Consider the following 57,671-nt stretch of genomic DNA (forward strand, 5'->3'; position numbering starts at 1 on the left):
CCCCCCCCGCGACAGGGGCGGCAGGTACCTAGGAAGCGTCCGCCCTCACAGTGCTCTCCGCTCCCACCGCGCCCGCGGCGCACGCGAGTTCACGTCGGACGCGCGTGAACGGCCGGGGGCGGTCGATGGAGAGCACCGCGGCCGTCCGGCCCTCGCGCTCGTACAGCGCGAGGAATCCGGTGGCGTCCGGCGCCCCGTCGGTGAGCGTGCCCTCCGCGACGCGGACGGTGTCGCCGGGGAGCCGGTGGCCCGCGAACTGGATCCGCGCGCCGTACTGGTCGGACCAGAAGTAGGGCAGCGGACGAAGACGCTCCGCGGTGTGGCCGGCGAGGAGGTTCCGGATCGCGGTCCGGGGCTGTTCCGTGGCGCTCGTCCAGTGTTCGGCACGGGTTCCGCCGACCCGGGCGACGTCCCCGACGGCGACCACTTCCGGCAGGGCCGTCACACAGCCGTCGTCGCAGAGCACTCCGTCGCGCAGGGCGAGCGTCGAGCCCGCCAACCAGCCCGTGTTGGGGGCGGCGCCGATGCCCACGACGACGACCTCGGCGGGGAGCAGCCGGCCGTCGGCCAGTTCCACACCGTCGACCGCGCCCGCGCCCGTGCCGCGCAGTCCGGCGACCCCGGTGCCGGTGATCAGCTCGACACCCCCGCGCCGGTGCAGCCCGGCGCACACGGCCGCCATCTCCGGCCCGAGTTGCGCCACGAGCGGCAGGGGCGCGGCCTCGACGACGGTGACCCCGTGTCCGAGCCGCGCGCACGAGGAGGCGGTCTCGGAGCCGATGAAGCCGCCTCCGACCACCACCCGGCGGGGGCCGGAGGTCAGTTCGGCGCGCAGCGCGCGGGCGTCGTCGAGGGTCCGCAGCGTGTGGACCCCGGCGAGGCGGCCGCCGGGCATGGGCAGTCCGCGGGCCGAGGCACCGGTGGCGACGACCACGCCGTCGGTCCGGACCTCGCGGCCGTCCGCCAGCAGGACGGTGCGGCCGGGCGGGTCGAGTCCGGCGGCCCGGACGCCGAGGATCCACTCGGCGTCGAGTGCCGAGAACTCCTCGTCGTCGGTGAGGTCGGGCGGGTCCTCGTCCGGCGCGCCGGTGAGGTAGTCCTTGGACAGGGGCGGGCGGTCGTAGGGGCGGTGGGGTTCGTCGCCGACGACCACCAGACGCCCGTCGAACCCCTGGGCACGCAGTTCCCTGGCCGCGTACAGGCCGGAGAGGGAGGCCCCGACGACGGTCACGGTCCTCATGTCCCGTTCCCCTTCCGCGGGGCGGGCACGCGGGGCACCGCCCGGGGTGTACGGACGGCGTGCGCGGCACGGACGCCGTGCACGGCACGGGCCTCGACGGCGTTACGGGCCGTGGCGGCGGCGCGGGAGCGGGCGGCACGCAGGCCCGCCGTGCGGCGACCGTCCGTTCCGGGACCGGCCGCCCGGCAACGCGCCGCCCGGCAGTCGGCCGAACAGGCGCCCGGTTCAAGGGGATCGGCCCGGGCGGCGGGCCGGGGCCGTGCGGGCGTCCGCGGGTCCAGGGGTGCGGAACCACGGGAACGGACGACGGGCACGGAGGTACTCCTCGCGTCCGGGCGGCTCATGCCGCCGAGCCCTCCTCGGCCGCCATGTGGACGTGGATCACCCCGTCCTCGACGGTGACACGGTGGGTGCGGACGGCCCTGCGTGCCGGGAGGCAGGTCGGCCGGCCGGCGCGGAGATCGAATGAGGCGGCGTGCAGCGGGCATTCGACCAGACAGCCCTCCAGCCACCCTTCGGACAGGGACGCGTCCTGGTGGGTGCAGGTGTCGTCGATGGCGTACAACTCGCCGTCGGCGTTGAACACGGCGATGGGCGGCGCGGTGTCGACACGGACGGATTCGCCCGCGGGGAGGTCGTCGAGGCGGCAGACGGGAATCACGGGCCCCCCTCTCGGTCCGGGACCACGGTCCCGTACCTCTCAGGTCCGGTCTGGTCCGCGGCCCTCCGGCCACGGACTCTTCGGTAACATGATGTTTCGCATGGCGCACGAGGGAGCGCTATGCGCAACAGAATCCGCGCGGGATGCCCGTCACGTCAAGGGCTTCCCGGCAGAAGCGGCGCATTCAGGCCGCCAGGTGGTGGGAGTCGAGTCATGAGCCGCACGCAGAAGCAGCCCGACGACGGCGGGGAGGCTCCCGACCGACAGGGCCGGGGCGCGGGCAGCGCCGTACAGTCCGTGGACCGCGCGGTGAGCGTGCTGGAGATCCTCGCCCGGCTGGGCGAGGCGGGGGTCACCGAGATCGCCGACGAGCTGGAGGTGCACAAGTCGACCGCGTCCCGCCTGCTCGGGGTGCTGGAGAACCGGGGGCTGGTCACCCAGGCCAAGGACCGCGGGAAGTACTACCTGGGCGCCGGCGTCCTTCGCCTCGCGGGCTCGGCCGCGGTGCGCCTGGACATCTCCCAGGAGGGCGTGCCCGTGTGCCGCGAACTCGCCGACGAGCTGGGCGAGACCGTCAACATCGCGGTGCTGGACGACGACGCGGCGGTCAACATCATGCAGGCCCGCGGCGCCGCGTCCGTCACCGCGCAGAACTGGCTGGGCAGGCGCACCCCGCTGCACGCGACGTCCAGCGGCAAGGTGCTGCTCGCCCACCTCCCGCCCACACTGCGCGAGGGGCTGCTCGCCAGGCCGCTCCCGCGCTTCACCGAGCGCACGATCACCGGCACGGGCGCGCTGCGGGGCGAGTTGGAGGCCGTGGTCGAGCGGGGGTACGCGTTCGCCCTGGAGGAGCTGGAACTGGGGCTCGCCGCGACGGCCGCGCCGGTCCGCGCCCACGACGGCAAGGTGATCGGTGCGATCAGCGTCTCCGGACCGGTGTACCGGCTGGACCCCGACCGGCTGCCGGACCTCGCGAAGCGCACGGTGGCGGCCGCCGGGGACCTCTCGCGCCGTATGGGGTACGGCTTCTGACGGAGCGTCGGGCAGACGCCGGGAGCGGGCCGGCCGGTGCGGGGAGCCGCACGCGGCCGGGGGGCGGGACCGGGTCGGCCTGCTCCCGCACCCCTGTGTGTCGGACGTGTTTCGGACCTCCCGCTCCTTTTGCCAAGGGTTAACCCGCACCCCTTGACGGCCTCGCGACGGCTTTCTCACTATGTTCCTCATCGCGCAACTCGGCGTGCACTGCGCAACAGCAGAGGAGCCTGTCGTGCCACACGAGGTCCGTGCCGCAGCCGCTGTGAGGAAGGGCGCTCCCGTCGAGGTGCGGACGGTCGTCGTGCCAGGTCCGGGGCCGGGCGAGGTGCCGCGCCCGGCAGTGGTCCTGTGACCGGGGCGCCCGCGGCCGGTCAGAGGCGGCCCGGCACTCCCGCCGCACCCGGCACGAGCCCCCGTGTGGTCGTCGTGGGCGCGGGCATCGTCGGCTGCTCGCTCGCCGACGAACTGACCGCCCTCGGCTGGACCGACGTCACGGTCCTCGAACAGGGGCCTCTGCCCGCCCCCGGCGGCTCCACGTCGCACGCGCCCGGCCTGGTCTTCCGGACGAACCCGTCGAAGACGCTCACCGGCTTCGCCCGGTACACGGCCGAGAAGTTCGCCTCCCTGGAGGTCGACGGGGTCTCCTGCTTCCAGCGGGTGGGCGGCCTGGAGCTGGCGACCACCCCCGAGCGTCTCGCCGACCTCCACCGCAGGGCGGGTCACGCCGCCTCCTGGGGCGTACGCGGCGAGGTGGTGGGCGCGGCCCGCTGCAAGGAACTCTGGCCCCTCCTCGACGAGTCGGCCGTGCTCGGCGGCTTCCACACGCCGGACGACGGCCTGGCCGACGCCCTGCTCGCCGCCCGCGCCCAGACGGACCGGGCCCGAAGCCGCGGCGCGCGCTTCCTGGACCGGCACACGGTCACCGGCGTCGAACGGGAGGGCGGCCGGGTCACCGGCGTCGTCACCGACCGGGGGACCTTCCCCGCGGACCACGTCGTGTCCGCCGCCGGGTTCTGGGGGCCGGTGGTGGGCCGGATGGCCGGCGTCGACGTGCCCCTGCAACCCCTCGCGCACCAGTACGCGCGCACGCTGCCGCTGCCCGCGCCGGCCGGGGCGGACGCCGAGGCCTCGCGGCCCATCCTCCGCTTCCAGGACCGCGACCTCTACTTCCGCGAGCACGGCGACCGCCTGGGCATCGGCAGTTACGCGCACAGGCCGATGCCCGTGGACCCGTTCGAGGTGCCCGCCTACGACGAGGCCCGCGCCCGGGACCTGGAGATGCCGTCCTCGCTGCCCTTCACCGAGGAGGACTGGGCGCCGAGCTGGGAGGACTGCTGCTCGCTGATGCCGGCCCTGCGCGAGAGCGCGGTCGAGGAGGGGTTCAACGGCGTCTTCTCGTTCACGCCCGACGGGATGCCGATCCTCGGGGAGGCACGCGAACTGCGCGGGTTCTGGCTGGCGGAGGCCGTGTGGGTGACCCACTCGGCGGGGGCCGCCAGGGCGGTCGCCGAGTGGATGGTCCACGGCCGCCCGGAGGCCGACGTCCACGAGTGCGACATCGCCCGGTTCGAGGACGTCCAGCGTTCCCCCGCGTACGTCAGGGACCGCGGCTCGCAGCAGTTCGCCGAGGTCTACGACGTCATCCACCCCCTCCAGCCGATGGAGCGGCCGCGGCCGCTGCGGGTCAGCCCCTTCCACGCGCGGCAGCAGGAGCTGGGCGCGTACTTCCTGGAGGGCGGCGGCTGGGAGCGCCCGCACTGGTACGAGGCGAACGCACCCCTCGCCGAGGGACTGCGGCTGCCCGAGCGGGACGCCTGGTCGGCCAGGTACTGGTCGCCCGTCGCGGCGGCCGAGGCGCTGGCGACCCGCGAGAGGGTCGCGCTCTTCGACATGACGCCGCTGCGCCGCCTCGAGGTCACCGGTCCCGGCGCGCTGGAGTTCCTGCACGGCATGACCACGAACAACCTCCGCAAGCGGCCCGGCGCGGTCACGTACACCCTGCTCCTCGACGAGAGCGGCGGCATACGGTCCGATCTGACCGTCGCGCGCCTCGGCGCCGACCGCTTCCAGGTGGGCGCCAACTCCCCCGCCGACCTCGACCGGCTCTCCCGGCACGCCCCGGACGGCGTCCGGATCAGGGACATCACGTCCGGCACCTGCTGCGTCGGCGTCTGGGGCCCGCTCGCCCGCGCTCTCGTGCAGCCGCTCACCCGGGACGACTTCTCCCACGAGGGCTTCGGCTACTTCCGCGCCAAGGAGACCCACCTGGGGCACGTCCCCGTGACGGCGATGAGGCTGAGCTATGTCGGGGAGCTGGGCTGGGAGCTGTACACGAGTGCCGACCTCGGGCTCCTGCTCTGGGACACGCTCTGGGAGGCGGGCCGGGAGCACGGCGTGGTGGCGGCCGGGCGCTCCGCCTTCAACAGCCTCCGCCTGGAGAAGGGCTACCGCGCCTGGGGCGTCGACATGACGGACGAGCACGACCCGTTCGAGGCGGGTGTCGGCTTCGCGGTGCGGTGGGACAAGGGCGGGTTCACGGGGCGGGAGGCCCTGGAGGCGCGGGGCGAACCCGCGCGCAGGCTCACCCCGCTGCTCCTCGACGACCCGGCCTCCGTCGTCCTCGGCAAGGAGCCCGTGCACGTCGACGGCGTCGCGGCGGGCTACGTCACCAGTGCCGCGTACGGCTACACGGTGGGCCGTTGCGTCGCGTACGCGTGGCTGCCGGTGCTCCCGTCCGGTACGGGTGTGCACATCGGGTACTTCGGCGAGAAGGTGCCGGCCACGGTCGTCGACGAGCCGATCCTCGACCCGGGCATGACCCGCATCCGCCGCTGAGGGCGCCGACCGCGCTCCAGGACCCGCCCAGGAGGCCCGAGTGTCCCCCACGTACGACGTCATCGTGATCGGCTTGGGCGGCATGGGCAGTGCCGCCGCCCACCACCTGTCCGCCCGCGGTGCCCGTGTGCTCGGGCTGGAGAAGTTCACTCCCGTGCACAACCGCGGCTCCAGCCACGGCGGTTCACGCATCACCCGCCAGTCCTACTTCGAGGACCCGGCGTACGTGCCGCTGCTGCTGCGCGCCTACGAGCTGTACGAGGACGTGGAGCGGGCCACCGGCCGGGACATCGCCACGCTGTGCGGCGGGGTCATGGTCGGGCCGCCGGACTCGCTCACCGTACGGGGCTCGCTGCGTTCCGCCACCCGCTGGGACCTGCCCCACGAGATGCTGGACGCCGCCGAGATCCGGCGCCGGTTCCCGACGCTGAACCCGGCGGACGACGAGGTCGCGCTGTACGAGCGCAGGGCCGGGCTGGTGCGGCCCGAGAACATGGTCGCCGCGCACCTCCAGTTGGCGGCCCGGCAGGACGCCGACCTCCACTTCGACGAACCGATGACCCGCTGGGAGCCCTGCCGGGACGGCGTCCGCGTCCACACGGCCGGGAACACGTACACAGCCGGGCAGTTGGTGATCTGCCCGGGGGCGTGGGCGCCGCGCCTGCTCGCCGACCTGGACGTGCCGTTCACCATCGAGCGCCAGGTCATGTACTGGTTCCAGCCGGCCGGCGGGGTCGGCCCCTTCCGGTCCTCCGGCCATCCGATCTACATCTGGGAGGACGCGGCCGGCGTCCAGGTCTACGGCTTCCCGTCGATCGACGGACCGGACCTGGGCGCCAAGGTCGCCTTCTTCCGCAGGGGCGTCGAGTGCACTCCTGAGACGATCGACCGGACCGTCCACGAGTACGAGGTCCGGGCGATGGCCGACCACATGGCCCGCTGCATCCCGACCCTGCCGGGCCGCTTCCTCAAGGCCGCCACCTGCATGTACTCCAACACGCCCGACGAGCACTTCGTCATCGCCCGGCATCCGGCCCATCCGGAGTCGGTGACCGTGGCCTGCGGCTTCTCCGGGCACGGGTTCAAGTTCGTGCCCGTCGTCGGGGAGATCCTCGCCGATCTGGCGCTCAACGGCACGACCGAGCATCCGATCGGCCTGTTCGACCCCCACCGTCTCGCCGCCGCGCCCGCCCGAGGAGAACGCACGTGACGACGACCCCCGCCCCCTCCGCTGCCCCCGCCCCGCTGCCGCCGAGCCTGATCGCCACCCTGCCGGGCCGCTACTACACCGACCCTGGCATCTTCCGGCAGGAGCAGGAGGCGGTGTTCGAGTCGATGTGGTTCTGCGCGGTCCGCAGCGCCGACCTGGACCGCCCGGGAGCCTTCCGCACGGTGCAGGTCGGCCGCGAGAACGTGCTGGTCACCCGCTCCCGCGGCGGTGGTCTGCACGCCTTCCTCAACGTCTGCCGGCACCGCGGCGCCCGCCTGTGCACCGAGGAGGCGGGCCAGGTCCGGCGCAACCTCCAGTGCCCGTACCACGCGTGGACGTACGACCTGGACGGGCGGCTGGTCGCCGCGCCCAACCTGACGCGGATGCCCGACGTCGACCGCGACGGGTACGGCCTGGTCCGGGTCGCCCTGCGGGAATGGCTCGGCTACGCCTGGGTGTGCCTCGCGGACGAACCGCCGTCCTTCGAGGAGACCGTGACGGGCGCGGCCGTGGAGCGGCTCGGGAACGCGGCGGCGATCGAGCACTACGGGACCGAGGACCTCGCCCTCGGCCGACGGATCGTGTACGACGTACGGGCGAACTGGAAGCTGCTCGTCGAGAACTTCATGGAGTGCTACCACTGCGCCACGATCCACCCCGAACTCACCGACGTGCTGCCGGAGTTCGCCGAGGGGTACGCGGCCCAGTACTACGTGGGCCACGGCGCGGAGTTCGGCGAGGAGGTCAGGGGCTTCACGGTCGACGGCAGCGAGGGGTTCGGGAGGCTGCCGGAGGTCACCGAGGAGCAGGACCGCCGCTACTACGCGATCACGGTCAAACCGACCGTCTTCGTCAATCTCGTACCCGACCATGTCATCCTGCACCGCATGTTCCCGCTCGCCGAGGACCGGACGGTCGTGGAGTGCGACTGGCTCTACGCGCCGGAGGTCGTCGCGTCGGGGGCCGATCTGTCGAAGTCCGTGGAACTGTTCCACCGGGTCAACACACAGGACTTCGAGGCCTGCGAGCGCACACAGCCCTCCATGGCGTCCCGCGCCTACCGGCGGGGCGGGGTCCTGGTGCCCACCGAGCACCACATCGGGATGTTCCACGAGTGGCTCACCGGCATGCTGGGAGGCAACGATGGCTGATCTCTACATCGGCGGTACCTGGACGGGCGCGCGGGAGAAGCGGACGCGTGAGATCAGGTGTCCCGCCGACGGCTCGCTGGTCGCCGTCGTGGACGAGGCGGGCGCCGGGGACACGGCCGACGCGATCGCGTCCGCGCGCCGGGCCTTCGACGAGGGGCCCTGGCCGCGCACTCCGGCGAACGAGCGCGGCGACCTGCTGCTGCGGGTCGCCGACCTCCTCGTGCGCGACAAGGCCGCTCTCGCCCGCGCGGAGTCGCTCGACACCGGCAAACGCCTGGTGGAGAGCGAGTACGACATCGACGACATCGAGAACTGCTTCCGCTACTTCGGACGGCTCGTGGCGGGCGAGGCCGGCCGGGTCGTCGACACCGGCACCGCGGGGGTGGACAGCCGGGTCGTGCACGAACCGGTCGGCGTCTGCGCGCTGATCACGCCGTGGAACTACCCGCTGCTCCAGACGGCCTGGAAGGTCGCCCCCGCCCTCGCCGCGGGCAACACGTTCGTGCTCAAGCCGAGCGAACTGACCCCGCACACGGCGATCCGCCTGATGCGGCTCCTGGAGGAGGCCGGGCTGCCCGCGGGGGTCGCGAACCTGGTCCTCGGCGCCGGACCGGTGGCGGGCGCGCCCCTCGCCGACCATCCGGACGTGGACCTCGTCTCGTTCACCGGAGGTCTGCGGACGGGCCGCGCGCTGATGGCGGCGGCGGCCGGGACGGTGAAGCGGGTCGCCCTGGAACTCGGCGGCAAGAACCCGAACATCGTCTTCGCGGACGCCGACTTCGAGACGGCCGTCGACATGGCGCTGACCGCCGTGTTCCTGCACTCCGGGCAGGTCTGCTCGGCCGGTGCCCGGCTGCTCGTCGAGGACCCGCTGCACGACCGGTTCGTGGACGAGCTGGTCCGCAGGGCCGAACTGATCAGGCTGGGCGGGCCGTTCGACGAGCGGGCCCAGACCGGCCCGCTGATCTCGGCGGCGCACCGGGCGAAGGTCGAGGAGTACGTCGCCCGGGGTCTGGCGGAGGGGGCGGTCCTGCGGTGCGGTGGGAAGCGGCCCGCCGATCCGCCGCATCCGGAGGGCTTCTACTACCCGCCGACCGTGCTCGACGAGTGCTCCGCCCGGATGGAGGTCGTCCAGGAGGAGTCCTTCGGACCCGTCCTGACCGTGGAGCGGTTCACCGACGAGGCGGAGGCGGTCCGGCTGGCGAACGACACGGTGTACGGGCTGGCGGGGGCCGTGTTCACCTCGGACGAGGCGAGGGCCCAGCGGGTCGCGTCGGCGCTGCGCATCGGCACCGTGTGGATCAACGACTACCACCCGTACGTCCCGCAGGCCGAGTGGGGCGGCTACAAGCAGTCCGGGTCCGGGCGGGAACTCGGCCCGGCCGGACTCGCCGAGTACCGCGAGACCAAGCACATCTGGCGCACGACGAATCCCGCCCCGCAGGGCTGGTTCTCGTGAACGGGCCCCCGGCACCCGGCCGGATCCACCGCGCCCGCACGCACCCGGGACCCTCGCTGAGCAGGGCCGGGAGCCGGGCCAACCGCCCCGGAAATACACGTACTTCGCACTGATTCCCCGCGCACGTCACCGTGGCAACGGGCGGTCCTCGCCGTAAGATCCAGCACCCGCGTCCCTACGACCCCGCACGAGCCGCACTCCCCTCCCGCCCCGGGAGGAACTTCCCCCTTCCCAGGAGGCGCTCATGACCGCCACGGCACAACCGCCGGAACAGCACAGCCACGACGACTCGGAACTCGCCGAGTTCGGCTACAAGCCCGAACTCAAGCGCACGCTCGGCAACTTCCACACCTTCGCCGCCGGGATCAGCTACATATCCATCCTCACCGGCACCTTCCAGCTCTTCTACTTCGGCTACGGCAGCGGCGGGCCCGCCTACTGGTGGTCCTGGCCCCTGGTGTTCGGCGGCCAGTTCATGGTCGCGCTGTGCTTCGCCGAACTCGCCGCCCGCTACCCGGTGGCGGGGTCCGTCTACAACTGGGCGAAGAGAGTGGGGAATCCGCACATAGGCTGGCTGGCGGGCTGGATGATGCTGCTGGCCTCGATCGTCTCGATCGCCGCCGTGGCACTGGCCTACCAGTTGACGCTGCCCCAGATCTCCTCCGGCTTCCAGTTCGTGGGCGACGGGACGGGGACCTACGACGTCGCCACGAACGCCGTACTGCTGGCCTCCGTACTCATCCTGTTCACCACGCTCGTGAACGCGTTCGGCGTGAAGCTGATGGCGCGGATCAACACCGCCGGGGTGTTCATCGAGCTGATCGCCACCGTCGTGCTGATCGTGCTGCTGGCCGTGCACATCACCCGCGGGCCGCAGGTCGTGCTGGAGACGAACGGCACCGGCCAGGGCCAGCCGTTCGGCTACCTCGGCGCCTTCCTCATCGCGTCGCTGGCCTCCGCCTACGTGATGTACGGGTTCGACACGGCCGCCTCGCTCGGCGAGGAGTCGCTCGACCCCTCGCGCAACGCGCCCCGGGCGATCATCCGCGCCATCGTCGCCTCGTTCGTCCTCGGCGGTCTCGTCCTGCTGCTCGCCCTCATGAGCGTGTCCAGTCTGAAGGGCGAGGAACTGTCGACGGACGGGCTCCAGTACATCGTTCTCGACGTGCTCGGTCAGGACGCCGGCAAGGCGATGCTCTGGTGCGTCCTCATCGCGGTCACCGTGTGCGCGCTGGCCGTGCACACGGCGGCGATCCGGCTGGCGTTCGCGATGGCGCGCGACAACAACCTGCCCGCGTCGTCCAGGTTGGCCAAGGTCAACCCCCGCTTCCGCACCCCGGTCCTGCCCGCGGTCGTCATCGGTGTCCTCGCACTGGCGATCCTCGTGGTCAACATCCGCCAGCCGCAGATCTTCACCGTGGTCACCAGCATCGGCATCATCATGATCTACATGGCGTACCTGCTGGTCACCGGCCCCATGCTGGTGGCCAGGCTGCGCGGTACCTGGCAGCCCGCCGGCGACGGCAAGTTCTCCCTCGGCCGCTGGGGCCTGCCCGTCAACATCGTCGCCGTGCTGTGGGGCGGGCTGATGACCCTCAACCTGATCTGGCCGCGCGCGGCGGTCTACAACGCGACCGAGCCCCACCACTGGTACCTGCGCTGGGGCGCCGTCCTGTTCGTGGGCGTCGTGATGGGGGGCGGCTTCGCCTACTACTGGTTCGTGCAGAGGCACCGCACCGGAGTGCTCGCCGAGCACCAACTGTCCCCCGCAGCCCCCGGAGCGCCCGCTCCCGCCCCGGCGGCCGACTGATCGCGAACCGGCCGGCCGGCCGCTCGGCCGGCCGGTGGATCAAGACGTCGAAGGAGGTCAACTCCCCCATGGAATTCGATGAGTTCGACTATGTGGTGGTCGGCGGTGGCACCGCGGGTAACGTCGTGGCGGCCCGGCTCTCCGAGGACCCGGCCGTCACGGTGTGCGTGCTGGAGGCGGGGCCCAGCGACGTGGGCGTCGACGACGTCCTCAAGCTGGAGCGCTGGATGGGCCTGCTGGAGTCCGGCTACGACTGGGACTATCCGGTCGAGCCGCAGGCCAGCGGAAACAGCTTCCTGCGGCACGCCCGCGCCAAGGTCCTCGGCGGCTGCTCCTCGCACAACTCGTGCATCGCGTTCTGGGCCCCGGCCGAGGACCTGGACGCCTGGGCGGCGGGCGGCTGCCCGGGCTGGAGCGCGGCCGACCTGTTCCCGCTCTACCGGCGGCTGGAGAACAACGACGCCCCCGGCGAGCACCACGGCCGTACGGGCCCGGTGAAGCTGCGCACCCTCAAGAGCGACGACCCGTGCGGCAACGCCCTGCTGGAGGCCTGCGTCCAGGCGGGCATCCCGCGGACCCCGTTCAACACCGGCAGGACGGTGGTGCGGGGCGCCGGCTGGTTCCAGGTCAACTCCGACGAGAACAACATCCGGCAGTCCTCGTCCGTCGCGTATCTGCACCCGGTGCTGGGCCGGCGCCCGAACCTCGACGTGCGGACGGGGGTGCGGGCCAAGCGGCTCGTGCTCGACGGGCGGCGGTGCACGGGGGCCGAGTACCTGGGCCCTGACCTCGTCCGCACGCGGACGGTCCGGGCCCGCCGCGAGGTGATCGTGTCCTGCGGCTCGATCGACAGCGCGAAGCTGCTGATGCTGTCCGGCATCGGCCCCGCCGACCATCTCCGGGAGGTGGGCGTCGAGGTGGTGGTGGACTCGGCCGGAGTGGGCGAGAACCTCCAGGACCATCCCGAGGGCGTCATCATGTGGGACGCCCTGCGGCCCATGCCGACCGTGTCGAGCCAGTGGTGGGAGGCGGGCGTCTTCTACGACACCGAGCCCGGTCTGGACCGGCCGGACCTGATGTTCCACTACGGCTCGGTGCCCTTCGACATGAACACCGCCCGGTGGGGCTACCCGACGTCGGAGAACGCGTTCTGCCTCACCCCGAACGTGACGCGCGCCAGGTCGCGCGGCACGGTGCGGCTGCGGACCCGCGACCACCGGGACAAGCCCCGGGTCGATCCGCGCTACTTCACGCACGAGCACGACGTCCGGGTGATGACGTACGGGCTCAGGCTGGCCCGGCGCATCGCGGCGCAGCCGGCGCTGAGCGGCTGGGCGGGCGCGGAACTGGCCCCCGGTCCGGACGTGCGGACCGACGACGAACTGCTCGACTACGTCCACCGGACCCACAACACGGTCTACCACCCGTCCTGCACGGTGAGAATGGGCGCGGACGACGACCCCTCGGCCCCACTGGACGCGCGGCTGCGGGTCAAGGGCGTCCAGGGGCTGCGGGTCGCCGACGGGTCGGTCATGCCGGACCTCGTCACCGTCAACCCGTGCATCACGACGATGGTGATCGGCGAGAAGTGCGCCGACCTCCTGAAGGAGGACGCGTAGCCGGCCGGCTGCCGGAGGCGGGACCGCGCGGCGACCGTGACGCGCCGCGCGGCTTCCCGACATCCCGTCAGGCGGAGTGCGGCGCGGGCCGCTTGTACATCCTCGTCGCCGTGATCTCGCTGTGCACCGCGTCCCCCTCACCGGCCGGGCCCTGCTGCGGCAGCCCCGGCCGCAGGTGCTCCTCCACGCTGATGTACTTCAGCCCGGCGCGCAGGTCCGCGTCGTTGCGCAACCGGATCACCAGGGGGAACTCGGCCAGCGCGGTCGTGTCGAAGAGGCCCGTGGTGTAGAGGAGTTGGACTCCGAGGGCGTCGGACACGGCCCGCTGGAGCTCCAGCAGGTACGTGGCGTTGGCGCGCCCGATGGGGTTGTCCAGGAACAGCGTGCCCGCGTGGCGGTGCTTGTCACGGCCCCGGTCGTTGCTGCGCAGGGCCGCCATCGTGCAGTACAGCGCGATGGCGGCGGTGAGGAGCTGGCCGCCCGAGAAGACGTCGCCCATCTGCCCGACGGGGACGCGCTCGGCCCGCAGTACGGCGTCGGGCTTGAGGATCTCGACGGCGATCCCCTTCGGCTGGAGCGCGGCGCTCACACCGCGCAGCAGCAGCGACATCCCGTCGCGGCGCAGGTCGGAGTTCTTCCTGACGGCGGCCCGGGTCGCCTCGTCCACGACCTCGCCCAGCCGCTCCGCGAGCGTGGCCTGGTCGGGCTCCTCGAAGCGGATGCGCAGGAACTCCTGCCCCGACCACTCGCCGAGCCCCTCCGGAAGCCGGGAGAGCCGCTGGGCCGAGCGCAGGGTGGCGAGCGAGGACTCCACGAGTCCGCGCAGCCGGTCCACGATCGAGTCGCGGTTGCGCTCCAGTTGCGCCAACTCGTCGGTGAGGACGCGCAGCCGGGGCGCGAAGGCGTCCGCCCACTTCTGCGCGTGCTCGGGCAGCGCGGACGCGGGGAGTTCGCGGATCTGCTGGCGCGCCGGGGTGCGGACCTGCTCGTAGCGCGTGGAGTTGGCGTGCCGTACGAGGATGTCGCTCGCCTCGCGCACGGCGGACTCGGCGGCGGAGAGGTCGCCGGCGCAGCCGCGCAGGGAGCGGCGGGCCTCGGTGGCGGAGTGGCGGGCCTCCTCCAGGGTGCCGGGGTACGGCTCGGGCTCCTCCTGCTCGTCGTCGGCGTGCTCCCGCAGCAGGTCCCTGAGCAGGGCGGCCGTCTCGTCGAAGCCGCCGGCCGCGTCCTCGGCGGCGCGATGGGCGCCGAGGAGCTCGGCGTGGGCCGCGCGGGCCCGGTCCAACGCGTCGGTGCGGGAGGCGAGTTCGCCGGTGGCGGTGCGCAGCAGGCTCTGGGCGTGCTCGGCGTCGCGCGGCACCAGGTCCTCGGGCAGTCCGGTGTGCGCCTCGCCGTCCCCGGGTGCGTGCCGCTCGGCCTCGCCGCGCAGCCGTCCGAGCTGCTCGCTCGCGGTGGAGACACGGGTCTCGATGAGCTGGACCAGTTCCTCGGCCCGGGCGGCGGCGGCCTGCCGGGACGGTCCGTCGGAGCCGCCGGTGGACTCCAGGAGCTGGGCGGCGCGGGTGCGGACCTTGTTGCTGAGCCGGTCCAGTTCGGCGAGTGCCGCGCTCTCGTCGCTCTCGGCACGGGCCTGTTCGGCGCGCAGGTCGGCGCCGACGCCGACCTTCTCGTAGAGCTGGGAGGCGGCGCGGTACGCCTCGCGGAGGGCGGGCAGCGACGTCCTCGCGGCGGCCGGGTCCTCCTGCGGCACGTCGTCGGGGGCGCCCGCGATCTCCGCCCGCTCGGCGCGCAGCGCGCGGGCGGTGCGGCGGGCGTCGTCGGCGGCGCGCTGGGTGCCGCGACGGTCCTCGTCGGCGGCGCGGGCGTGCTCCAGGCAGGACTGGGCGCGGGCCTCCGACTCGGCGGCCTCGTCGGCGAGTTCCCTGAGCCTGACCTGCCAACCGGCCCGTTCGCGCAGCCGGAAGGCGAGTCCGGCGAGCGCGTCGGCCGCGCGCCGCGCCCGCTGTGCCGCCTCCTGCCGGTCGTCGCGTACGAGGGCCGCCTCGGCCGCCGACTCGTCCGCCTCGGCGCGGACCGTGCGCGCCTCGGCGAGCTCGGCCTCGGCCTCCTCGGCGAATCCGCGCGCGTCGTGGGCCGCGGCGGCCAGTTCGGTGAGCCGGCCGGCCGGGCAGCCCGTGCGCCAGGACGAGAGCCGGGCCGCCAGCTCCCGGTCCTTGGCGAGCCGGGCCGCCGACTCGCGGATCTCCTCGTCGCGTTCGGCGGCGCGTGCGCGCAGGGCCCGCCGCTCCTCGTCGGCGGCGTGCTCGTCGTGCATGGCCGGGTTCGGCGGGACGAGGAACACGTCCCCCTCTCCGGCACCGGGGGCCGGGGTCGGGGCGAGCAGCGCGGCGGCCGTGCCGACGGCGACGGCGGAGCGCGGCAGGAGGGCCGCGTCGTGCAGGGCCTCGCGCGCGCGGGCGTGCGTGCCGGGGTCCGTGATGATCACGCCGTCGACCAGCTCGGGCCGCGCGGCCAGGACGCGCGCGTGGTCGACCGGGTCGACGGCCTGGGCGAGGTAGCGCCAGCCGGGCAGCGCGGGGATGCCGTGCTCGCCCAGGTACTCGACGGTGGCCAGGACGTCGGGGCCGGGGGGCAGCAGCCCGCCGTCACCGAGCGCGCCGAGGATCCGGGCGTCGTCGGCCGCCCCGGTCCGCAGGTCGAAGAGCAGCCGCTCGGCGGAGGACACCGAGCCGTCGAGGAGTTCCCGCAACTCGTCGGCGTAGTGGTCCAGTTCCTCGGCAGACAGCGGCGCCTCGCCCTCCGGCCGGGCCTCACGGCCCGTGCCCCGGGGCGCCCCGTCGCCGGAGGCCGCCCCCGTGCCCCGTGCGGGCCGCGGCGGTCCCGTACGCGCGCCGGCGCCGGGCAGGCTGAGCAGTTCCGCCAGTCGCTCCTCCGTCGCCAGTGCCTCCGCGGTGCGCCGCTCCGCGTCGTGGGCGCGGTCGGCGGCCGTCGCGGCATCGGCGGCGCGGGCGGCCGTGAGTTCGGCGCGGGACTCGGCCGAGGCCGCCTCCCTGGCGTGCTCCGCCGTGCGGCGGGACGCCTCGCGGGCGGTGTCCCAGGCCGCGACGGCGCTCTTCTCGGCGTCGCTGGCCGCGAGCGCGGCACGGGCCGGGTCCGCGTCGGGGGCGCTGTCGTCGAGCCATCCGGCGCGTACCGCCTCGGCCGTCTCCTGCTCCACCTCGCCCAGGCGCTGGCGCAGGTGGCCGGCCTCACTGCGGGCGCGCTGCGCCTCGGTGGCGGCGGACGTCGCGTCCCGGTGGGCGGCCTCTCCGGCCTCCTGGAGCGCGGCGGACCGCTCCTCCTCCTCGTTGGCGACCGCCTCGGCCCCCTCGGCCGCGGCGTGCAGCGCCCGTACGAGGTCGACGGCGGCCTTCGCCCGGGCGGCGAACGCGGGCGCGGCGTCCCGTTCGGCCTCCAGGATCGCGGCGGCCACCCGTGCGGAGCGGTCGGCGGCCGCACGATGCCGCAGCACCACCTCGGCCGCCTGCCAGGCCGCGTGCAGGGTGCGCGCGTCGGCGAGTTCGCGCTTCTGCGCGGCCGCGCCCCTCTCCGCCGCGGCGAGCGCCAACGAGGCGTGCCGGTAGGCGAGTTCGGAGGCGATCAGGGCACTTCGGCTCCGGGACTCGTCCGCCTCGGTGACCCGGTGGGCGGCGGTGGTGACCTGCTGGGCCAGGTCGCCGGTGCGCCCCCGTTCCAGGGCGGCGCGCGCGGACAGGCGGCGGGCCAGTGTGCGGGTGCGCCGCTCGGCGGCGGTGTGGACGTCACGTGCGCGGGAACGGGTCCCGGCCGCGTCCACGATCCGTCCGAGGAGGTCGACGGAGCCGGCGGTGAACTCCCGCTCGGCGATCAGCTCGGCCCGCCGCCCGAGTTTGTTGCCGAAGCCGCCGACGAGGTCGGCGAGTCCGTCGGTGTCGCGGGTGTCGGTGACCGCGCGCAGCAGCAGGTCGGTGAAGTCGGAGTCCTTCTTGACCGCGAAGAGACCGGCGGCCTCGCCCTCGTCGGCGTTCATCTCCCGCTGGTAGCGGAAGAGTTCGGGGTCCAGTCCGAGGTCGCCCAGGTGCTCGTTCCAGCGGTCGTGGATCTCCTCCCAGTGCACTTCGAGGTGCGGGTACGCCTTGCCCGCGTCGGTGATCGCGTCCCGGAAGCCCTTCATGGTGCGCCGCCGCCCGCGCGCGCCGGAGACGCCCTCGGCGGGCGGGCGGACGGAGGTGGCCTCGGCGACCGGCAGGTTGTCCAGGCTCAGCCCGGGGCCGGGGCGGAAGGAGTACCAGGCCTCGGCGAACTTGCGGGGGTCGTTGGACACCTGGCGGCCCCGCCACTCGCTGGCCTTGCCGACCACGACGCATTCGCCGGTGAGGGTGTGCTGCCATTCCAGGGCGACGTGCCCGCAGTCGTCGGCGAGCAGGAACTTGCGCAGCACGCCGGAGCTGGCGCCGCCGAGGGTGTTGCGGTGGCCGGGCAGCATGACCGAGAAGATCAGCTTGAGCAGGACGGACTTGCCGCCGCCGTTCTCCAGGAAGAGCACGCCGGCGGGGGCGGGCCTGCGCGGCGGCCCGACGGGCTCCTCCTCGAAGAACTCCGCCTGCGTGGGCGCGGGGTCGGGCACCGGCTGCCCCACGCCCCGCAGGTCCAGCACGGTGTCGGCGTAGCGCGCACCGGCCGGCCCGATGGAGTAGAGGCGGATCCGGGACAGCTCGTACATGGCGGCGGGCTTTCGTCGTGAGTCGAGTCGGGAAGGGAGGGGAGGTACCGGGGGGGGCGGCGGGACGGGGGCGGGGCGGCTGGGGCAGGAACGTGCGGGACGAGCCGGGAAGGAGTCAGGAGTGGAACGGCAGTCCGGCGTCGGCGGCCAGTTCCAGGTCGTCGGACTCCTCTGCGGGCAGCAGGCTCGCGGTGCCGTCGGTGACGGGTACGACGCCCAGTTCCAGCAGCTCGGCCATCGCGGCGCTGCCGGCCATGTCCCGCACCTGGAGCTGGTAGCGGGCGGTGGTCCGGTACGTCCCCCCGGCCTCGTCACCGGTGCGCTGGAGGAAGCCGGAGTCGGTCAGGAACGCCACGGCCTTGCCGACGATGCCGGTGGTGGAGCCGGCGAGTCTGCGCGCGTCCTTGGTGGCGCCGGTGGAACTGCGCCGTGCCCAGATCCGCCAGGCGGCCTCCAGGTCGGGGGCGTCGGTGGCGGGGTCGGTGTTGCGTCCCTGCTCGTCGGCGCGCTCCTCCAGGCGCCGGCAGGCCTGGCGGACGAACGCGTCGACGCCGTTGACGGAGACCCGGCCGATGTATCCGTCGTCCGCGAGGTCCTCGGGCCGCGGGAAGGCGAGGGCGGCGACGGCGAGATGGGCGAGTCCGTGCAGGAAGCGGTCGCCCGAGTCGGTGGACGCCCGGCGAGCGTAGTCCCCCATGCGCACGGCGAACACCGAGTCCTCGGCCGCGGTCACGGCCATCCCCGCACGCGGGGACACCTCCAGGACGACCAGGCCGAGGCCGGTTGCCACGGCGTCGGCGAGTCTGGCGAAGGGCGGGTCCTCGCGGTAGCGCCGCAGCAGCTCGGCGTACTCCTGGTCACGGGCGGGCTGCAGCTTCGGCTGGAGTCCGAAGGCGACGAGCCGCGCGGCGTCGGCTGCGTCGGCGGGGGTGACGGCGGCGGGCGCCGACGCGGCCGGGGCGTCCGGCTCACTCCACTCGACGTGCTCGGTCACTGGCGGGGCTCCTTGGTCTGGGATACGGGGGCGGGGGTGGCCCGCAGCGGGACGGGGCCGGGCGTGGCCTGGCCGTGCGGGGGCCGGGGGTACGGAAGGCGGGGATGCGGGGCCCGGAGGTGCCGGGGCCGCAGGTGCCGGGCGCCCGGTACCGGGGCCTGCCGCGGGCCGGGGACGACGGGGGCCGTTCGGCGCCCCGGACGAACCGGGCTGCCCGGGCTGCCCGCACCGTAAGGGCCGCCACGACGGCCCGGGCGTCCCGGACCTGGCAGCCCGAGCGGCCGTGCCGTGCCGGCGCGGCAGGTCCGGTGGGGTCCGCGGGCGGAAAAGGGTCCGCGGGCCCCGCATGGTCCGCCGACCGTACGAAGTCCGCCAGGCGTGCGCGGTCCGCAGGCCGTCCGGGGCCCGCCCGCCGTCCGGGGACGACCGACCGTACGAAGTGCGCCAGGCGTGCACGGTGCGACGGGCGCGAGAGGTCCGGGTGGCGCGAGAGGTCCGGAGGGCGCGTGCGGTGGGCGGGCCGATCGGGGGCCGCGCACCACGAGGGTCCGTGCCTGGTCGGGTGCGGCGCTCACGACCTGCTCGCCGCCATCCCCGCAGCGTCCAGCAGTGCCATGCCCACTATGAGGTCCGCCCCGCCGAACTCCGGGTCGTCCAGTTCGGTTCCGTCGTCCACGGCGAACAACAGCCGCTCCTCGCCCTGCCGGTAGGCGGTGCCGACGGGCGGGCTGGCCGCGTGGACGGCCAGCAGGGCGACGAGGTAGGGCAGTTCGGGGTCGCTGCGGCGCGCCTCGGCGAGCAGTCCCGACAGCCGGCGCGGGGCGTCGGCGGGCAGGTCGAGCAGCTCCATGGCGCTCGCGAGCTGCTCCTCGCTGAAGCGGCTGTCGTCCGGTGTGGCGATCAGGTCCGGCTCGGGCATCTCCGCCCCCAGGTGCTCGCGCTCCAGCGGCGGCGTCAGGAGTATCTCGACGAGGTCCGCGACCCGTACCGACACCGGCGTGCGCAGCCCGGTCCCGTGCGCGAAGAACGCGTCCGTCACCCGCAGGGCCTCAGCCACGGGCAGCGGCAGCACAGGCGCGACGAGGTGTCCGTACAGATCGATCCCCGAGGTGGTCATCGGGGTGGCGAAGGCCTGCCGGTCCTGCTCCGCCCGGAACAGCGGTCCGGCCTCCAGGAGCCTGGACTGCAACTGCGTGTGGCGGCGGATGCAGTCCTTGACGATGTCGACCAGTTCGGCGGCCCGGCGCTTCTGCTCGGGGTCCTCGGACTCGTCCCGCGCCTTGCGGATGTTGGTGAGGATCGCGTTCTCGTGGCGGTACCGGTCGGCCACGTGGTCGAGGGCCTCGGCGATCATGTCGGGCACGGCCTGAAGCCAGTCCACCGCCCGGACGTTGCGCCGGGTCGCGTCGAGCGCCCTGCGGAGGGTCTCCGAGTACTGCACGGTCCGGTACCGGGCCTGCTCGGCGGCGAGTTGGGCGTCCGCGAGGCGGCCGCGGCTGATCAGCACCTCCAGCTTGACCTCGGCGGCGATCTGCGCACTGGTGACGTCGGTGTCGAGGGCGCCGACGAGGACGTTGACCGCCTCGTCCGTCGTGCGCAGGTAGACGGTCCCGCCATAGCCCGGGACCTCCTCGATGAGCTTGAAGTCGTAGTCGCGTCGCACGTACGAGCCGTCGGGCGCGAACGTGCCGTAGACGGCGCGGAAGCCCCGGTCGACACTGCCGACGTTGATCAGGTTCTCCAGGACCCAGCGGGCCACGCGCTCGTGCTCGGCGACGGGGCGGCCGGGGGCCTGGGCGGCGATGCGCGGGATGAGCCTCGCCACTATCTGGTCGTGATCGGCGCCCGTGTCGAAGTCCATGTTCAGTGTGACGAGGTCGATGGCGGAGAGCGCCACTTCCGCCATGCCGTACACCGAGTACTCGCCCGCCAGGTTCGCCTTGCGCACGTCCAGGTCGTGCAGCGGCGCGGTGCACGCGAGCGCGCGCAGCCGCCGCGCCAGCCCCTCGTCGGCGGCCGGGCCCGGCGCGGGCCGCGGTCCCGCGCTGAGCTGGGGCGGAACGCTGTCCGTCGATGCAGGCGAAGTCACGGTGCACAGACTAGGTCCTCGGTCCGACAACGGTCGAAACGACGCAGAAGCGACCGGCGGCCCCGGCACCCCGGTCCCGGCCCGGTCGCCCCTGCCCCGCAGGCCCCGCGGGCCGGGGTCCGCGCGACGGCCCCGGCGGCCCCGGGAACCCCTGCCGGGGCGGACCCGTACGACCCCGCGCCGCGCGGCCGGCCGACCCGGGCCGGGAGCGGCGCCACCGCGACGGCCCGCGGAGCAAGCGGAGCAGAGGCGCAGAGGCGCAGGCGTCGCGAACCACCCGGTTCCGGCGCAGCGGGCGCCTGGAGCCCGTGGACCGGTCGGACGGCCGGCGGCAGCACGGCCGGAAGGCCGGCGGACACAGCCGGCGACCGGTGGCGGAGCGGTGGCGGCGCACGACGAGCAGCGGGCGGCCAGGGGCGAGCGCCCTGCGGCCCGGGTGGCACCCGTGACGGTCGACGAGCCCGTCCCGCGGGCCGCGCCGGATCGGCGCCCACCGCCGAACACGGCCCGAGCCCTCGTACCGGACGGGGAGAGCCGCCTCGTGCCGGACACGAAGGCGAAGGCGGAGGCGGAGGGCGGACCCCGTACCCGGCGCGGATACGGCGAACCGCCCCCGTACCGAGCACGAAGGCGGAGGACCGGCCTCGTGCCGGACACGGAGACGGAGGGCCGCCCCCGAACCGGCCACGGAACCGGGGCGGCACCTCAGCCCTCGCCGGGGGGCGCGTTCAAGCCGTCCGGCACCGCCGCGAGGCGCCGCAGCCGTCGCCGCACGCCCACCGGGACGGGCCGGGCGCCCACCGGGACGGCGGACGCGTCCGCCGGGACGGGGCCGGGCCCCACCGGGACGGGGGAGGCGTCCCCCGAGGGCGCGCGGGACGCGCGTCAGCCCCGTCCCTCCGCCATCCTGCGCCCGTAGACCTCCACGACCCTGCGGCGGGAGTCGTCGAGGTACGCGGCGAGCAGCCTCTCGGCCTCCTGCCGGTCGCCGCCGCGGAGCGCGTCGACGATCGCGCCGTTGCGCGCGAGGTACGGCTCGTGCAGCCGCCGCGGATCGTCCACGAGGTGGAAGGCGAGCCGCAGTTCGGCGAAGACGCTGCGCATCAGCTCGTCGGTGCGGGCACTGCCGGCCAGCGCCACCAGTTCGCGGTGGAAGTGGATGTTGGCGGTGCCCAGTGCCTTCCAGTCGGATTCGCGGGTCGCCCGCCGCCCCTCCTCGACGGCCGCGGCGAGAGCGTCCACGGCGTAGGGCGGGGCGCCGAGCCCTCGTACGACGGCGCACTCCACCAGGGCGCGGGTGCGGTAGATGTCCTCGACGTCCTCGACGGTCAGGACCCGCACGAAGACACCGCGGTTCAACTCGTGGACCAGCAGGCGCTCGTGCGTGAGCAGCCGGAACGCCTCCCGCAGCGTGTTGCGCGAGACCCCGAGCGCGCCTGCGATGCCGTCCTCGGACAGCCGCGTGCCCGGCGGGAAGTACCCCTCGGCGATCCGGGTCCTGAGGATGTCCGAGACCCGCTCGGCGGTGCTGGTGCGGCCCAGCAGCGCGCGGTCGTCCGCCAGTCCGTTCAGTTCGGCCACGCCCGGATTCAACCGCAGACCCAAGAACGAGACAACACGGGTATTGAAGGATCGTTCAACGATCCTCTACCTTGCTTGTCAGGCGCCGGTCATTCGTACCGGAACCCCCGGCGCCCGTACGGCACTTCCCGCTCCGGCACGGCACCTTCCGCACCACCGCCCGGCGCTCCCGGGACTCCGGTCCTCCCGGGACTCCGGTACTCCGGTACTCCTGGGACTCCGGCCCCGCCGGCACGTCGGGCAAGGCACCACCCACACGTCCACGCGGCGTCCCCACACGTCCGCACCGCCCAGGCCGGGCTTCTTCGGCCGCTCCGCACCGCCCGGGCCGGGCATCTCCGGCCGCTCCGCGCGGCCGGCACCCCGGCGCTCCGCTCCGGACGGACCCGTCCCTTCCCGTCCTTCAGCACGGCACGGCTCACTTCCAGCACCCTCCCGTCCCTCATCTGCGAGGTGCCCATGAGCACGACCCCTCCACCGCAGGCCCTGACCACGGACGAGCGCCACCATCCGGGCGAACACACAGAGGACGACGGCGCGTTCGCCTGGCTGCGGGCCCTCGGCCCGCGCGGCCGGCGCGCCTTCGGCGGCGCGTTCGGCGGCTACGCGCTGGACTCGTACGACTACTTCACGCTGCCGCTGAGCATGGTGGCCCTGGCTGCGTACTTCGGTCTCAGCAGCGGCCAGACCGGGCTGTTCACGACGGTCACGCTCGTCGTGTCCGCGATCGGCGGCGCCGCCGCGGCCGTGATCGCGGACCGGATCGGCCGCGTCAAGGCCCTGATGATCACCATCGTCACCTACGCGGTCTTCACCGTGGCCTGCGGTTTCGCGCCCAACTACGAGACGCTGCTGGTCTTCCGGGCCCTCCAGGGCCTCGGCTTCGGCGGCGAGTGGGCGGTGGGCGCGATCCTGGTCGCCGAGTACGCGAGTCCCCGGCACCGGGGCCGCACCCTCGGCGCGATCCAGAGCTCCTGGGCCGTCGGCTGGGGTCTGGCCGTGGTCGTCTACACGCTGGTCTTCCAGTTCCTGGACGACGACATCGCCTGGCGCGTGATGTTCTGGACCGGAGCGCTGCCCGCGCTGCTCGTCGTGTGGGTGCGCCGCCAGGTGCGGGACGCCCCGGAGGCGGCCGAGGCGCGCAGGCGCAACCCGGAGCGGGGCTCGTTCGCGGCGATCTTCCGGCGGGGCACGGCCGCGGAGCCCGGACTGCTGCGGACCACGCTCTTCGCGGTTTTGCTCTCCACCGGCGTCCAGGGCGGCTACTACACGCTGGCGACCTGGGTCCCGACCTATCTGAAGACGGACCGCGGACTGTCCGTCGTCGGTACGGGCGGCTATCTGACGTTCCTGATCTCGGGCGCCTTCATCGGCTATCTGACCGGCGGGCTGCTCACCGACAAGCTGGGCCGCAAGCGCAACATCCTGCTCTTCGCGGTCCTTTCGGCGGTCTGCATCCTGGCCTACTCGAACATCCCGAGCGGCGCCGACACCCTCGTCCTCGTGCTCGGCTTCCCGCTCGGCTTCTGCATGTCGGCGATCTTCAGCGGCTTCGGCTCGTTCCTCAGCGAGCTGTACCCGACGGCGGTGCGCGGCACGGGGCAGGGCTTCACGTACAACACAGGCCGTGCCGTGGGCGCGGTCTTCCCGACCCTGGTGGGCTTCCTGGCCGACAGCTGGGGCGTCGGGGGCGCGCTGGTCTTCGGCGCGATCGGATACGGTCTCGCGGCACTGGCCCTGCTCGGCCTGCCGGAGACGCGTGGGAAGGAGCTCCTGTGAACCGCACACAGCACCGGCCGCCCGACCCGGCCGTCGAACAGGCCGACGCCTGGAGCCCGTTCGAGGCGCGCGCGCGGTTCCGCGCGGGCCTGTCGGGTCCCACCGCGGGCTTCGCGGCGGGGCACACCCAGGCGAACCTGGTCTCGGTGCCGGCCGACTGGGCGTACGACATGCTCCTGTTCTGCCAGCGCAATCCGAAGCCCTGCCCCGTACTCGACGTCACGGACGCCGGCTCCTGGACGACGGTGCTCGCGGACGGCGCCGACCTGCGCACCGACCTTCCGCGCTACCGGGTTTGGGAGCACGGGGAGTTGGTCGAGGAGCCGACGGACGTGGTGTCCCACTGGCGCGGTGATCTCGTGTCGTTCCTCATCGGCTGCAGCTTCACCTTCGAGTGGGCGCTGACCGAGGCCGGCGTACCGATGCGCCACATCGAGCAGGGCCGCAACGTCTCCATGTACGTGACCAGCCGTCAGTGCCGGCCGGCGGGACGGCTGCACGGGCCGATGGTCGTGTCGATGCGGCCCGTGCCGCCCCAGCACGTGGCCACCGCGATCCGGGAGACCGGTCTGCTGCCCGCCGTGCACGGCGGCCCGGTGTACTGCGGCGATCCGGGCGGCCTCGGCATCGAGGACCTCGGGCGGCCGGACTTCGGCGACCCCGTGGTGCCCGAGCCGGACGACATCCCGGTGTTCTGGGCCTGCGGGGTGACCCCGCAGGCGGCGGTGATGGCCTCGCGTCCGCCGTTCGCGATCACCCACGCGCCGGGCCGGATGTTCATCACCGACGCCCGCGACGAGCAGTACCGCGTCGCCTGACCGGAGGAACGGACACTCCATGACCTCGATCGACCTGAACGCCGACCTGGGCGAGGGGTTCGGCCGCTGGCGTCTGACCGACGACGAGCAACTGCTGTCCGTGGTCACGAGCGCCAACGTCGCCTGCGGTTTCCACGCGGGGGACGCCGCCACCATGCGGCGGGTGTGCGAACAGGCCGCCGAGCGCGGTGTACGGATCGGCGCCCAGGTCTCGTACCGGGACCTGGCGGGCTTCGGGCGGCGGGCGATGGACGTGCCGTCCGACGAACTGTCGGCCGAAGTGGCGTACCAGATCGGCGCGTTGACGGTGTTCGCGCGGGCGGCGGGGGCGGACGTGGCGTACGTCAAACCGCACGGCGCGCTCTACAACCGTGTCGTGCGCGACGAGGAGCAGGCCGCGGCGGTCGTCGAGGGGGTGCTCCTCGCGGGCGCCGCGCTCCCGGTGCTCGGGCTGCCCGGCTCGCGGCTGCTCGACCTGGCGGGCGGGGCCGGACTCCCGATCGTCACCGAGGCGTTCGCGGACCGCGCGTACACCGCCGAGGGCACGCTCGTGCCGCGCGGCCGGGAGGGCGCGGTGCTCACGGGGCCGGAGGCAGTGGTGGAGCGCGCCGTGGGCCTGGCCGTGTCGGGCGTCGTCGCCTCCCACTGCGGGCGGGACATCGCGGTGCGCGCCCGCTCCCTGTGCCTGCACGGGGACACGCCCGGCGCGGTGGATCTGGCCCGCCGGGTGCGCGCGGGGCTGGAGTCGTCGGGTGTACGGGTGGAGGCGTTCGTATGAGGGTGCTGCCGGTCGGCGACCGCGCCCTGCTCGTCGAGGTGGCCGGGGCGCAGGAGGCGCAGGCGCTGCACGCGGAACTGCTGCGCCGCCGCGCGGAGGGCTCCCTGTCGGCGCGCGAGGTGGTCCCCGCCGCGCGCACGGTCCTGCTCGACGGCGTCGACGATCCCGTGGGGGTGGCGGCGCGGCTGAGCGCGGAACCGCTGCCCGCCGTCCCCCCGCCCGTGCGGGAGCCGGTGCGGATACCCGTGCGCTACGACGGCCCCGACCTGGCGGACGTCGCGGCCCACTGGGGCGTGCCCCCCGAGGAGGTGGCGCGTATCCACTCGGCGGCCGAGTTCCGGGTCGCCTTCTGCGGTTTCGCCCCGGGGTTCGGCTATCTGACCGGGCTCCCGGACCGCTACGCCGTACCGCGGCACGCGACCCCGAGGACCGCGGTCCCGGCCGGTTCCGTGGGGCTCGCGGGCCCGTACACCGGGGTGTACCCGCGTTCGTCGCCGGGCGGCTGGCGGCTGATCGGGACGACGGACGCCGTGCTGTGGGACCACGCGCGCGTGCCCGCCGCCCTGCTGTCGCCCGGCACGCCGGTGCGCTTCGTACCGTCCCTGCCGGAGGGGTCCTGATGACGGACCGCGCGCTCGTCGTCGTCAGGGCCGGCGCGCTGACCACGGTCCAGGACCTCGGACGGCCGGGCCACGCGCATCTGGGCGTGCCGCGCTCCGGGGCGCTGGACGGGCCCTCGGCGGCCCTGGTGAACCGGCTCGTCGGCAACCGGCCGGAGGCCGCGGTCCTGGAGACGACCCTGGACGGCTGCGACCTGCGACCGCGTTCGGCGGTCACCGTCGCCGTCGCGGGCGCCCCGTGCCCGGTCTCGGTGGACGGGCGCGCGGTGCCCTGGGGGGCGCCGGTGCGGGTGCCCGCGGGGGCGCGCCTGTCCGTGGGCAGGGCGGTCCTCGGAGTACGCGCCTACGTGGGCGTGTCGGGCGGGGTGGCCGTCGATCCGGTGCTCGGCAGCCGGTCGACGGACCTGCTGTCCGGTCTCGGTCCGCCGCCGCTGGCCGACGGCGTGGTGCTGCCCGTGGGCCGGCCCGACGGCTCCCCCGCGCGCGTGGACGTCGCCGCGCAGCCGGGTCCGCCGGCCGAGCTGGTCCTGCGGGTGACGCCGGGACCGCGCGACGACTGGTTCACGGCGGCGGCCGTACGCACCCTGGTCTCGCGCCCGTACCGGGTCTCGTCGGCGAGCAACCGCATCGGCCTGCGCACCGAGGGGCCGGTCCTGGAACGTGCCCGCGTGGGTGAACTGCCCAGCGAGGGCATGGTGCTGGGAGCCGTGCAGGTGCCTCCGGACGGCAGGCCCGTGGTGTTCCTCGCCGACCACCCGACCACCGGGGGCTACCCGGTGATCGCGGTCGTCCGCGCCGAGGACCTCCCCGCGGCGGCCCAGGCCGCGCCGGGCATCCCCCTGCGCTTCGCGGCCGTGGGCCGCCGCCGCTGACCGGCCCTCCCGGGCCGCCGGTCGACCACTCCGCCCGGTCGTGCGCGAGCGGGCCGCCCGACACCGCCGAACGCGCCGCCCGGATGCCCGACACGGCCGTACGCGCCGCCCGGCTGCCCGGCTGCCCGGCACGGCAGTAGGCACCGCCCGGATGCTCGGCACGGTCGTACTGCGGTCGGCTGCGGCGCGGCAGCCCACGCACCCGACTCACCCGACTCACCCGACTCACCCGACTCACCCGACGGCGCAACGGGCGCCCGGCCGTACGGGCCACGCGGCCACCCCGGCGCGACGCCACCCCGGCGCGACGCCGACCCGGCATCGCGCCGGCCCGGTCGGACACGGTGGCAGCCAACGCCCTTTCAGGGCAGCCCACTTACCCGGCGCTGACCCGGAACGGGCCCGCCAGCGTGGCGGGTCACGCCGTGTCCGGGCCGCGTCGCCCCGCCCACGCGGACGCCGGGCCGGGTACCGGAGCCGTCGCCATCGAGGCGGCCAGGGCCGACGACACCGCGCGGGAGGCGCCGAGGTCGAGGCCCGCGGTGGTCCCCCGGGCCCGGTGACGGACCTCGGAGGCCGCCAGGGAGAGGAGTTGGGGCAGCAGGTCGGTGCAGCGGCGGGCCACCCAGCCCGTCCCGGCGGTGGCCAGCCACCACAGGCTCGCCGGCCGGGTGGGCCCGGGCGACCCCGGCTCCGCGGACGGCGGCGCGCCGGTCGCGGCCCCCGCGTCCGCGAGCAACCGGTGGAAGCGGACGGCGAGTTGACGGTGCCCGCGTTCCCCCGGGTGCAGCCGGTCCGCGCTCCACATCGACCGGTCGGTGACCCAGTCCCCCTCCGCGGCGTGCAGGTGGACGGCCCCGTACCGCTCGGAGAGGGCGTGCACGATCGTGTTCACCGCCCGCTGGCGCCTGGCGAGGGGCCCGGCCAGCGCCCCGGGCAGGCCCAGCATCGCGCCGGGGTCGGGCAGGCAGGCGGTGAGCAGGAGCGCGCCCTGCCCGGTGACCGCCGCGTACACCCGGTCGAGCCGCTCCGCGACGGAGCGGACGTCGAAGGTCCGGCGCAGGGTGTCGTTCACACCGACGACGACGGAGACGAGGTCGGGCCGTACGGCCAGCACGGCGGGTGTCTGGAGTTCCAGCACGTCACGCGTCTGGGCGCCGCCGACCGCGAGGTTGATCAACTCCACCGGCGCCCCGGCCGGGGCGAGTCCGGCGGCGAGCAGTTCGGCCCAGCCGCGCCACCGCCCGTCCACGGGATCCCCCACCCCTTCGGTGAGGGAGTCGCCGAGCGCCACGAACCGGACGGGTCTCATCCGACACCCTCCGGTGTCCGCCGCGCCGGGGCGGCGGCCGGGGCCGGGCCGGGCCGCGGCACTCGGAGGTCCGCGTCGTGGGCGGCGAGGAACGCCCCGACGGCCGCCGGCCAGCCGAACCGGGCGGCACGCGCGCGTGCCGCCGCCCGCCGCTCGCCCTCGGGGCGCGCGAGGAGCGTCTCCACGGCCGCCGCGAACGCCCGCCCGGTGTCCGCGGCGACGGCCCCGGCGGAGCCGATGACCTCGGGCAGCGCGCTGGAGGCGCTGGCCACGACGGGCGTGCCGCAGGCCATCGCCTCCAGTGCGGCGAGCCCGAAGGTCTCCGCGGGTCCGGGTGCCAGGCACACGTCAGCGGAGGCCTGGAGGCCGCCGAGGTGCGCGCGGTCGGCGACGTGGCCGAGGAAGACGACCGGCAACCGCCGCTCGCGCGCCCGCTGTTCGAGCCGGGGCCGCAGCGGTCCGTCGCCCGCCACGACGAGCACGGCGCGCCTGCCCCCGCGCAGCAGGGCGTCCAGCGCGTCCAGTGCCGTTCCCGGCCGCTTCTCCACGGACAGCCGGGAGCACAGGACGAGCAGCAGTTCGCCGGGGCGCGCGTGGCGGGCGCGCAGCCCCGGGTCGCGCAGCGCCGGGTGCCTGCCCTCCAGGTCGACGCCCAGGGGGGCGCGTACGACGTTGCGTGCTCCGATGCGGACGAACTCGCGCTCCGCGTACTCCGTGGTGCACACGATCCGCGCGTAGTGGTGCGCGGTACGGGTGTTGAGGGTGTCGGAGGCGCGCCGGGCCAGGCCGTCGGGCAGGCCCCAGGTGCGCAGCACCCCGTCGGCGGTCTCGTGGGAGACCATCACGGCGGGCACCCGGGCCCGCCGTGCCCAGACACCCGTCCAGCGCAGGGTCGTGCGGTCGCTGACCTCCAGCCGGTCGGGGGCGAGGGACTCCAGGAGGGCGGCGACCCGGCGCCGGTCGGTGAGGACGCGGTAGCCGCCGGTGGCGGGCAGCAGCGGGCCGGGCAGGGTGATCACCCGTCCCTGTCCGGTCGTTCGGTCCGAGGCGCGGGCGCCGGGCACCACCAGTACGGGTTCGTGTCCGGCCGCCAGGTAGCCGGAGCCGAGTTCGCGCAGCGCGGTGCGCAGTCCGCCCGAGGCGGGAGCGACGAAGTTGGCGAGACGGACGATCCGCAGGGCCCCGCTCATGCCGCCACCACCGGGCGCCGGGCGAGCACGTCGGTGTAGTGGCCGATGAGCTGGTCGCCGACGGCGGCCCAGGTGCGGCCCTCGACGGCGCGCCGGGCCTCGGCGCCGTACTCGGCCCGGATGCCGGGGTCGGCGACGAGTGCCCGCACGGCGTCGCGCACGGCGGTCGCGTCGCGGGGCGGGACGAGCAGTCCGGTCCTTCCGTGGGCGACCAGGTCGAGCGGGCCGCCCGCGGCGGGGGCCACGACGGGCACTCCGCTCGCCATCGCCTCCTGGACGGTCTGGCAGAAGGTCTCGTACGGGCCCGTGTGCACGAAGACGTCCAGTGAGGCGAAGATCCGGGCGAGTTCGCCGCCGGTGCGACGGCCGAGGAATACGGCTCCGGGCAGGGCCTGTCCGAGCCCCGGCAGGCTCGGGCCGTCGCCGACGACGACGAGCCGTACGCCGTCGAGGGAGCACGCCCCGGCGAGCAGTTCGACCTGCTTCTCCGGTGCGAGGCGGCCCACGTAGCCGACGATCGGCTCACCGCCAGGGGCCAGTTCACGGCGCAGCGCGTCGTCCCGGTGCGACGGCCGGAACCGGTCGGTGTCCACTCCGCGCGGCCACAGGCGCACCCGGGGCACGCCGTGTGCCTCCAGGTCGCGCAGTGCCGCGCCCGACGGCGCGAGGGTGAGGTCGGCGGCGGCGTGCACGGACCGGATGCGGCGCCAGGCGGTGGCCTCGCCCGCCCCCATGTACGTACGGGCGTAGCCGGCGAGGTCGGTCTGGTAGACGGCCACGGCGGGTATGCCGAGGCGGCCGGCCGCCGCCATGCCCCGGACGCCGAGGACGAAGGGGCTCGCCAGGTGGACGATGTCGGCACGGTGCGCGGCGATCGCCGCGGCGACGCGTCTGCTGGGGAGGGCGACGCGGACCTGGGGGTAGCCCGGGAGCGGCAGTGAGGGGATTCGGACGACGGGGCACGGCGCGAGGGCGTCGGTCCCGTCCCCCGCCGCGGTGGCGGGGGCGACGACGACGGGGGCGTGACCGCGCTCGACGAGATGCCGGGCGGTCTGGAGCGCGCAGTGGGCCACGCCGTTCACATCGGGGGGAAAGGACTCGGTCACGATGACGACACGCATACCGGTGTTGTCGTCGTCCGGGACGTGGCCGCGTCAACGTGGATCTTTCCGGCCGGGGAACGTCCCGTGAGCGTTGCGCTCCGCGTGCCCCCTCGTCACGCGCGGGTCACGCTCCGGCGTCCGGACCCGCACCTGCGGGCCACGGCCCGACGACGCGGACCCGACACCCCGGCGCCGCCCGGTCCGGGCGCGGCACTCCCGGCGGGCCGGGGTGCCGCGGCCCCGCGGGTGTCACACGGCGGACGCGTCCGGGCCGATGCGGCTGCGGACCGCGGTCTGCACCTCGGCCTCCTCGGCCGGGTCCGAGGCGAGCCGCCGGAGCCGCTCGACGACCCGGGCGTCGCCGGTCTCCGCGTGCCGGGCGGCCACCTCGCGGGTGGACTCCTCGCAGTCCCAGAGGCATTCGACGGCGAATCCGGCGGGGAAGGAGGGGTCGGTGGCGGCGAGCGCGCGGGCGGCGCGCCCGCGCAGCACGGACGAGGCGGTCTCGCGGTAGACGTGCCGCAGGACGGGGGCCGCGCCGGCGATGCCGAGCCGTCCGGCGCCGTCCACGAGGGTCCACAGGGTCGGTGCGTCGGGGCCCTCGCCGCGCACGGCCTCGCGGAGCGCGCCGAGGACGAGGTCACGGTCGTGCGCCCCGCCGCGGCAGGCCAGGACGCGTCCCGCCGCCTCGCCGAGGGCGTCGGGCCGGTGGACCCAGCCGCGCGCCCGTTCCACGGCGGCCGTGCTCTGCATCCGTTCGAAGGCCTCCACGGCCGCCTCCACGACGAGGCGGGAGCCGGAGTCCTGGGCGGCCTCGACCAGGTCGAGGGCGTCGGGATCGTCGCGGTCGGCGAGATGGCGCAGGGCGGTGCACCGCGCGCCGTCGTCCCCGGTCCTCGCCGCTTCGACGATCTCGGGGCGGTCCTCGGGTCCGGCGACGGCCGTCAGGCAGCGCGCGGCCGGGACGTGGAGCGCGGCGCCGCGCTCGACGCCCTGCTGGGCCCATTCGAAGACGGCCCGCACGCTCCAGCCGGGGCGGGGACCCGAGGGCCGCATCTGGCGTTGCCAGCGGTCGAAGGAGCCGGCTTCCCGGGCGGCCCGCACGCGTGCGCCGACGGCCTCGCGGGGGTCGTCGGCCCACAGCCGCCAGGGCCGCGGCTCGAAGGAGTCCCGTACGACGGCCGCCAGCTCGGCGTCCCCCTCGGGACCGGCCGGGAACCGGGCGAGCACCGGGGTAGCGAGGGCCCGCAGGCCCGCGTCGTCGTCCCGCAGCGCCAGTTCGTCGAGGGCCCAGGCCCAGTTGGCGCCCACGGCGGCGTAGCGCCGCAGCAGGTCGAGCGCGTCCCGCCGCCCGTAGGAGGCGAGGTGTCCGAGGACGGCGAGCGCGAGGCCCGTACGGGACTCGTCGGTGTCGAGCACGTCCTCGGCGTCGAAGAGGTGCGCCTCGATCTCGTCGAGCGATCCGCCCAGGTCGAGATGGAGGCGTGCGTAGTAGAGGGAGCGGTTCTCCACCTGCCAGTCGTGGCGGGGGTCGCGGAGCACGCAGTGGTTCAGTGCCGCGAGCGCTTCGGAGCGCGGTGCGGTGAGCGCGTGCAGCGTGCCGTCGCCGCGGCCCCTCTGGAGCAGGCCGAGCAGCGTACCGCTGGGCGCTATGACCGGATCGAACATGGGAAACAGCCTCACATCAAGCGTCGACGCAACCGGGGATCCTGCTCTACCTGGCCGCGTGACAACACGTCGGGGCGCCCGCCGTTTCCTGCTTGCTGTAGACCATCTTCCTCTGCCTCTCGTCGGTGGCCCGTGCGGGCCGCGTCACGGCCCGCGCGGTGCGGCAACACCTGCCCAGCCATCGCGTCCGTGAATCACGACGTCATGATGACCCAGCGGTTCTCGCTGCCGCGACCGCATTTCCGGCGGCCCCGTACCGCCTCCCCCAAAATTGCCGTTCCGCCTGGTCAGGCGGCCTTGTTCAGTGCACGCCGAACAGTTCGAGCAGGTCGGCCTTTTCGAACATACGGGCGGTGTCGACGGCGGACGGCGTGCCCGCGGCGGGGTCGGCGCCGGCGTCCAGGAGCGCCCGGATGACGGCGTCCTCGCCCTTGAAGACCGCTCCGGCGAGCGGCGTCTGGCCCCGGTCGTTGATCCGGTCGGCCTCGGCGCCGCGCTCCAGCAGGGCGCGGACCGCGTCGGCGTGGCCGTGGTACGCGGCCAGCATCAGGAGCGAGTCGCCCCGGTCGTTGGTCAGATTGGCCGGAACACCGGCCTCTACATAGGCCACGAGCTCCTCCGTCCGTCCCTTGCGGGCCAGATCGAAGATCTTGGTGGCCAGCTCCACGACCTCGGGGTCGGGGACTTCACTCATCGGCTGCACCTTCTCTCGACTGCACGGACGGGGGACCGCGGGCGGGCACGGCCGCCGATGCGCGGCCGTACGAGTGAATCGCCAGCGTACTGGCTCGGCGGGCACATGACGGGGCCCGCCCGAGGCAAGGATCAGCACGAGCCCGGCACGCCCGTCGAGCGGCGGCCCGGACGACCTCGCCGGACGGGACCACCGGAGTGAAATATGGAGAAATTCACTCAGTTGCACCTTTTATCGTATGGATACATCCTGTGAGCCTGGAAGTACTCATGGTGACTGTCCCCCTCAACCAGGAGAACTCACATGATCCTGTCCATCTCCGGCGTAGTGCTGCTCGGCATCATCGTCTTCCTCTTCTTCCGCAAGGACGGCCTCAAGGCCTCCCACGCGATGGTCTGCGCCCTCTTCGGGTTCTACCTCGCGGGCACGGCCATCGCCCCGAGCATCCAGGCGGGCGGCGCGAGCCTCGCCAGCCTGCTCGGCGGGATCAAGTTCTGACCCTCACCCCGTTCGCACGCACCTCCAGGAGACAGCAGTGGCCCGGCGTCCTCTCCCCCGCATTCTGAGTACCGGCAGCGCGCAGATCGCCCGCGGTCGGGACCTGGCCAGGACGGCCGCCGACAGCGCCACCGACGTCCTCCACCCGCTGATCACGATGAGTCGTGGACTGCGCCGGCTGGCAGCCGCCGGACGGCGCAAGTGGGCGGACACGCCGAAGGACCGGCGTGGTCCACTGCTGTTCCTGGTGGCCTCGGTCGTACTGGTCGTGGCCCTCGTCCCGTACGGGCCGCTGCTCGCCGTCATCACCCTGATGTCGGCGGCCGCGTGGCACGGCCGGGACCGCACCCCGCCCGCTCCGGCGGGCCCCGACGAGGCGCAGACCAAGCGTCTGGAGTCGCTCTACGAGGCGCTCGTCCCCTACTTCTCGGTCCCCGAGGACCCCGCGCCGCTCTACGCCCACGGCGGAGAGTGGGAGAAGGCCTTCCCCTCGTACGAGTTCGACGACAGCGGGCGCGTCTGCCACCTCTCGATCCACTACCCCGCCTATTTCACCGACGGGGAGCCCGACGCCCGCGCCCGCATCGAGCAACTGCTGCACGCCAAGTCGGGCCGCGGGCGCGAGTACCGCTTCGAATGGGACGAGGAGGGCAACCTGCTCACGGTCACCGTCCTCCCACCGCTCCCGACCGACGTGGCGGCCCAGCGGTTCGTCACGGCTCCGGGCGAGATCGTCCTCGGCCTCACCGACCCCGCCGGTGTGCCGCGCACTCTCCCGCTGACCTTCGGCGAGGAGCGGCGCGACGTCCCTCCGGTCGTCTGGCGCACCGGTACGCGCTCGACCGAGCCGCACCTCCTCGTGGTCGGCGATCCCGGCAGCGGCACCACCACCCTGCTGCGCTCGGTGGTGCTCCAGGCCCTCCAGCACGGCGACGTCCTGATCGTCGAGGGCGGCGGCACCGGCGAGTTCGCGTGCCTCGGCGGGCGCGACGGGGTCCTGGCCGTGGAGTGCGGGCCGGCGGGCGCGCTGGCCGGCCTGGAATGGGCGGCGAACGAGACCGAGCGCCGGCTCATCGCCGCGAACCGGGCACGCCAGGCGGGCCACGCCCCGCCCGAGGACACCAGGCGTCCCCTCTGGATCGTCCTCGACCGCCCGACCGTGCTCGGACACCTGTCCGCGGCCGAGGGGCGCGTGGACCCGCAGTCCCTGCTGCAGGTGCCGCTGCGCCACGGCCGCGCCGCCGGGGTGACCGTGGTGGTGGCCGAGCAGTTCGACGCGCTCGACTCGCTCAGCGACGCGGTCCGCGACCACACCCGCGCGCGTGTCGTCCTCGGTCCCGCCTCGACGGACCGCCTCGAAGCGGTGCTCGGGTCGCCCCCGCGCACGACCCCGGCGCCCGACGTGCCCCCGGGCCGCGGATACGCGCGGCTGGGCTCGGGTCCGGTCCACCGCCTCCAGGTGCCGGCCACCCCGGACCCGTACGACGAGGCCACCAGCGAGACCCACCGCCAGGCGGTGCTCTCGCTGCTGCCCCCGCACACGGCACCCACGGACGCGGCACCGGCTGCCGAGCCGGTGCCGGACCCCGGTGACGGGGCCGCCTCCGGCATGGCGAGCGGCGGGCCCGTCGCGGCACCCGTGGCCGTCACCGCCGAGGGCTGAGCGGGAGGCGTCACGCCACGAACGTGCGCGGCGCCTCCGTCCCCCCGCTCGCTCCCGTCTCCACCAGCCGGGCCGCCGCCGCCAGCCGCGCGGCGGCCTCGTCGGCCAGCGCGCCGCCGACCGTGAACGGCAGCCGCACATAGCCCTCGAAGGCCCCGTCGACACCGAAGCGGGGCCCCGAGGGCACCCGCACACCCACCCGCTCGCCCGCCTCCGCGAGCCGCGAGCCCGACAGGCCGCCCGTGCGCACCCACAGCGTCAGCCCGCCGCGCGGCACCTCGAACTCCCAGCCGGGCAACTCCCTGCGCACCGCCGTGACGAGGGCGTCCCTGTTGTCCCTGGCCTGGTTGCGCCGCACCTCCACGGCCTGCTCCCAGCCGCCCGTGCTGAGCAGCCAGTTCACGGCGAGCTGCTCCAGGACGGGGGTGCCGAGGTCGGCGTAGGCGCGCGCCGCGACCAGGCTGCGGATGACGTCGGGCGCGGCCCGGACCCAGCCGATCCGCATGCCGGCCCAGAACGCCTTGCTCGCCGAGCCGACCGTGACGACCGTCGACCCCGCCGGGTCGAAGGCGCAGACCGGGCGGGGCAGCTCGGGCCCCTCGTCGAGATGCAGTTCGCTCATGGTCTCGTCCACGACCAGCACCGTGCCCGCGGATCGTGCCGCGTCGACGAGCTGACGCCGCTGGTCCTCGTCGGCGAGCGCGCCCGTCGGATTGTGGAAGTCCGCCACGACGTACGCGAGCCGGGGCGCCGCGTCGCGCAGCACCTGCCGCCAGCGGTCCACGTCCCAGCCCTTCAGCCCCTCGGCCATGGCCACGGGCACCAGCCGGGCCCCGGCCTCCCGCATGAGCTGGAGGATGTTGGCGTACGAGGGCGACTCGACGGCGATGCGCTCTCCGCGCCCCGCGAAGAGATGGCAGATCGCGTCGATGGCCCCCATGGCTCCCGTGGTCACCATGATCTGCTCCGGCATCGTCGGGATGCCCCGGGCGGTGTACCGCTCGGCGAGCATCTCGCGCAGCGCGGGCAGCCCCGCCGGATAGTCGCCGTGCGTGTGGGCGTACGGCGGAAGCTCCTCCAGGGCGCCCTTGACCGCCCGCGTGAGCCACGGCTCGGGCGCGGGCAGCGCCGCGCAGCCGAGGTCGATCATGGAGCCCAGCGCCTCGGGCGGCAGCGGTTCCAGGCCGCGCGCGGGCAGCGGGTTCCCGGCCGGGACGGCGGTCCAGCTGCCCGCCCCCCTGCGCGACTCCAGGAAGCCCTCCGCGCGCAGCGCCTCGTAGGCCGCGGCCACGGTGGTGCGGCTGACGGAGAGCGACAGGGCGAGTTCCCGCTCGGCGGGCAGGCGGGCCGCGACGGGCACCCGGCCCTCCAGGACCAGCAGGCGGATGCCGTCGGCCAGTGCCCGGTAGGCCGGCGGACGGCGTGTGCCGGGCCCCGCCGGGCGCTCCTGCTGGGAGTTGAGCAGCCGGGCGAGCTGGGCGGCTCCCACCGCCGAGGTCCACTGCGCCATGATTTCCAGTCCACCTTCCCCGAATTGGCCATGGAAGAGGCTTCTTCTCAAGCCACAGAGTGTCATGGACCGGTCCACCATCGCCACAAGGGGGCACTCCTTGTCCGTTCCACCGGGTCCACCGGGTCCACCGGGTCCGTCACGCACGACAGGCACGACAGGCACGACAGGCACGACAGGCACGACACCTGCGCCGCCTCCGCTGCGCGTGTCGCGCCCCGGGCGCCATCTCACGCGCCGCCTGTTCCAGCTCTACGCGGGGCTGGCCCTGTACGGCGTCAGCTCGGCGCTCCTCGTCGAGGCGGGGCTCGGCCTGGAGCCGTGGGGCGTCCTGCACCAGGGCCTCGCCGAGCTGACGGGGCTCACGATCGGCGTGGTGTCGATCGTCGTGGGCGCGGCGGTCCTGCTCCTGTGGATCCCGATGCGGCAGCGCCCCGGCCTCGGCACGGTCTCCAACGTCTTCGTCGTCGGCCTCGCGATGGACGGCACGCTCGCGCTGGTCCCCGGCGCGCACGCGCTCGCCGTCCGCGTCCCCCTGCTGGTGGCGGGCATCCTGCTCAACGGCGTGGCGACGGGCCTCTACATCGCGGCCCGCTTCGGTCCCGGCCCGCGCGACGGCCTGATGACCGGGCTGCACCGGCGCACCGGGCGCTCGATCCGCCTCGTGCGCACCTCGCTCGAAGTCACCGTCGTGGCCACGGGCTTCGCGCTCGGCGGCACGGTCGGCGCGGGCACGGTCCTGTACGCGCTGGCCATCGGCCCCCTCGCCCAGCTCTTCCTGCGGGTCTTCGCCGTTCCCCCGGCATCACCGGGGAGCGGCACGGGCGTTGCCGCAGGGTCACCCGGGCGGGTCATACTGCGCGGGTGACCACCCGCGCGCGCCATCCCTACCTCGACCGCCCCGGCCCCATCGCCTTCGCCCACCGGGGCGGGTCGGCGGACGGCCTGGAGAACACCACGGCCCAGTTCCGGCGGGCGGTCGAGGCCGGCTACCGGTACATGGAGACCGACGTGCACGCCACGGCGGACGGCGGTCTCGTCGCCTTCCACGACGAGACGCTGGACCGGGTGACCGACGGGGCCGGCCGGATAGCCGACCTCCCCTGGGAGGACGTGCGGCAGGCGCGCGTGGCGGGCGCCGAACCGGTGCCCCTGTTCGAGGAACTCCTGGAGACCTTCCCCGAGGTCCGCTGGAACGTCGACGTCAAGGCCGGGCCCGCGCTGGAACCGCTGCTGGACCTGATCCGCCGCACGGACTCCTGGGACCGTGTCTGCGTCGGCTCGTTCTCCGAGGCGCGCGTGGCCCGCGCTCAGCGCCTGGCCGGTCCGCGCCTCGCCACCTCGTACGGCGTCCGCGGCGTGCTGGGGCTGCGGCTGCGCTCGTGGGGCCTGCCCGCCCCGGTGCGCCGGTCGGCGGTGTGCGCGCAGGTGCCCGAGGCCCACTCGGGCGTCCCGGTGGTCGACCGCCGCTTCGTGCGCACCGCGCACGCGCTCGGACTCCAGGTCCACGTGTGGACCGTGAACGACCCGGAGCGGATGCACCGGCTCCTGGACCTGGGGGTCGATGGCATCATGACCGATCACATCGAGACGCTGCGCGGGGTCCTGGAGGACCGCGGCACCTGGGTCTGACGACCCGGGCGCACCGCGCGGCGTCCGTGCAAGGGGACGGCGACGGGGAAGCGAGGGCACGGGTGGGCACCGACACCGTGCGGGAACGGCCGGCGGACGACATCGCCGAACGGCGCCGCGAACAGCGCGGCTGGTACTTCTACGACTGGGCCTGCTCCGTCTACTCGACGAGCGTGCTCACTGTGTTCCTCGGCCCCTATCTGACGTCGGTCGCCAAGGCGGCGGCGGACGCGGACGGGTTCGTGCATCCGCTGGGCGTGCCGCTGCGCGCCGGCTCCTTCTTCGCGTACGCCGTGTCCGCGTCCGTGATCGTGGCGATCGTCGTGATGCCGCTCGCGGGTGCCGCCGCCGACCGCACCGGCCGCAAGAAGCCCCTCCTCGCGGCGGCCGCCTACCTGGGCGCGGCGGCCACGGCCGCCATGTTCTTCCTCGACGGCGACCGCTATCTGCTCGGCGGGTTGCTGCTCGTCGTGGCGAACGCGTCGCTGGCCGTCTCCATGGCGCTCTACAACTCCTATCTTCCGCAGATCGCCCCGCCGGAGGAGCGCGACGCCGTCTCCTCACGGGGCTGGGCCTTCGGCTACGCCTCGGGCGCGCTCGTCCTGCTGGCGAACCTGGTCCTCTACAGCGCCCACGACACCTTCGGGGTCTCGGAGGGGACGGCGGTGCGCATCTGCCTCGCCTCGGCCGGGGTCTGGTGGGGCGCCTTCACGCTCATCCCGCTGGCCCGGCTGCGCGACCGCCGCACGGCGCCCGCCGCGGGCCCGTCCGTCCACGGCTGGCGGCAGCTCGCCGCCACCGTGCGGGACATGCGCCGGCAGCCGCTCACACTCGCCTTCCTGCTCGCCTACCTGATCTACAACGACGGTATCCAGACGGTGATCTCACAGGCCTCCGTGTACGGCTCCGAGGAGCTGGGGCTCGGCCAGTCGACACTGATCGTCGCCGTCCTCCTGGTCCAGGTGCTCGCCGTGGCCGGCGCCCTGGGGATGGGCCGGCTCGCCCGGAGCTTCGGGGCGAAGCGCACGATCCTGGGCTCGCTGGTCGCCTGGACCCTCATCCTGGGCGCGGGCTACTTCCTGCCCGCGGGCGCACCCGCCTGGTTCTTCGTGCTCGCCGCGGGGATCGGCCTGGTGCTCGGCGGCAGCCAGGCCCTGTCCCGGTCCCTGTTCTCCCACCTGGTGCCGCCCGGCAAGGAGGCCGAGTACTTCTCGGCGTACGAGATGAGCGACCGCGGAATGAGCTGGCTCGGCCCGCTGCTGTTCGGTCTGACGTACCAGCTGACGGGAAGCTACCGGGACGCGATCATCTCGCTCGTGGCCTTCTTCGCGCTGGGATTCGTGCTGCTGGCGCGGGTCCCGGTACGCCGGGCGGTGCGCGACGCGGGCAACCCGGTTCCGGCGAGGATTTAGCGCCGAGCGCCAAAGGGCGGTAGTGTACGCGTTTGGCCTGCCAGGCGTACCGTTACTGCGCGTCAAAGATGCCGAAACGGTGGGTCACATCTGCCAGCAGATGTGACAAACCGGGCGCAGGTGGGTACAACAAGGGCGGCTACGACGGCGACGCATGAGCCCGGAACGGGAATCTTTACCGCCGACCGGACGTTGACCGGATGACGACGACAGCGACACCTGTCCTGTGGGCGACAAGCCCGGGAGGCACGATTCATGAGTGAGCGAGCTCTTCGCGGCACGCGCCTCGTGGTGACCAGCTACGAGACGGACCGCGGCATCGACCTGGCTCCGCGCCAGGCCGTGGAGTACGCATGCGAGAAGGGCCATCGTTTCGAGATGCCCTTCTCGGTGGAGGCGGAGATCCCGCCGGAGTGGGAGTGCAAGGTCTGCGGGGCCCAGGCACTCCTGGTGGACGGCGACGGCCCTGAAGAGAAGAAGGCCAAGCCCGCGCGTACGCATTGGGACATGCTGATGGAGCGGCGTACGCGGGAGGAGCTCGAAGAGGTCCTCGAAGAGCGTTTGGCCGTGCTTCGCTCCGGAGCCATGAACATCGCGGTACATCCGCGGGACAGCCGCAAGTCCGCGTAGTCCCTCCGGGGCCTGAGCGGCATACAAGGCACGCACGCGACCGCGGGTGCCGTACCTCCGGGTACGGTGCCTGCGGTTTTGTGCGTCCTGGTGCGGGTTCCTCGGGTCCGGACCCGAGGAAGCCGAGGAAGCCGAGGAAGCCGAGGAAGGGGACGCCTTCCACGCCCGCGGGAGGCCGGACGCCCCGAGCCCGGCCGGACGCTTCCGGCTTCGCCACCACTGCCGCCGACGCCGGCGAACGGGGTGGGGCCCGGAGGGTCCGTGGCCGTCCGGGTGGGACGGCAGCCCGGTGCAGGCGCGGGGGCTCTGACCGGACCGGCCGCGCGCGGATGACATGGGGAAACCCCCGGCGGCGGAACCACCGGGGGCCCGGGTCAGCGGTTGAGCGGCGGGTACGGGCCCGGGGTGCCGTCGGGGCCCCGCGGGGTGTCCTCGCGGATGACCTCGCCCTGGACCACCTTGCCGTCGGGGCGGTGCATGCGCGCCTGCTGGAAGGCGTCCCCGAGGGTGCCGGGCGCGGCCTTGCGCAGCTTGCGCCGGAAGGCGCGCTCACCGTAGCGGCCGAGGGCCTTCTGGACCGGGGGGACGAGCAGCAGCAGTCCGAGCGCGTCGGAGATCAGCCCTGGCACCATCAGCAGCAGGCCGCCGAGCATCATCAGGCCGTTGCCCTCGGCGGCGCCGCCGCGCTGCGGGGGTACTCCGCCCTGCTGCTGTTGCAGGGTCTCGCTCAGGGCGCGAAAGGCCCGGCGGCCGGCCCGCTTGATGACCACACCGCCGAGAACCAGTCCGGCGACCAGCAGCAGGAAGACGGCGAGGCCGCCCACCGCGCTCGCCACAGCGATCAGCACCCAGATCTCCAGCACCACCCACACGGCGAGGCCGAGCGGCAGGAACCTGAGCGGCCGGGAGCGCCGGGGCCGGACTGAGGAGGGCGGGGTCGGAGCGCCAGTCGTCATGGCTCCAGTGTGCCTGGGCGCGGCTCAGTACGGCGTAAGCGCTTGTTCAGGCCCGGCGGCGAGCCCGCCGCCGACGGGCGATCGGCCGGACGCCGACCACCGGCGGGCCGGTGTCCGGCCGCGTACGGTCCCGGCGCGCGCGGGGTCCGGTGGACCGTGACCGCCCCGGGGGCCGCCGGGGACCGCCTCGGGCGCCGGGCGAGGCCGCACGCGACGACCCGGCGACCCGGCAAACCGACGCCGCGGCGACCCGGCGATCCGGCGACCGCAGTGGAACACCCGCGCGGCGCCCGCCCTGCCCCGTCAGTGCCTGCGGGTACGCCCGAGGACGCGTCCGGCCCGCTCCCCCACGCCCCACGTGGTGACCCGCCACAGCGCCTCGACGAGGATGTCCCGGCTCATCTTGGAGTCGCCCAGTTCCCGCTCGACGAACGTGATGGGCACCTCGACGACGTGGTGGCCGGCCTTGACGGCCCGCCGGGCCAGGTCGACCTGGAAGCAGTAGCCCTGCGAGGAGACGTCGTCGAGGCCGAGGCTTTCGAGGGTCTCGCGGCGGAAGGCCCGGTACCCCCCGGTGACGTCGCGGATCGGCACGTCGAGCAGTACACGGGAGTAGAGGCTGCCGCCGCGTGAGATGAACTCACGGGACTTGGGCCAGTTCACCACCCGCCCGCCGGGCACCCAGCGGGAGCCGAGCACGAGGTCCGCGCCCTTGAGCGCGGTGAGCAGCCGGGGCAGTTCCTCGGGCTGGTGCGAGCCGTCGGCGTCCATCTCGACCAGGACGCCGTAACCGCGTTCGAGACCCCAGCGGAAGCCCGCGAGGTAGGCGGCGCCGAGGCCCTCCTTGCCCTTGCGGTGCAGCACGTGCACCTGGTCGTCGTCGACCGTCAGCTCGTCGGCCAGCTTGCCGGTGCCGTCGGGGCTGTTGTCGTCGGCGATCAGGACGTGCGCCGCCGGCACAGCCGTACGCACCCGGCCGACGATCGCCTTGATGTTCTCCGACTCGTTGTAGGTCGGAATGATCACCAGCGTCGTACCGAGCGGGCCGAACCGTCGTTCACCGCCGTCGTTCACAGCTTCCCCTTAAGACATCCGCGCAACGGGGCTCCACCATAGCGAGCGCCGCAGCTCACACCGATGAGGCACCGGCCCGAATGCCTCGGGAGGAGGGGGAATCTGCGGATCGGGGCCCGGCGCCCTTCGGGCCGACCTGGGACCCGCTGGCTGCGGGTCGACCGAGAGCCGTTGTCTACTGAGCGTCCGGGCCCCACCCGGGTCGCACCATCCGGCCGGAACGTTCCCTCGCCCCGTGGGCGCGGGCGCTGGGCCTGGCTCCCAGTGGTGGTGCGCCGGTGCGGCACACCACCCCTGACCCAACTGCGCTTCGGCGGCTGTGCGGAAGTTCACCGGTCGGACGTCCGGTGGTGGACCCGGCCGAACCTACCGGCCATCCGCCTCTCGCTGTCAACAGCCGTGTGAGCTGCGGCTTTACCCACAAACCGCAGGTCAGCGGCGAGGACGCGCAGGTCGCGCAACCGGGTGGCGGGCCATGATCGACGACCCGGCGGTCCCGTACATCACTCGTCCGGCCGTACGAATACGGTCCGGCCGTCCACGACGGTGCGCAGGCAGACGGGCAGGGGCGCGCCGGGTGTCAGGTCGGGGAGTCCGGGGGTCCCGGAGCGGGGGTCCGTGGACCAGCGGGCGACCCGGTCGTCGGGCGCCTGGACCACGAGTTCCTCGGTGCGCCACACGGCGTAGTCGGCGGGGGCTCCCGGTACCAGGACCCCCGCGTCGTCGCGTCCGACCGCCCGCCAGCCGCCCCGCGTATGCGCCGTGAACGCGGCGCGCGCGGAGATGCGGTGCTCGGCCGTCCGGTGGAAGGCCGCCGCGCGCACGGTGCCCCAGGGGTCGAGCGGGGTGACCGGGCTGTCGGAGCCGAAGGCCAGCGGCACACCGGCGCGCAGCAGCGCGGCGAAGGGATTGAGGGTGCGGGCGCGTTCGACGCCCAGGCGTTCCGCGTACATGCCCTCGTCGCCGCCCCACAGCGCGTCGAAGGCGGGCTGCACGGAGGCCGTGAGGCCGAGTTCGGCGAATCCTGCGATCGTCCCAGGGGTGAGCATCTCGGCGTGTTCGACGCGGTGCCTGGCGGCTCGCACACGGGCCGCTCCGACCTTCTCGGCGGCGGCGCGCATCCCGTCGACCACGGACGCCACGGCGGCGTCCCCGATGGCGTGGAAGCCCGCCTGGAGCCCCGCCTCGGTACAGGCCACCACATGGGCGGCGACCGCATCGCGGTCCAGGTAGGCGGTCCCGGTGTGCCCGGCGCCTCCGGCGGCGACCCCGGCAGCGGTGTCGGCCGCGGCGGCCGTGTCCCGGTAGGGCTGGTGCAGGCAGGCCGTCCGGGAGCCGAGGGCGCCGTCCACGAAGAGGTCGCCTGCGGCCCCGGCGGCCCCGAGGGCGCGGGCCCGTTCCACCCCCTCGGTGCCCGCCTCCGCCCAGTAGCCGACGACCCGGGGCCCGGCCTCGTCGGCGGCGAGCCGCAGCAGGGAGGTGAAATCGTCCTCCGAGGAGATCTCGGGGCCCGCGCACTCGTGGACGGACCCGATGCCGAGCGAGGCGGCGTGGCGCAGCGCGGCGCGCTGGGCCTGCTCCCGCTGCTGCGGCGTCACGGCCGCGAACGCCGCGGCGCGTACGGCGTGATGGGCGTCGCGGACGAGCGGCTCGCCGTCCTGGAAGCCGGCCGCCCGGCGTACGCCCGGCGCCAGGTCGAGCATGGAGGTGGTGGCGACCGCCGAGTGGACGTCGATGCGGGTGAGGTAGAGCGGGCGGCCACCGGTGGCCTCGTCCAGCTCGTCCCGGCGCGGGGGCCTGCGCTCCGGCCAGCGGGAGGCGTCCCAGCCGTGGCCGAGGAGCACCCGGTCGTGGGGGTGGGCGGCCGCGAAGTCGCGTACGCGGGTCATCGCCTCGGCGAGGCTGCGGGCGGTGGAGAGGTCGAGGCCGGTGAGGGCCAGCCCGGTGGCCGTGGTGTGGACGTGCGCGTCGGTGAACGCCGGGGTGACGAGCGCTCCTTCGAGGTCCACCACCTCGTCGACGCCCTGCGCGAAGGCGTCGGCCGCGCCCTCCGAGCCGACCCAGGCGACCTGTCCCCGTTCCACGACCATCGCGGTGGCGAACGGGTCGGCGGGGCTGTGGACCTCCCCGCCGCGCAGCAGCACGGTGCGGGGGGTGGCGGTGCTCTCACTCATGGGAACAGTCTCGCCCCTCGGAACCGCCGTCCCGCGCGCGGGGCGCTCCGGGGGCGCGGGGCGCGGTTCCCCGGGGTGGGGAACCGCGCTCAGATCTTCGCCGGGCGGGCCTCGTACGGCGTCGACAGGACCACCGTCGTGCGGGTGGAGACGCCCGCCAGGGAGCGCACGCGGGCGAGCAGCTCCTCCAGTTCGTGCGGGGTGGCGACCCGGACCTTCAGGATGTAGTTCTCGTCGCCGGCGACGCTGTGGCAGGCCTCGATCTCCGGTACGCCCGCCAGCCGCTCGGCGATGTCGTCCGGGGCACTGGGGTCGAAGGGTTTCACCGAGATGAAGGCGGTCAGCGGCAGCCCGACGGCCTCCGGGTCGACGACCGCGGCGTATCCGCGGATCACTCCGCGCTGCTCCAGCCGGCGCACCCGCTGGTGCACGGCCGACGTGGACAGTCCCGTGGCCTTCCCGAGGTCGGTGTAACTCATCCGCCCGTCTTCGACGAGCAGCTGCACGATGTGGCGGTCCAGCTCCTCCATGGCGGAGAACCTACAGGGCACTTGATCCCGTCGGGTACTCTGCGGCGCAGGTCATACCCGGTTTGTGATGTGCCCGGGAGCAGCCACCGACATGCCCGGGGGACAAATCAGCCGGGTCGGGCACCTGCAGGCGGCATGTGACGAACACCACATGGCGGCGGTCGGTTCCGTGATGTTCTCGTGATTACCGCAGATGCGGGACGGGAAGTGCTTGCTGTGGTCGAGGTCGCAGTGCCTTGTCGGCCCACCCGAGGGGGAGTAGCCCATGCAGAACCTGAAGCGTCCTGGTCGCGCCGCGTCCAAGCGGCAGCAGCCCGTCCTCGAGCCCGAGCCGGAGGGCGTCGAACCCGACGCCCTGGACGGTGAAGAGCTCGACGACTACGACACTTTCGAGATGTACCGGGTGATCTGCCCGGACTGCGCGCAGCCGATCGCGCTCCTGGCGGACGAGGAGACCCTGCCGGAGCACGCGCTGTGCGCGACGCCGTGGAATCCGTTCGGCCTCACGGTCTGCGCCGGCACGGGCCGCGCCGCGGCCGACGCCCGGCCCGCCGACGAGTCGATGGAGGTTCAGGAGCAGGACACCGCCCTGCTCCTGACGCTCCCTCAGGGACTCGACTGGCGGACGCAGCCCTTCTCGCACGTCGGTGGCCCCGGTTCGCGCCCCATGCAGGTGCCGGTGATGCGCCGCCAGGCCGCCTGAGCGACCCGGCCCGGGTCCGGCCCGGTCCGACCTCAATTCCCGTAACTGGCCTGCACCATGGCCCGCAGACTGGCGTGGTGCAGGATCAGGGTGTCCGGGTCCGCCGGTACGGCGACCTCACCGAAGTGCACCTGCCGGTAGGCCACGCGCAGCATCACCACGGCGTGCCGCAGGGCCGCGTAGAGGATGTGGAAGTCCATGTCCCGCGGCGCGTGTCCGGTGAGCCGGGCGTAGCGGGCCTCGACGTTGTCGCGGCGCATGAAGCCGGGCAGTCCGGGCTGCCCGAACCCCACCGTGAGGTCCTGGAAGAAGCGGTGCAGGTAGATCATCCAGCCGAGGTCGACCTCCCGGGGCGCGAGTCCCGCCATCTCCCAGTCGAGCACGGCGGCGGGCGTGAAGCCGTCGTAGATGACGTTGCCGATACGGGCGTCACCCCAGCTCAGCACCGTCTCGCCCTCGTCGCGGGGCCAGAGCGCGTCGAGCCGGTCGAAGGCCTCCTCGACGAGGGGTGAGCGCGGCAGTCCGTCGACCACCCAGGCGTAGTAGGCGCTTTGGGCCTCGACGTGCCGCCGCAGGGCGCTGCCCCCGCCCGGCGCCGCGAGGAAGTCCGCCTCGCTCACCGGGACCTGGTCGTGCAGCCGGGCGAGCAGCCCGACGGAGGCGGCCTCGAGCCGCTCGCGCTCGGTGTCTCCCGCCGCGTGCAGCCAGTTCCCCTCGTACGTGTAGGGCATGACGTCCGGCGGTACGCGGCCGTCGACGCGCTCCATGACGAGGAAGGGCGCCCCGAGCGGCCCGGCGTCCTCCTCCAGCCACAGCACGCGCGGCACCGGCACATCGCTGCGCTCCGCCACCAGCCGCAGTACGCGGTACTGGCGCGGCAGGTCGTAGACGGGGAATACGGTGTACGCCGCCGGATCCGCCGCCAGCCTCAACGCGCAGGCGCGGACGGGTGGTTCGGGGTGGTCGATGTCGAAGAGCAGTGTCTCGCTGGACATCCCGTTGGACTCGGGCACCCGGACGCCGACCGCCTCGGCGCCGGGCAGCCGTGCGGCCAGCCAGGCGGTCAGGCGCCGGGTGACTTCCTCCGGATCACGGGTGGTCGTACGCGGACGCGGTGCTGTGGCCATGTCCCCACTCCCTCGGGAGCCGCGGTCCCCCGTCAGGGCGCGACCGAGTCGAAGCCGGTGAACCCGCTCGGGTCGTGCCGCCCGAACGAGCCGTGCTCGAAGATCCCGTACCCGACCCGCCCGTCGAAGGTGAAGCGGGCCGCGTGGTCGGTCACTCCGTAGGCGGCCGGGGCGAGCACGGCCGGGTCGGTGAGGTCGTAGGAGCGCCGGTCGGTCCAGCCGCGCCCGCGCCAGGTGCCGTGCTGCCAGTCGCCGGCGGGCGGGTAGCCCGCGCCCACGGCGAGCGGGGAGGAGGTGAGGATCTCGGCGCCGAGTTCGAGCGGCTCCCGGTGGTCGCCCAGCCGGACGACCGCGCGCTCCGGCGTGCGGGTGCCGCTGCGGTAGGCGATCTCCGCCCGCGGCCAGCCGAGTTGGCGGTCGCGGTCGCCCTCGCGCACCAGGGTCGCGTCGTTGAGGGTCCGGTGGCCGTCCGCGTCCTCCTGGACGACGACCATCAGGAAGCGGTCGTCGAAGCGGACGGGGCACCAGAGCCAGTGGAAGCCCTCGGTGGGGTGCTCCTCGGCGAGCCTGCCGCCCTCCTCGCCGGGCAGCGGGCGGGTGCCCCAACTCCGGTCGCGGGTACCGGTCCAGCCGTCCGCGGTCACCCGCGTCTCCTCGCCCGCGACCCTGATCCGGCCCTCGCAGCGGCCCGCCTGCACGAACCGCCTGCCCTCAAGGGTGAGGCGGGCGCCCCGTCGCTGGAGGTGGTGCGGCTCCCAGAGGGCGGGGAACTCCGCCGACCAGGTGATCTCGTACGACAGCCCGTCCGGGTGCGCCGGATCGGCCTCGCAGCTCAGGACGAAGCGCTTCAGCGGGCGTTCGACCCGGATGCGGAGCGGACCGACGGCCATCGTCGTCCAGGTGTCGTCGCCGAGCGCGTCGCTGGCGCGCACGGCGTGCAGCATGTCGCCGGTGCGGAGTGTGGCGTAGGCGTCGACGACACCGACGTTCGGGTAGACGCCGAGTCCGAGGACGAGCAGGGCCCTGCCCCGATGGTCGAGGACGTGGAAGATGCACCGGTCGTAGGCGTTGCGGTCACCCGTCGCCACGTGCTTCATCGAGAGGGGCACCTGGTGCACGGGGTACTCGTCGAGAGGTACGGGGCGGTCGTCCGGCATCGGCTGCCTCCCGGGGCGCGCGGTACACGACGTCGCCCGGAGGGGTACGGCCCCCGGCGCGGAGTTGACGGTACGTCAGAAGCCGGGAAGGGGCCAGGGTGCGGGGGCGTCCGCGCGACGGGTGCGGAGGTCTCCGCGACGGGGCGCGGGAGTGGACGGGGCGCGGGAGTGGACGGGGTTGCGGGGGCGGGGTCCGAGGGCGGGCGGGGCCGGGGGCCGCTCGGCGGGGCCGGGGGCCGCTCGGCGGGGCCGGGGAATGCGCTCCTCGGGAGCCGACGACGCCCTGGAGCCCTCGTAGAGGCCGGAGGCCCGGAGGCCGGAGGCCCGGAGCCCGGAAGCCCGGAGGCCGGAGCCCGGAGCCCGGAGACCCGAGGGGCCGGGGAAGCCGGGGAAGCCGGAGGGCCCGGAAGGGTGGGTTCCGGTAATGCGTCGGCGGTTCGGACGCGCCGGCTCACGGACGGCACCAGCCCCACGCAACGACCGGGGGCTCGGAGGCGCCGAGGGCCCGGAGGGGCCGGGCGACTCGGCGGCACCGGGGCCCGAATGGGCCGACGCCTCGGCGGCACCGGCGGCTCGAAGGCGCCGGCGACTCGGAGGGGCCCGTCCCTGGAAGGGGCCCGTCGCGAACTGACGGGCGAATCCGGCCGCGGGTGACCTGTACGCCTCCGTGGGCGTTGGCCTCGGTATGACCCCCACATACACCGGGACGGGCACCGGCCAGCGCCGCCGGATCCTGCTCCCCTCGTCCGCAGAATCGGTTGCCCAGGTGCCTCCGGAAACGCAGCGGGCCCCGGAGGCGCAGAAGCCGCAGAGGTCACCGGGCGGTCAGGGCAGCCAGAGCGGTCAGGGCGCCCACACGCCCCTCCCGCCCCAGCAGTCCCCGGATCCCCCCATCTACCGCGCCCTGATGCGCACCTGGGCCGACCGGGGCCGGACCCTGCCGGGCCGTCACGACCCGGAGTGGGCCCGGCTGGCCGCACCCTCGGCGATGTACGGCTACGGGCAGTTCAGCGCGACTCGGGACCCGCTAGGTGACGGGCGATGACCATCCGCTGGATCTGGTTGGTGCCCTCCACGATCTGCAGCACCTTGGCCTCCCGCATGAAGCGCTCGGCCGGGAAGTCGGCGGTGTAGCCGTAGCCGCCGAGGACCTGGACGGCGTCCGTGGTCACCTTCATGGCGGCGTCCGTGCAGTGCAGTTTCGCCATGGCCGCCAGCTTGGCGAACGGGCGACCCGCGTCGCGCAGCCTGGCGGCGGCGAGGTACAGCGCGCGGCCCGCCTCGATCTGGGTCGCCATGTCCGCCAGCATGAAGCGCAGGCCCTGGAAGTCGGCGATCCGCCTTCCGAACTGCCGGCGCCCGGCGGCGTACTCGACCGCTTCGTCGAGCGCCGCCTGGGCCACGCCGATCGCGCAGGCCGCGATGCCGAGCCGCCCGGAGTCCAGCGCCGACAGGGCGATCGCGAAGCCCTGGCCCTCGTCGCCGACGCGCCGGTCGTCGGAGATCCGCACACCGTCGAAGTGGACCTGGGCGGTCGGCGAGCCCTTCATGCCCATCTTCCGCTCGGGCGCCGCCGCGCTCAGCCCCTCGGCGTCGCCCGGCACCAGGAACGCCGTGATGCCGCGCGGCCCCTCGCCGCCGGTGCGCGCGAGCACCGTGTAGAAGTCGGCGACCCCGCCGTGGGTGATCCACGCCTTGGTCCCGGTGATCACCCAGTCGTCGCCGTCCCGTACCGCCTTCGTGCTCAGGGAGGCGGCATCCGAACCGGAGGCCGGTTCGGAGAGGCAGTAGGCGCCGAGCAGGCCGCCGCCGAGCATCGCGGGCAGATGCTCGACCTGCTGCTCCTTGGTGCCGTAGTTCGCGAGCGCGTGACAGGACAGCGAGTGCACGCTGACGCCGAGGCCGACCGTGAGGCGGGCCGCGGCGAGCTCCTCCAGGACCTGGAGGTAGACCTCGTACGGCTGGTCGCCGCCGCCGTACTCGGAGTCGTAGGGGAGGCCGAGCAGCCCCGACTCGGAGAGCAGGTCGAACGTGTCTCGCGGGAAGACTCCGGCGTCCTCCTCCTCGGCCGCCGCCGGGGCGATCTCACGCTGCGCGATGTCGCGGACGAGCGAGATCAGATCCCGGGCCTCCTCCGTGGGCAGTTGCCGGTCCACCGGCTGCGGGGCGCGGTCGGGCATGGCGACGCTCTCCTCCCTGTCGGGCGCTGCGGCGGACGCACACCGGGTTGAGGTGGGTCCGCCGGGTCTTTCATGACGCAGTCGATGGTGCGCCTCCGGGTCGCGGAAGCGGCTGACCAGCGGCTGTGGCGCTGTGAGTATGCCCGATCCGCAGCAGTGCGTCACTTGTTAACGACCGTTCATTACGACACATCGCGCGCGGCCCCCGATTGGTCCGAACCATTGACGCACTGGTCTAGTCCTCCTAGGGTTCCCCCAGCGCCTCTACGCGTTCATGCCAAGAGGAGCCGGCAGGTCACGGCACCATCGCCCCCACGCACCCCTCCCCCACGAGGAGTCCCGATGCTCAGACCGCACCGACCCCGCTCCCGTTCACGCTTCCGAGCCGTGTTGTCCGCCGCGTGTTGCGCCGCCCTCGGAGCGGGTCTGCTCGCGGGCGCGGGCGCCGCGGCGGCCGAGAGTCCCGCGACGGCCCGCCCGGCCGCCGCCGCACAGCAGGCCGCCCCCACCGCGGCAGGCTCCAAGGTCGTCGGCTACTTCACCGAATGGGGCACCTACGACCGGAAGTACCTGGTCAAGAACATCCGGACGTCCGGCTCCGCCGCCAAGCTGACGCACATCAACTACGCGTTCGGCAACGTCACCGGCGGCAAGTGCGCCATGGGCGACGCCTACGCGGCGACCGAGCGCACCCACACCGCGGCCGAGTCGGTCGACGGCGTGGCGGACACCTGGGACCAGCCGCTGCGCGGCAACTTCAACCAGTTGCGCGAGCTGAAGAAGCTCCACCCGAACCTCAAGGTCCTGTGGTCCTTCGGCGGCTGGACCTGGTCCGGCGGCTTCACGGAGGCCGCGAGGAACCCGGCCGCCTTCGCCCAGTCCTGCTACGACCTCGTCGAGAACAGCAAGTGGGCGGACGTCTTCGACGGCATCGACATCGACTGGGAGTACCCGAACTCCTGCGGCCTGAGCTGCGACACCAGCGGACGGGCGGCGTACAAGAACCTGATGTCGGCGGTGCGCGCGAAGTTCGGCGGTTCCGCGCTGGTCACCTCGGCGATCCCGGCGGACGCCACCGCGGGCGGCAAGCTCGACGCGGCGGACTACGCGGGCGCCGCCCAGTACGTCAACTGGTACAACCCGATGACGTACGACTTCTTCGGCGCCTGGGACGCGACCGGACCCACGGCCCCGCACTCGCCCCTGACCTCGTACACGGGGATTCCGAAGGCGGGCTTCCACACCTCCGCGACGATCTCCAAGCTCAAGGCCATGGGCGTGCCGGCCTCGAAGCTGCTCCTCGGCATCGGCTTCTACGGCCGCGGCTGGACCGGCGTCACCCAGGCGGCACCCGGTGGCACGGCCACCGGCCCGGCGGCGGGCACGTACGAGCAGGGCATCGACGACTACAAGGTGCTCAGGACGAAGTGCCCGGCGACCGGCACGGTCGGCGGCACCGCGTACGCCAAGTGCGGCAACAACTGGTGGAGTTACGACACCCCGTCCACCATCGCCGGGAAGATGAACTACAAGAACGCGCAGGGTCTGGGCGGCACGTTCTTCTGGGAGTTGAGCGGCGACACCGCGAACGGTGAGCTGATCAGGGCGATCAACTAGCCGCTCGCGCAGGGCAGTCGGGGCGGGGCCCGGAGGATCGGGCTCCGCCCCGGCTCAACCGTCCCGGCGGGCGGGCTGCGGGGCGGGGTAGGACGCGTCGAGCTCCTCGACGGCCCGCATGGTGCCGCCCAGTGTCTTCACCAGCAACTCGCGCATGAGGTCGCGCGACAGTCCGTGGTGGTCGATCCAGTCGAGCGTGGCCCCCTCGACACTGCACAGCCAGCCGAGCAGCGCCATGCGGGGCAGCGGGGCGACCCGGCGGCGGCCGTACGCGCCCTCCGCGATCGTCTCGACGATGGCCTCACGCACGCTCTCCCGGATGGCGTGCACCTCGGCGTCGAAGCCGACGCCCCCGCTGATGATCGTCCGGTACGCGGCCTGGTTGTGCTCGGCGTAGCGCAGATAGCCCTCGATGGTGCGGTGCACGCGCTGATCGGGGGGCAGTTCGAGGCCTCCGGCCGCCCGGGAGACGAGATCGGTGACCGAGTCCTGCACGATCGCCAGGTAGTAGCCGCGCTTGGACTTGAAGTAGTAGTAGATCAGCCCCTTGGCGACCTGCGCCTGCTTCGCGATGTCGTCCATCGACAGGGCGTCGTACGACGTGTCGGCGAACAACTTCCGCCCGATGGCGATGAGTTCGGCCCGGCGGGCCAGGGAGCGGTCGGTGCCGCGGGCCCCTGGACGGTCGACCCCGGGCTGTCGGCTGTTATTCAATTCCGGACCTGTCTCCAACCGCGAGCGGGACTTCCGCAGTATGGCAGAACCGGGCCGCCGCCCTGTTCGACTCTCTTCGACGGCGGTCGCGGGGCCCTGCGCGGCCGTCGAGGAGCACTACCGGTCCCGGACCGGCCACGGCGGCGCCCTGCGGCGCCGGCCGGGGTCGCGTCAGACCAGGCCGAGCCGCGTCACGAGCATCGCGACCACGACGACGAGCACCCAGCCCGCGATGTGCTCGACGAGGCCGGGCCCGTCGTCCAGAGGCCCTCCGGTGCGGGTCCGGGCGTCGGGCGCGGAGCCGGCGGACGCGGAGGTCGCGGGCACTGAGGTCGCAGTCATGGCATCTCGCTGGTCTTGGCGTGCGGTGGACTCCCCCACCGCCGTCCAGCCTGCCACCGCCCCGGCCCCGCGCGGCGGAGACGTTGCTCACAGCACCGGACCCCCGGGCGGCGCCCGGGGGTCCGGTGGGGACTCGTCGGTACGCGTCAGCGCACGCCGACCGCGCGCAGCGCGCGCTTCTGCGCCGCGGAGGGCTTCGCCGGGAAGTAGAGGTAGCAGACTCCCCCCGTGCCGGAGACGACCTTGCCGGAGGCGTTGTACCGCTTGGTGCGGAGCCAGATTTCCTCGAATTCGCGCCGCTTGTAGACGTGCCGCACCGCGGCGTTGTCGGGCGAGGCCGGGTCGTTGGCGATCACGTCGCCGTCGGCGGTGAAGCCGATCACCGTCATCAGGTGCCCCGAGGTGCCGTACCCCGCGCCTGTCAGCTCCGTCTTGAGGAAGGACTGCGACGTTATGGCCGGGATGCCGGCCGCGATCAGCGTCTCCAGGTCGGTGAGCGAACCGAGCCGCGTCACAACGCCCTGGAGGTCCTTGTACGTCGAGGCGTACGCGGCGTTGAAGGGCCAGTTCCCGCAGCCGCGGTACTGGTGGTCGTAGGTGAACCGGGCCGCGTGGCACACCTGCGGGTCGGCGTACTCCGGCGCGATCCACGCCAGGTCCTCCGCGGTGGGCCTGCGCCCCCAGTACTCGATGATCATCTGGGAGGAGGTCGGGCTGCACCAGGCCTCTCCGCCGTTGTCGTACTCGGGGTACTGGCCCGCGTGGACCTCCTGCGAGTAGCGCGGCACGGCCAGCTCCCCGGCCCTGCCGGGCGTCGAGGCGGGCACCGTGAAGCGGTCCGGGACGTCGGAGGCCATGGCGCCGAGCCGCCACACGGTCGGCGTGCCCTTCGTGCCGGGCTTGCGGTACAGCGTCAGCCGCAGCCGGTACGAGACCAGCCGGAGGCCGGTGGACGCGTCGTCGATGGAGAAGGTGTCCGTCCAGACGGTGCTCCGGCCGTCGCTCTGGTCGTCCACCGAGGTGCGCTTGATGTCCTGGTCGCCGGACGCCCAGCGGCCCATCACGTACCAGGGCGCGGCCGTGCCGTCGGAGTAGGTGCCGGTCAGCTCGACCTGGAGCCAGGTGCCCGCGGGTGTCCGCGCGTTCCAGGAGGCGATGACCTCGGTGGCGGGCACGGCCGAGCGGTGGACGGGCGAGGTCCAGCGCGCGTACTCCCAGGCCGCGGTGGTGCCCGTGTGCGGGTCGGTGTAGTCGACGCGTCCCGCGGGCTTCGCGATCACCAGACCGGGGCGCGCGCCCGGGACGGCGCGGGTGCCTTCAGCGGTGCCGGAGCGCCAGTCGGCGTGCGAGGTCCAGGAACGGTTCTCCACGAGTGCGGCGGGCGCTTTCGACGGGGCATCGGCACGGTCGGGCGCGACCCGGCCGGTGGCGGCGGCCGCCGGGCTCGCGGCGCCCGCCGCGGCCGCGGCCACCGCCGCGGCCAGGACTGTTCTACGGGACGGCTGTTCGATTCTGGTCATGGACGGGTGACCCCCAGGTGTCCGGAGCGGGCTGGCCCTTGCACGGGTGTGGGCCAACTATGGATCCCGATCAAGGGATCTGCCAGCACTTCGGGCCCTGCGGCGGCGACCAATATTGGTCCACACCACTGGCATGGACGGGACACGGCGAGGTTCCGGCGCGAGCCCGGCGGGGGCCCGGCGCGAGCCCGGCGGTCGGGTCCCCGCGGGGACGACGGCAACCCCGCACCCCGGGCGGCGGACGACCCGCGGCGCCCACGACGACCTCCTCGTTAAGGTGGTCACCCACGCCGCACCCGCCCCGCCGCACCCTGGATCCCCCATTCACCTGCACACCCTCGCCTCCCGCCTCCGCCGCCTGCCGCCCTCCTGCGGCCCGGTGCGGCTCGTCGGCGTCGACGGGCACGCCGGCTCGGGGAAGACCACGTTCACCGCCCGGCTCGCGGAGGAGCTCGGCGGCGCCCCCGTGCTGCACTTGGACGACCTCGCCACGCACGAGGAGCTCTTCGGGTGGACCGGGCGGCTGCTCCGGGACGTCGTCGGGCCGCTCGGCCGCGGACAGGACGCGCGCTACCGGCCGTACGACTGGCACGCGCGCGACTTCGGCGGGGCCCGCACCCTGCCCGCCGCGCCCGTGGTCCTCGTCGAGGGGGTCGGCGCCGGCCGCCGCGCGGTGCGCCCGTTCCTGGCGCGGCTCCTGTGGATGGAGTTGGCCCGCGAGGACGCCTGGGAACGGGGGATGCGGCGGGACGGTTCGGCGCAGAGCGACTTCTGGGACGGATGGGTCCGAGCGGAACGACAGCACTTCGCCGAGGACCCGACGAAGCCGTTCGCCGACCTTCTGGTGCGGCAGTTGCCGGAGGGGTACGAGGTGCTCCCGGGACCTGCTGTGACGTCGACGTAGGACGATTCCCTCACGCAACGTGACGACCCTGCGCCTGTGCGCTGAACACACCGACAGGCCCCTCCGAGAAGTTCCGCGAGTGCTCCAACTCGGCTTGACCGAGGGGCCGTACAGGACTTACGTTCTGAATGAGCGGCCCTTGAGGGCCGCCCCGCAGACGCGAAGCCCCCGGTTGTTCCCCCGTGATCGGGGGCTTCGTTCTGCCCCCGGCCGGTTTTCCGGACGATCCGGGGCACTATTTGCTCACCCTCTGTCACCACTGCCCGTGCGCCCCATGTGCTCCCACCTCGGAGAACCCGTCGTGCGGCACCCTTCGGCCCGGCACTCGCGCGCGGGTACGATGCCTCTCGGTGCGACTTTCGGACGGCTGCTCTCCGCACCGGTGCAACTCCCGTCCGCGGCACAGCGGTTCGACGAAGCATGCCGACGGGCACCGGCCCGTGCGGCGCTCAACGGGGGCACGGTTTGTGGGGGACGTGATGGACTTCGGCACGCAGGGCCCCGAGGCCCCGGCCGACCTCGCCTGGCTGCGAGGTGTGGACGCCTACACCATGGGGGCCTATCCGCAGGCGGAGGAGGAGTTCCGCACGGCGGTCCGGATGGATCCGGGGATGGCGGACGGCTGGCTCGGGCTGCACGCGCTGCGCATCGACACGACGACGGCGCTGCTGCGCATGTTCCGGCACCGGGACCGCTTCGGGGAACAGCGCACCCGCCACCGCCGCACCCTCAACTCCTGGTACTGGCTGGGCTGGTGGGTCCAGCCGGTGCTCGAGTCGCCGCGTGACCTGCTGCTCGCGCACGCCTCGCACTGGCTCGACGGACGCCATGTCCCCGAGTTGGACCGGGCGCTCGCCGGCCTGCCGCCCGTGGACGCCGACCCGCAGGTGCGGTTCCTGCACGCCTGCCGGTCGTACCTCGTCAAGGACTGGGAGCAGTTGGTCCGGCACACGGATCCGCTGATCGACGACGCGATGCTGGGCATCGAGGCGGGCCTCTTCGGCGGCATGGCGCGGGTACGGCTGGAGATGTACGGGCAGGCCGAACCCCTGCTGTCGTCCGCGCTGATGCGCTGTCGCAGCGAGCAGCCGCAGCGCAAGGAACTGCGGTACTGGCTGGCGCGGGCGCACGAGGGCACGGGCCGCTCCGCGGCCGCGCTCCCCCTGTACCGGGCGGTGCACCGGGTGGACCCGGCCTTCATGGACACCTCGGCGCGGCTGGCCGCCATCTCCGAGGGCGACGGGTACGACGAGACGGCCGACCTCGCGGCGATCACGCTCACCGGCGTCGGTCAGGACATGATGGACGGCCCGGACGGCATCGACCCGATGTTCGGCATGGAGGGCCGGGACCTGAGACTGCCGGAACCGGAGCTGCCGCCGCCGGGCGCGCTGCCGTCCGAGTCCGACCGGGTCCGCGAGAAGGCCGTGGTGCCGGTGCGGCCCCCGCATCTGCCGACCGGTCCCACCGACCCCGCCTTACTGGAGGAGGCCCTCGCAGAGCTGGAGGGCATGGTCGGACTCGAACCCGTGAAGCGCCAGGTGAAGGCGCTGTCGGCGCAGTTGAACATGGCGCGGCTGCGGGCCGGGCAGGGACTGCCGGTGCAGCCGCCGAAGCGGCACTTCGTGTTCTCGGGCCCCTCGGGCACCGGCAAGACCACGGTGGCCCGCATCCTCGGCCGGGTGTTCTACGCCCTCGGCCTGCTCGGCGGCGACCACCTCGTCGAGGCGCAACGCGCCGACCTGGTGGGCGAGTACCTCGGGCAGACGGCCGTGAAGGCCAACGAGCTGATCGACTCCGCGATCGGCGGCGTCCTGTTCGTCGACGAGGCCTACTCGCTCTCCAACTCGGGTTACGGCAAGGGGGACGCGTACGGCGACGAGGCCCTCCAGGTCCTCCTGAAGCGTGCCGAGGACAACCGCGACCACCTGGTGGTGATCCTCGCGGGCTACCCCGAGGGCATGGACCGGCTGCTGGCCGCCAACCCCGGACTGTCGTCCCGCTTCACGACGCGGGTCGACTTCCCCTCGTACCGCCCGCTCGAACTCACGGCGATCGGCGAGGTGCTGGCG

45 protein-coding genes (1 of these 45 only partly in view) are annotated in these 57,671 nt (G+C 74.0%); 23 read left to right on the forward strand and 22 right to left on the reverse strand.

Annotated features, from left to right (window positions below; translation table 11 throughout):
• Window positions 1-28 precede the first annotated feature (28 nt).
• Both IE265_RS31105 and IE265_RS31110 read right to left on the reverse strand, forming a co-directional pair.
• Entirely contained in the window at window positions 29-1,240 is a 1,212-nt protein-coding gene (locus IE265_RS31105) for an NAD(P)/FAD-dependent oxidoreductase (RefSeq protein WP_190039083.1), read from the reverse strand.
• A gap of 340 nt (window positions 1,241-1,580) precedes the next feature.
• Entirely contained in the window at window positions 1,581-1,901 is a 321-nt protein-coding gene (locus tag IE265_RS31110; RefSeq protein WP_190039084.1) for a bifunctional 3-phenylpropionate/cinnamic acid dioxygenase ferredoxin subunit, read from the reverse strand.
• 213 nt (window positions 1,902-2,114) lie between these two features.
• Here IE265_RS31110 and IE265_RS31115 point away from each other — a divergent pair, with 213 nt between their 5' ends.
• The 7 genes from IE265_RS31115 to IE265_RS31145 all read left to right on the forward strand — a co-directional run bounded on the left by IE265_RS31115 (window position 2,115) and on the right by IE265_RS31145 (window position 13,020).
• Window positions 2,115-2,933, forward strand: coding sequence for an IclR family transcriptional regulator (locus tag IE265_RS31115; protein WP_190039085.1), 819 nt, complete (start codon window positions 2,115-2,117; stop codon window positions 2,931-2,933).
• A gap of 420 nt (window positions 2,934-3,353) precedes the next feature.
• Complete coding sequence (locus IE265_RS31120; RefSeq protein ID WP_229916745.1) at window positions 3,354-5,771, forward strand: GcvT family protein; 2,418 nt, start codon at window positions 3,354-3,356, stop codon at window positions 5,769-5,771.
• 40 nt (window positions 5,772-5,811) lie between these two features.
• A complete protein-coding gene (gene solA / locus IE265_RS31125) occupies window positions 5,812-6,981 on the forward strand; it encodes an N-methyl-L-tryptophan oxidase (protein WP_190039087.1) in 1,170 nt (389 codons plus the stop codon).
• The gene (locus tag IE265_RS31130) at window positions 6,978-8,132 is read left to right on the forward strand and encodes an aromatic ring-hydroxylating oxygenase subunit alpha (RefSeq protein WP_190039088.1); all 1,155 of its coding nucleotides are present in this window, start codon (window positions 6,978-6,980) and stop codon (window positions 8,130-8,132) included. The genes solA and IE265_RS31130 overlap by 4 nt, the downstream gene beginning before the upstream one ends.
• On the forward strand, window positions 8,125-9,591 hold the full coding sequence (locus tag IE265_RS31135; RefSeq protein ID WP_190039089.1) for an aldehyde dehydrogenase family protein: 1,467 nt from the start codon (window positions 8,125-8,127) through the stop codon (window positions 9,589-9,591). The genes IE265_RS31130 and IE265_RS31135 overlap by 8 nt, the downstream gene beginning before the upstream one ends.
• Window positions 9,592-9,835: 244 nt before the next feature.
• A complete protein-coding gene (locus IE265_RS31140) occupies window positions 9,836-11,401 on the forward strand; it encodes an APC family permease (protein ID WP_190039090.1) in 1,566 nt (521 codons plus the stop codon).
• Window positions 11,402-11,469: 68 nt separating this feature from the next.
• Window positions 11,470-13,020, forward strand: coding sequence for a GMC family oxidoreductase (locus IE265_RS31145; protein WP_190039091.1), 1,551 nt, complete (start codon window positions 11,470-11,472; stop codon window positions 13,018-13,020).
• Window positions 13,021-13,087: 67 nt separating this feature from the next.
• On the opposite strand, the gene IE265_RS31150 is transcribed toward IE265_RS31145, so the two are convergent.
• From IE265_RS31150 to IE265_RS31165, 4 genes are all read right to left on the reverse strand, one after another.
• Window positions 13,088-17,758: a hypothetical protein gene (locus IE265_RS31150; protein ID WP_190039092.1), complete on the reverse strand. Its 4,671-nt coding sequence runs from the start codon at window positions 17,756-17,758 to the stop codon at window positions 13,088-13,090.
• A gap of 115 nt (window positions 17,759-17,873) precedes the next feature.
• Window positions 17,874-18,752 (reverse strand): hypothetical protein, encoded by an 879-nt coding sequence (locus IE265_RS31155; protein WP_190039093.1) that lies wholly within the window; start codon window positions 18,750-18,752, stop codon window positions 17,874-17,876.
• A gap of 571 nt (window positions 18,753-19,323) precedes the next feature.
• Window positions 19,324-20,841, reverse strand: coding sequence for a hypothetical protein (locus tag IE265_RS31160; RefSeq protein ID WP_190039094.1), 1,518 nt, complete (start codon window positions 20,839-20,841; stop codon window positions 19,324-19,326).
• 885 nt (window positions 20,842-21,726) lie between these two features.
• Window positions 21,727-22,422 (reverse strand): GntR family transcriptional regulator, encoded by a 696-nt coding sequence (locus tag IE265_RS31165; RefSeq protein WP_190039095.1) that lies wholly within the window; start codon window positions 22,420-22,422, stop codon window positions 21,727-21,729.
• 459 nt (window positions 22,423-22,881) lie between these two features.
• On the opposite strand from IE265_RS31165, the gene IE265_RS31170 reads away from it, so the two are divergent.
• The 5 genes from IE265_RS31170 to IE265_RS31190 are packed head-to-tail and all read left to right on the forward strand — an operon-like array spanning window position 22,882 to window position 27,289.
• The gene (locus IE265_RS31170) at window positions 22,882-24,201 is read left to right on the forward strand and encodes an MFS transporter (protein ID WP_190039096.1); all 1,320 of its coding nucleotides are present in this window, start codon (window positions 22,882-22,884) and stop codon (window positions 24,199-24,201) included.
• The gene (locus IE265_RS31175) at window positions 24,198-25,019 is read left to right on the forward strand and encodes a putative hydro-lyase (protein WP_190039097.1); all 822 of its coding nucleotides are present in this window, start codon (window positions 24,198-24,200) and stop codon (window positions 25,017-25,019) included. Before IE265_RS31170 ends, IE265_RS31175 begins: the two co-directional genes overlap by 4 nt.
• Before the next feature lie 19 nt (window positions 25,020-25,038).
• Window positions 25,039-25,797, forward strand: coding sequence for a LamB/YcsF family protein (locus tag IE265_RS31180; RefSeq protein WP_190039098.1), 759 nt, complete (start codon window positions 25,039-25,041; stop codon window positions 25,795-25,797).
• A complete protein-coding gene (locus tag IE265_RS31185) occupies window positions 25,794-26,417 on the forward strand; it encodes a 5-oxoprolinase subunit B family protein (RefSeq protein WP_190039099.1) in 624 nt (207 codons plus the stop codon). Before IE265_RS31180 ends, IE265_RS31185 begins: the two co-directional genes overlap by 4 nt.
• Window positions 26,417-27,289, forward strand: a complete 873-nt coding sequence (locus IE265_RS31190) for a 5-oxoprolinase subunit C family protein (protein WP_190039100.1) — start codon at window positions 26,417-26,419, stop codon at window positions 27,287-27,289. Before IE265_RS31185 ends, IE265_RS31190 begins: the two co-directional genes overlap by 1 nt.
• Window positions 27,290-27,707: 418 nt before the next feature.
• Here the strand turns inward: IE265_RS31190 and IE265_RS31195 are convergent, their stop codons facing one another.
• From IE265_RS31195 to IE265_RS31215, 5 genes are all read right to left on the reverse strand, one after another.
• Window positions 27,708-28,601, reverse strand: a complete 894-nt coding sequence (locus IE265_RS31195; protein ID WP_190039101.1) for an SGNH/GDSL hydrolase family protein — start codon at window positions 28,599-28,601, stop codon at window positions 27,708-27,710.
• A complete protein-coding gene (locus tag IE265_RS31200) occupies window positions 28,598-29,791 on the reverse strand; it encodes a glycosyltransferase (protein WP_190039102.1) in 1,194 nt (397 codons plus the stop codon). Before IE265_RS31200 ends, IE265_RS31195 begins: the two co-directional genes overlap by 4 nt.
• Window positions 29,788-30,912: a glycosyltransferase family 4 protein gene (locus IE265_RS31205; protein WP_190039103.1), complete on the reverse strand. Its 1,125-nt coding sequence runs from the start codon at window positions 30,910-30,912 to the stop codon at window positions 29,788-29,790. The genes IE265_RS31200 and IE265_RS31205 overlap by 4 nt, the downstream gene beginning before the upstream one ends.
• A 231-nt stretch (window positions 30,913-31,143) precedes the next feature.
• On the reverse strand, window positions 31,144-32,562 hold the full coding sequence (locus IE265_RS31210; protein ID WP_190039104.1) for a HEAT repeat domain-containing protein: 1,419 nt from the start codon (window positions 32,560-32,562) through the stop codon (window positions 31,144-31,146).
• A gap of 301 nt (window positions 32,563-32,863) precedes the next feature.
• Window positions 32,864-33,256 (reverse strand): ankyrin repeat domain-containing protein, encoded by a 393-nt coding sequence (locus IE265_RS31215; RefSeq protein WP_190039105.1) that lies wholly within the window; start codon window positions 33,254-33,256, stop codon window positions 32,864-32,866.
• 303 nt (window positions 33,257-33,559) lie between these two features.
• Here IE265_RS31215 and IE265_RS31220 point away from each other — a divergent pair, with 303 nt between their 5' ends.
• Complete coding sequence (locus tag IE265_RS31220) at window positions 33,560-33,754, forward strand: hypothetical protein (protein WP_190039106.1); 195 nt, start codon at window positions 33,560-33,562, stop codon at window positions 33,752-33,754.
• A 37-nt stretch (window positions 33,755-33,791) separates the two neighbouring features.
• Complete coding sequence (locus tag IE265_RS31225; RefSeq protein ID WP_190039107.1) at window positions 33,792-35,417, forward strand: P-loop NTPase family protein; 1,626 nt, start codon at window positions 33,792-33,794, stop codon at window positions 35,415-35,417.
• A 10-nt stretch (window positions 35,418-35,427) separates the two neighbouring features.
• Here the strand turns inward: IE265_RS31225 and IE265_RS31230 are convergent, their stop codons facing one another.
• A complete protein-coding gene (locus IE265_RS31230) occupies window positions 35,428-36,927 on the reverse strand; it encodes an SCO1417 family PLP biosynthesis transcription factor (protein WP_190039108.1) in 1,500 nt (499 codons plus the stop codon).
• 208 nt (window positions 36,928-37,135) lie between these two features.
• Here IE265_RS31230 and yczE point away from each other — a divergent pair, with 208 nt between their 5' ends.
• The 4 genes from yczE (at window position 37,136) to IE265_RS31250 (ending at window position 40,601) form a co-directional block, all read left to right on the forward strand.
• Complete coding sequence (yczE, locus tag IE265_RS31235; protein ID WP_190039109.1) at window positions 37,136-37,795, forward strand: membrane protein YczE; 660 nt, start codon at window positions 37,136-37,138, stop codon at window positions 37,793-37,795.
• Window positions 37,792-38,559, forward strand: a complete 768-nt coding sequence (locus IE265_RS31240) for a glycerophosphodiester phosphodiesterase family protein (RefSeq protein WP_190039110.1) — start codon at window positions 37,792-37,794, stop codon at window positions 38,557-38,559. The genes yczE and IE265_RS31240 overlap by 4 nt, the downstream gene beginning before the upstream one ends.
• A gap of 62 nt (window positions 38,560-38,621) precedes the next feature.
• Window positions 38,622-39,971, forward strand: a complete 1,350-nt coding sequence (locus IE265_RS31245; RefSeq protein ID WP_190039111.1) for an MFS transporter — start codon at window positions 38,622-38,624, stop codon at window positions 39,969-39,971.
• Window positions 39,972-40,226: 255 nt separating this feature from the next.
• Window positions 40,227-40,601, forward strand: a complete 375-nt coding sequence (locus IE265_RS31250) for an RNA polymerase-binding protein RbpA (RefSeq protein ID WP_003977404.1) — start codon at window positions 40,227-40,229, stop codon at window positions 40,599-40,601.
• Between the two features lie 374 nt (window positions 40,602-40,975).
• Here the strand turns inward: IE265_RS31250 and fxsA are convergent, their stop codons facing one another.
• The 4 genes from fxsA to IE265_RS31270 all read right to left on the reverse strand — a co-directional run bounded on the left by fxsA (window position 40,976) and on the right by IE265_RS31270 (window position 45,335).
• The gene (gene fxsA, locus IE265_RS31255; RefSeq protein WP_190039112.1) at window positions 40,976-41,557 is read right to left on the reverse strand and encodes an FxsA family membrane protein; all 582 of its coding nucleotides are present in this window, start codon (window positions 41,555-41,557) and stop codon (window positions 40,976-40,978) included.
• 303 nt (window positions 41,558-41,860) lie between these two features.
• Window positions 41,861-42,631 (reverse strand): polyprenol monophosphomannose synthase, encoded by a 771-nt coding sequence (locus IE265_RS31260; protein WP_190039113.1) that lies wholly within the window; start codon window positions 42,629-42,631, stop codon window positions 41,861-41,863.
• 503 nt (window positions 42,632-43,134) lie between these two features.
• Complete coding sequence (locus tag IE265_RS31265; protein ID WP_190039114.1) at window positions 43,135-44,805, reverse strand: amidohydrolase; 1,671 nt, start codon at window positions 44,803-44,805, stop codon at window positions 43,135-43,137.
• An 89-nt stretch (window positions 44,806-44,894) separates the two neighbouring features.
• Window positions 44,895-45,335: an Lrp/AsnC family transcriptional regulator gene (locus tag IE265_RS31270; RefSeq protein WP_190039115.1), complete on the reverse strand. Its 441-nt coding sequence runs from the start codon at window positions 45,333-45,335 to the stop codon at window positions 44,895-44,897.
• Window positions 45,336-45,600: 265 nt separating this feature from the next.
• Between IE265_RS31270 and IE265_RS31275 the strand changes: the two genes are divergently transcribed.
• The gene (locus IE265_RS31275) at window positions 45,601-46,038 is read left to right on the forward strand and encodes a hypothetical protein (protein WP_190039116.1); all 438 of its coding nucleotides are present in this window, start codon (window positions 45,601-45,603) and stop codon (window positions 46,036-46,038) included.
• Between the two features lie 32 nt (window positions 46,039-46,070).
• Here the strand turns inward: IE265_RS31275 and IE265_RS31280 are convergent, their stop codons facing one another.
• The gene (locus tag IE265_RS31280) at window positions 46,071-47,165 is read right to left on the reverse strand and encodes a phosphotransferase family protein (RefSeq protein ID WP_190039117.1); all 1,095 of its coding nucleotides are present in this window, start codon (window positions 47,163-47,165) and stop codon (window positions 46,071-46,073) included.
• 32 nt (window positions 47,166-47,197) lie between these two features.
• Entirely contained in the window at window positions 47,198-48,322 is a 1,125-nt protein-coding gene (locus IE265_RS31285; RefSeq protein ID WP_190039118.1) for an Rv3169 family protein, read from the reverse strand.
• A 685-nt stretch (window positions 48,323-49,007) separates the two neighbouring features.
• Between IE265_RS31285 and IE265_RS31290 the strand changes: the two genes are divergently transcribed.
• Window positions 49,008-49,367: a hypothetical protein gene (locus IE265_RS31290; RefSeq protein WP_190039155.1), complete on the forward strand. Its 360-nt coding sequence runs from the start codon at window positions 49,008-49,010 to the stop codon at window positions 49,365-49,367.
• Here the strand turns inward: IE265_RS31290 and IE265_RS31295 are convergent.
• Window positions 49,330-50,502 (reverse strand): acyl-CoA dehydrogenase family protein, encoded by a 1,173-nt coding sequence (locus tag IE265_RS31295; protein ID WP_190039119.1) that lies wholly within the window; start codon window positions 50,500-50,502, stop codon window positions 49,330-49,332. The genes IE265_RS31290 and IE265_RS31295 overlap by 38 nt on opposite strands.
• A 342-nt stretch (window positions 50,503-50,844) precedes the next feature.
• Between IE265_RS31295 and IE265_RS31300 the strand changes: the two genes are divergently transcribed.
• Window positions 50,845-52,119 (forward strand): glycoside hydrolase family 18 protein, encoded by a 1,275-nt coding sequence (locus IE265_RS31300; protein ID WP_190039120.1) that lies wholly within the window; start codon window positions 50,845-50,847, stop codon window positions 52,117-52,119.
• A gap of 54 nt (window positions 52,120-52,173) precedes the next feature.
• On the opposite strand, the gene IE265_RS31305 is transcribed toward IE265_RS31300, so the two are convergent.
• The 3 genes from IE265_RS31305 to IE265_RS31315 all read right to left on the reverse strand — a co-directional run bounded on the left by IE265_RS31305 (window position 52,174) and on the right by IE265_RS31315 (window position 54,695).
• Complete coding sequence (locus IE265_RS31305) at window positions 52,174-52,833, reverse strand: TetR/AcrR family transcriptional regulator (RefSeq protein WP_190039121.1); 660 nt, start codon at window positions 52,831-52,833, stop codon at window positions 52,174-52,176.
• A gap of 171 nt (window positions 52,834-53,004) precedes the next feature.
• Window positions 53,005-53,175: an SCO1431 family membrane protein gene (locus IE265_RS31310; protein ID WP_190039122.1), complete on the reverse strand. Its 171-nt coding sequence runs from the start codon at window positions 53,173-53,175 to the stop codon at window positions 53,005-53,007.
• 146 nt (window positions 53,176-53,321) lie between these two features.
• Window positions 53,322-54,695 carry a C39 family peptidase gene (locus IE265_RS31315; protein ID WP_190039123.1) on the reverse strand — a complete coding sequence of 458 codons (1,374 nt, stop codon included), beginning with the start codon at window positions 54,693-54,695 and terminating at the stop codon, window positions 53,322-53,324.
• A 328-nt stretch (window positions 54,696-55,023) separates the two neighbouring features.
• Here IE265_RS31315 and IE265_RS31320 point away from each other — a divergent pair, with 328 nt between their 5' ends.
• Window positions 55,024-55,599 carry a uridine kinase family protein gene (locus tag IE265_RS31320; protein WP_190039154.1) on the forward strand — a complete coding sequence of 192 codons (576 nt, stop codon included), beginning with the start codon at window positions 55,024-55,026 and terminating at the stop codon, window positions 55,597-55,599.
• 479 nt (window positions 55,600-56,078) lie between these two features.
• Window positions 56,079-57,671 carry the 5' portion of an AAA family ATPase gene (locus IE265_RS31325; protein ID WP_190039124.1) on the forward strand. It continues 276 nt past the right edge of the window, so 1,593 of the gene's 1,869 nt are visible here — the first part of the coding sequence; it begins with the start codon at window positions 56,079-56,081; its stop codon lies beyond the right edge, outside the window.

The organism is Streptomyces fructofermentans (genome assembly GCF_014651055.1).
GTDB lineage: Bacteria > Actinomycetota > Actinomycetes > Streptomycetales > Streptomycetaceae > Streptomyces > Streptomyces fructofermentans.

Bases quoted from the DNA above. Each gene is read 5' to 3' on its own strand.
- IE265_RS31105 (WP_190039083.1), bottom strand. From the start codon at position 1,240: ATGAGGACCGTGACCGTCGTCGGGGCCTCCCTCTCCGGCCTGTACGCG.
- IE265_RS31115 (WP_190039085.1), top strand. From the start codon at position 2,115: ATGAGCCGCACGCAGAAGCAGCCCGACGACGGCGGGGAGGCTCCCGAC.
- IE265_RS31135 (WP_190039089.1), top strand. From the start codon at position 8,125: ATGGCTGATCTCTACATCGGCGGTACCTGGACGGGCGCGCGGGAGAAG.
- IE265_RS31140 (WP_190039090.1), top strand. From the start codon at position 9,836: ATGACCGCCACGGCACAACCGCCGGAACAGCACAGCCACGACGACTCG.
- IE265_RS31145 (WP_190039091.1), top strand. From the start codon at position 11,470: ATGGAATTCGATGAGTTCGACTATGTGGTGGTCGGCGGTGGCACCGCG.
- IE265_RS31150 (WP_190039092.1), bottom strand. From the start codon at position 17,758: ATGTACGAGCTGTCCCGGATCCGCCTCTACTCCATCGGGCCGGCCGGT.
- IE265_RS31170 (WP_190039096.1), top strand. From the start codon at position 22,882: ATGAGCACGACCCCTCCACCGCAGGCCCTGACCACGGACGAGCGCCAC.
- IE265_RS31180 (WP_190039098.1), top strand. From the start codon at position 25,039: ATGACCTCGATCGACCTGAACGCCGACCTGGGCGAGGGGTTCGGCCGC.
- IE265_RS31185 (WP_190039099.1), top strand. From the start codon at position 25,794: ATGAGGGTGCTGCCGGTCGGCGACCGCGCCCTGCTCGTCGAGGTGGCC.
- IE265_RS31190 (WP_190039100.1), top strand. From the start codon at position 26,417: ATGACGGACCGCGCGCTCGTCGTCGTCAGGGCCGGCGCGCTGACCACG.
- IE265_RS31195 (WP_190039101.1), bottom strand. From the start codon at position 28,601: ATGAGACCCGTCCGGTTCGTGGCGCTCGGCGACTCCCTCACCGAAGGG.
- IE265_RS31200 (WP_190039102.1), bottom strand. From the start codon at position 29,791: ATGAGCGGGGCCCTGCGGATCGTCCGTCTCGCCAACTTCGTCGCTCCC.
- IE265_RS31205 (WP_190039103.1), bottom strand. From the start codon at position 30,912: ATGCGTGTCGTCATCGTGACCGAGTCCTTTCCCCCCGATGTGAACGGC.
- IE265_RS31210 (WP_190039104.1), bottom strand. From the start codon at position 32,562: ATGTTCGATCCGGTCATAGCGCCCAGCGGTACGCTGCTCGGCCTGCTC.
- IE265_RS31215 (WP_190039105.1), bottom strand. From the start codon at position 33,256: ATGAGTGAAGTCCCCGACCCCGAGGTCGTGGAGCTGGCCACCAAGATC.
- IE265_RS31220 (WP_190039106.1), top strand. From the start codon at position 33,560: ATGATCCTGTCCATCTCCGGCGTAGTGCTGCTCGGCATCATCGTCTTC.
- IE265_RS31230 (WP_190039108.1), bottom strand. From the start codon at position 36,927: ATGGCGCAGTGGACCTCGGCGGTGGGAGCCGCCCAGCTCGCCCGGCTG.
- IE265_RS31250 (WP_003977404.1), top strand. From the start codon at position 40,227: ATGAGTGAGCGAGCTCTTCGCGGCACGCGCCTCGTGGTGACCAGCTAC.
- fxsA (WP_190039112.1), bottom strand. From the start codon at position 41,557: ATGACGACTGGCGCTCCGACCCCGCCCTCCTCAGTCCGGCCCCGGCGC.
- IE265_RS31265 (WP_190039114.1), bottom strand. From the start codon at position 44,805: ATGAGTGAGAGCACCGCCACCCCCCGCACCGTGCTGCTGCGCGGCGGG.
- IE265_RS31270 (WP_190039115.1), bottom strand. From the start codon at position 45,335: ATGGAGGAGCTGGACCGCCACATCGTGCAGCTGCTCGTCGAAGACGGG.
- IE265_RS31275 (WP_190039116.1), top strand. From the start codon at position 45,601: ATGCAGAACCTGAAGCGTCCTGGTCGCGCCGCGTCCAAGCGGCAGCAG.
- IE265_RS31280 (WP_190039117.1), bottom strand. From the start codon at position 47,165: ATGGCCACAGCACCGCGTCCGCGTACGACCACCCGTGATCCGGAGGAA.
- IE265_RS31285 (WP_190039118.1), bottom strand. From the start codon at position 48,322: ATGCCGGACGACCGCCCCGTACCTCTCGACGAGTACCCCGTGCACCAG.
- IE265_RS31290 (WP_190039155.1), top strand. From the start codon at position 49,008: ATGACCCCCACATACACCGGGACGGGCACCGGCCAGCGCCGCCGGATC.
- IE265_RS31295 (WP_190039119.1), bottom strand. From the start codon at position 50,502: ATGCCCGACCGCGCCCCGCAGCCGGTGGACCGGCAACTGCCCACGGAG.
- IE265_RS31300 (WP_190039120.1), top strand. From the start codon at position 50,845: ATGCTCAGACCGCACCGACCCCGCTCCCGTTCACGCTTCCGAGCCGTG.
- IE265_RS31310 (WP_190039122.1), bottom strand. From the start codon at position 53,175: ATGACTGCGACCTCAGTGCCCGCGACCTCCGCGTCCGCCGGCTCCGCG.
- IE265_RS31315 (WP_190039123.1), bottom strand. From the start codon at position 54,695: ATGACCAGAATCGAACAGCCGTCCCGTAGAACAGTCCTGGCCGCGGCG.